This is a genomic window from Sulfobacillus sp. hq2, assembly GCF_002903155.1.
Taxonomy (GTDB): Bacteria; Bacillota; Sulfobacillia; order Sulfobacillales; family Sulfobacillaceae; genus Sulfobacillus; species Sulfobacillus thermotolerans.
On sequence record NZ_NWUL01000025.1, the window covers coordinates 1 to 57,671 of the forward strand.

Below are 57,671 nucleotides of genomic sequence, written 5' to 3' on the forward strand. Positions count from 1 at the left end.
TCCTCCACACGAGGATCCTCCGGAAAGGGGCTGCCGTGAATAGCGGTTGTCCATATTTGTCCCAAGAATTGGGCAGCTGCTGATACCACCTTTTCGAAGGGGTGATGATGCAAGTGAGCCTTCTCGACACGGCCGATTATCGGCATCTGGGAGGGGACGACATTATTGTATCTAATCCCGAAGACATTTTTGGCGATTACCGGGTACGGTGGCGCCATGCCGAATATCTGCTGCACGTCAAGCCAGCGTAACCCCTTACACGCCTCCCGTCACGATAACCCCGGCAGCCTAGAACGGCCATTGCCCTCTTGACTGCTACGCTTGCCGGGGCTCAAGCCCGCGTATCCCCTTTACGACGCTCTTGTCGTCGCTAGTCAACCCCTGCGCACCATGGTATGATGGAAGCGTGTTACAGCATGAGGGGTGCCGATTTGTGCTGAGAGGCTTACCGCCAACCCTAGAACTTGGCCAGGTAATTCTGGCAAAGGACGATGTGCTCATCCATCCTTGCTTACGACGGACGCGGTATCTTTTCGTCATAGATGCTTCTCCCCTCTAGTCGAGTGCACGGCCGTGAAACTAACAGGCCTATTCCAAGCAGACAAGAGGAGGATATTCGTGATTTCCCCAGATATTGACACTCATCAGGTATGGCACGTGGAGCGTAACGGGATTAACCCTATCAATGCATCCGGACGCCATGGTACAGTCCGACAAGTCTTTTGGTTATGGTTTGCCGGCAACTTATCTTTTACCTATCTTGTCATTGGCGCTGTCGTTTGGAGCTACGGATTGTCGTTAGGCCAAAGCGTCTTGGCCATTGCTACGGGATTATTGTCCTTTGCCGCCATTGGGTATCTTGGGATCCCGGGCAAAGTCACGGGCCTACCGACCATGGCCTATTCGGAAAAGTACTTTGGACCGAAAGCCAATCGCTTCATTGCCCTAATTGCCTGGTTGAATATGGTAGGATGGGAAACCATTGTTCTCATCATTGGCAGCTATGCTTTGCAAACTGTGTTTCATCTGGTCTTCGGCGTCCCACTCACGGCGGTATGGTTGGTTGCGTCATTGGGATTGACGGCTTCCGCAGAATTATTTTTAGCTTTTCTAGGCCACGCGACCATTGAATATTTGCAGCAACGGATCTCGTATATTTTTGGCTTTTTAACGTTGCTAGTAGTTCTAGCCCTCTTGCCGCATACGGCATGGCATGCCGTTTGGACGCATTCAAGTGGCTCTTGGCTGAAGGGAGTTATTCCGGCTATTACGATCGTAGTCGCCGTCAGTGCGTTATCATGGATTACGACGGCGTCCGATTATACCCGCTACTTACCCCACCATCTTCCTAATCGGCGGATTGCCTACGCAGCCACCCTGGGCTCCATTATCCCCACGTTGGGATTGATGCTTACCGGGTTACTCTTGGCCCAGAGCGCGCCCGCATTGGCCACCGCCGCGAATCCCGTCGAATTCTTGCTGCATTGGCTTCCGCTATGGGCACAAATTCCTTATCTTATTATTACGCTCACAGGCATGTTAGCCGGCGGCATCTTGTGTGCCTACTCCTCCGGTCTTAGCCTTTTAGCCGCTGGAGTTAAGGTGCCGCGATCTCGTACGGTCGGTATTGATGCCGTTCTTTCCATTACCGCCAGTCTTTACGTGTTACTCGTTTCACAAGGTTTCTTAAATAGTTTTGAGGGGTTTCTTGAGCTCATCGCCACATTCTTGGCACCATGGGCGGCCATCGCCCTCCTTAATGTGCGCCAAATCCAACCAACCGCACCCTCACGTGCCATCATCGCATGGCTAATTGGAGCCGCCGTGGCTCTGTCCACGACAGCCACCCCCGTATTTACGGGCCCCCTCGCCGTGGGCATTTTTAACGGGTCCTCTTTGGGATATTTTGTGGGTTTTGCCGTGACGGCCCTGGTGTACATCAGTGGCAAGCGCCAATCCCCAGGCGGTCCGTTCTAAAGCATAAACCGCGAGCGCAAGGAACATCCCTCGCCTCGCGGTTTTCATTGCTCTTGCCTCAGCTTATTGCGCTGATTCACTCGGCGGTATCATTCCCAACTGATGGCCCCGTTCCTTGGGAATGCGCTTGGATATCCCATAGACATAGAAAACGACGGGAATCAACACCACAATCCAAATCAGCGCCGAAAGACTAAGAGGATAGGCGATGGGCCAAACCGATTCGTATAGAACGATCCAAAACAATCCGATGGCTAATATAGGCAGCACTACATGTTGTAAAAAGTGACTTTGTTTGTGTTCGGACCGGAATAAGCGCATCAAGGAGACATTCATCAAGGTGTGAGACGTCACCAGCCCAAACAACACCGCTGTCGTCATCACATTAAAAGCGGCCGACGGACCTAAAAGCGACCCGGCCACGACAGCCATGACCACCGCCATCCCTGCTAACAACGTCACGCTGCGGCCCGGCGCGCGACGGCCATTGACTTGCGCAAACCCCGTATTTACCAGGTTATCTCGCCCAATCGCAAATAAGACCCGCGATGAACTCGTTAAGAGCGCGATGCTATCCGCCAACGCACTGTTTAAGGCTAAAATGACCAAAGATGCCGCGCCCACAGGCCCCAAATAGTGAAGAAATACCGTCACTCCGGGGGCATTAGCGGTAGAAAAGCTACTCATGCGAAACATGCCCCACCCCACTGTTAACGCATAGGCCGAGAGGGTTAAGGCCACTCCGGTTAACGTGAGTGAGACTAACGCCGCTTTCCCAATCAGCCGGCCTTGTTGGGTCCGCACTCCTTTGGCTTCCTCTCCTAACGAGCTATGACTTCCGATGCCGATAAAGCTCGTGATCGCAAAGACCATGCCCATCGCCACACCTTTAATGCCCACCGACCCGAACTGAAAGGGCACCAGAGGATGAGATGGATGAACTTTGGCCATAATAATGATGGATGCCACGATTAAAAAGCTGATTTCCACCAAACTGGTTGTCGCTAATACCTTAATCGATGGTCGAATGCCCAACACCGCCAAGAGCCAAGGTACCCCGATGAAGAACAATACGGCAACGATCCAGAAATAAGCGGGCAATGCCACGTGCAAGCGGTCCGCGAGTCCTGGCAAAAATACTCCGCCAATATAGACAGGAATCCCCGCCACACTCAGAATTTGGTAAAACACAACCATAAATCCTGTCACGAGGGCAGCGCGCGGGCCCAATCCCGCCGAAACATAGCTATAGTATCCCCCCGCTGATGCTCTATCTTTGGAGAGGTGATACAGCGTATTCACTTCAATAAACATTAACAGGAAAGCCAATAAAAAGGACAAAGGCATGGCGACCAAAGCAAAAGCGGCACCAGCCGTCATAAAAGCCACCACATCACAACTCGGTGCCATGCCCGCCAAACTCTGACTGACTAATCCCCAAAAGCCGACAACATCCGGTTGCAATGTCCCTTGCTTATCCGTCATTGTTGGTCCCCCGATCTTTTGCAATAAATTTGCATCTGCTGTGATATTACATAGCATAACAGTTATTGTCAAGTCTCCACTCGACTTGCTTCCATGCTGCGAAGCGGACCGACAACGCCACTTCGGCGGTGCCTAGCACAATCCATCACGCAGCGTATTGGGGAAGACGCCAAGACGTTGGTTGTTTCGCGTCTTATGCCCATGGGAGATTCTTGATGAATCTTTGGTCCACGACGTTGTTGTGTGGCTTCTGAAAACCGTTATTCCCTTCTTACCAACAAACATGCTCCGTAACCGTACCCGGCCCTATGGTGACCAATGGGTCACAGTTTTTTTCAAGTGGCTCTTGACATTTTGGTAGAAACTACTTAATCTGAAATTAGATAGCGTAGTAATCATAACAACTACTAAAAAGAGGCGACATACCATGGTAAATGAGGGGCGTTCAGACCGTATTATTCGCGTGATCATTGGGATTGTATTCGGACTCTTGGCCATTACCAAAACCGGTGGCGTTACCGGTGAGTGGGTTTTCGGGATTCTTGCCGTCGTGGCCATTGTGACAGGTATTACGGGATTTTGTGGTCTATATCGACTCTTTGGCATCCGAACCTGTCCCGTCCGCAAATCATAGAAAGCTTGATGGATTTTCAAAAAAGAGGCCCTGCATCGTATCGTGCAGGGCCTCTTTCTTAACAGGGTACCTATTAACAATTATTAAACTGGTAGCCATCCGATACACGCCGAATATGTTCCGGCCCCAATGATTGCCGGATGTGATGCACATGAACCTTTAACACGTTATCTGTCCATGGATTCCATCCATTTTCAAGGGCAGCGAGATTGAACGCGCGCACATTCCACGTTCGAGAGGGGTCCGAGACTAAAAGGGCTAGGGTTTGGGTAACGCGCCACGGTAGAACGATTGGCATCCCTTTGTGAAAACATTGACGGCGATTTAAGTCCACTCGAGTACATGACCCTTGGCTTTGCATGCGGTCCAACACCGTGCCGTCTGGCATTACGCGGACTACCCAAGGCCACTCTTGCAGGAGGAATAGCACAGGAATTCGTGCGCTTTGGGCTTGATCGAGCATTGCGCCGATCCATGCCGTGTTATCAAAGGACGCAAGTTCTACGCCAAGCACGTCAACCTTGGCGTCGCCCAGAACCTCAAACACCTGGTTTTCAGAGCTCAATCTAACGACAGAACCTCCAAACGAAAGCATCCCTCGCCAATACTCAGCATTACGGGCAAAGATACCCATCGTCCCTATCTGTCTCATGGATTTCCCACTTCCGAAATGTCAACTGACCATGGCATTCTTGGTTCCCAGAACTTCTCTCCACCACAGGGCCGAAAAAAATATCCGATTTGCCTTACCGATACAAAATGGTTCGGAAAAACCTTCCGCACGTGGTGAATCGCGACGCGCAATGTTTCTTGGGTCCACTGCGGCCATTGTTCCTGCACAGCCCACTGATTGCACTGCGCAAGGCTTAAAGCCCGCAGGGGCGAGGTGACAAAAACGTGCATCAGACGCAAAAGGTGATAGGGAATTGTCACCTCCGTGCCACGATGCCAACACCGCCGATTAGCCATGTCCACGCTAACGCATCCATCGAGCGCAGGAAGCCCAGCGTGAATTGGCACAATGGTCCAGTTGCGAGGCGTCAAATATTCACTACGGAGATGCACGACGTCATGTTCACGACACAATGCGGCAAGAGTCCGGTCTAATGCCTCTCCATTGGGCAGGGCATGAAGCGGAATCATCGCCTCCGCAATCCTCGCCTGCCGTGACGTCTCTTGCCCTACCAGTGGATGATTCACCGTCTCACCCCTCTCCCATTCCACCCTGTGATATGTGTCTGCATGCAGCATACCAAGAGGGTATGAACCTTTTATGAACACCGCGCGAACCTTTTGTGAAAATCGCGTTATATCATTTTGAAGCTCTTCCCATCATCTGAGATATAGTTCGTCTCAATACCGCACATACCGGCTTAATCGTGATATTATTAAGATTATGTTAAGAAAGGATTACGATTACGTTAAGGGAGGCGACGCCGATGGTGTTGGACGGAGCTATCTTCACCCTCATCGTGGCCTTTACAATCATATCGGGCATTAACGACGGCGGAAACCTGATGGCCACGTTCTTGGCCAGCCGCACCTTACGCCCCTTTACCGTCGTCCCACTTATTTTAATAAGTATTGGATTAGGTCCCATGGTCTTTGGCACGGCAGTATCCCATACCATTGCCGTCGAAATCATTAACTTTCAGGTGGCCGGGTACGGGGTGCTAACAGGAGCTCTGCTCGCCGCGTTGTTTACCCTGCTGGTTACCTGGAAAATGAAAATGCCCACCAGTACAACCGTGGCTCTAGGCGGCGGCATGATTGGCGCAGCCCTAGTGAGTGGCCACGCGCGAGATATCCATCTTCTTGGCATCGTCAAACTGCTTATTGGCCTATTAGGTTCCGTGGGTCTGGGGTTTTTAGCGGCATGGCTTTTAACACGTGCGATTTGGTGGATTTTAAGCCGATTAAGCGCCGACCGCATTCATCAATTGGAAAAAGGACAGTATCTTACCGCATTCTGGCAGGGATTGGCCTACGGCGCCAACGATCAAGAAAAAGCTATTGGCCTGATGGCGTTATTTTTTATGATCCTCCATCATCAAACACGCTACCACGTACCTATTGCCGCAATATTCTTACCCTTGGTATTTTGGGCCCTAGGGATGATATTTGGCGGCATTCGCATTGCGCGCACGGTTGGTAATCATGTGATTCGCGTCAATCCCATGAACGCCGTGAGCACCCAATGCGCTGCCGCGATTACGGTAAGCCTCGCAGCCATCGCCGGTTTTCCTGTCAGCACAACCCAAACCACGGACGGCTCCCTCTTCGGAACCGGCACGGCTTTGCGACCCGGCAGCGTCCGGTGGATTGTCGTCCGCAAGATCCTGGGAGTCTGGGCCTTGACCTTACCTGCTGCCATCGTACTGGGCGGTGGCATTATGGCTCTGTTTCTTTGGATTAAGTAACTATCCCACTAGGAGGTTATCATGAGCTGGAAAGATATCTTTCAAATGTCCCGTCAGGTTCAAAACTTTGACCGTTTGTTGGCTGACCAATCGCAATACGCCGTAACCATGGTTGGCTTGTTAAAAGCCTATGTGGAAAATGGCTCAGACGAAACCAAGCAGAGACAAATCGCTGAACAAGCCTCTGATTTAGAACACGCAGGAGACCGAGCGCGTATTACCATTGTCGAACAACTCTACCATACCTTTGTGACCCCATTCGACCGAGAAGACATAAACGATCTCTCGCAAGCTTTAGACGATATCGTCGATTACGCCGAAAACTCCATTAAGGAACTAGCCCTCTATCAAACCACGATAACATCTGAACTCTTACAAATGATCGACGTCATGGGCGAAGGGACCGCTGCACTTGCGGAGGCCGTACAATTGTTACCAACATCCTTGCGCAATGCAGGAGACCATGCTGTGCGAGCCAAGACGTGCGAAAACAAGATGGAAGGGCTTTATCGGCGCGCGATTGCTGACCTCGGCAGCGTGGATGACATCCATGCCTTGATTAAAATGCGCGAAATATACCGCCACTTAAGTAATGCCGCAGACCGCATGGACCAAGCGGCTAATGTTTTAATCCGAGTGGCCATTAAGCAAGGGCACTGATAACAGAATCCTAATCGCCACAGATTTCCGGCATTTCACCCTAAGCAGCCTCGTATTTTCCAAATCCCTGGTGTATTCTGAATCCACTAGAACTTTGAAATGAAAAGAGGGTGACCGATGGACTTAATCAATCCCCGCATTCACCAAGAACTACACAAAGCTCGCGATTGGCAATCGTATTGGGCGCAGGCTGCTAAGCGCGTACACTGGACTAAGCCATGGCAATCAGTCTTTGAATCTGACCCCCCGACATTTCGCTGGTTTAGCGGTGCTACTACAAATCTTGGCGCCAACGCCGTGGACCTATGGGCCCAAAGGTCCCCAGGTCACGCCGCACTTATCGCCCTGACCGAGAATGGCGATGTGCGCACATACACGTACGCGCAAATGGCCGCCGAAGTTCACCGTCTCGCAGCCGGATTTCTGGCCTTAGGCATACAACCAGGAGATCGTGTCGCGATATACATGCCCACGGGACCTGAAGCCATTTTTTCAATGCTTGCCCTCTCCCGCATTGGCGCTATTCACATGGTCGTTTTTGCCGGGTTCGGTTCTGCGGCCTTAGCCCAGCGGATTGAGTTAGCCCAAGCCACGGTCTTAATAGCCAGTGACGTCTCCCATCGCCGGGGCAAAGTGATTCCCCTCTCCTCCATTGTCGCAGAGGCCTTGCACGATCCGCATTCTCCCGTCCGAACTGTTATCTGGCAGCAAAGGACGGATCACGCGTTACCGCCAGTACCAGTACGCACGGTTCTGTGGAATGACTTGCGACAAGAAGCCCCTTCCCACACATCTGAAGCGATTCAGCTCGAATCGAACACGCCAGCTTTTATTCTGGCCACCTCCGGAACCACAGCGCGCCCTAAATTAGTCGTTCACATGCACGGCCCTTATCAAGTCGGTATTTTGCACGCCTCCCAGATTTTGTATGGCTTATCGCACCAAGATGTTTGGTGGTCAACCTCGGATATTGGATGGATTGTCGGACATAGTTTTATCGTTTACGCGCCACTTCTGGTGGGCGCTACCACCATCAGCTACGAAGGCGCACTGGATTTTCCCTCCCCCGAACACTTTTACCGCATCATTGCTGACCACAAAGTTAGTGCGATTCTGACAGCCCCAACAGCCGTCCGCTTGTTAATGCAATACGGCACAGATGTCGCCCGCAAACATGACTTGTCAAGCGTGACGCGCGTCTTCTCGGCCGGTGAACCTCTTAACGCCCCGGCTTGGGAATGGTTTCAACATGACGTTTTTAACAACCAGATTCCCGTTATTGACCACTGGTGGCAAACGGAAACGGGCGGACCTGTCATAGGCAATCCCTATCCGCTGGGGCTGCTGCCGATTAAACCTGGCTCGGCGGGAATTCCGCTGCCCGGCTACGGTGTTGAAATAAGGCAGCCGGATGGCACACGAGCTGCCCCCAAAGAGACTGGGAGTGTTGTCATTACCCATCCATTTCCAGGGCTCACCCAAGAATTATGGAACGATGCCGAACGCTACCGCACCTCATATTGGGAGCAATTGCCTGGTGTTTACCTGACAGGAGATGCAGCCAACATCGACGAGGATGGCTACGTGTGGTTTAGTGGCCGCGCAGACGAAATCTTAAAGATTGCTGGGCACCGGATTGGCACAAGCGAAGTCGAAACAGCCATCTTGCGACACCCTGCGGTGGCAGAGGTAGGTGTGACAGGAGCTCCCGACCCCTTGCGCGGGGACGTCATTGCTGCGTTCGTGGTCTTGCGTCCCGGGCTTGAATCCTCACCACAACTCGCCGACGAAATTCGGCAAACGGTGCGGCGCGAACTGGGGGCGGTCGCCGTTATCGGAGCCATCGAGTTTGTAAAGATCCTGCCCAAGACGCGTAGCGGAAAAATTATGCGCCGGGTATTGCGTTCAGTAGTTCGCGACGAGAATCCGGGAGATGTCTCGACCATCGAAGATCCCACAGCGGTTGCGGCATTAACAGAAGTCTGGCATCAAGGTCATTCTCAATAGGCCTTAGAAAAAGGGGGCCGAATGGCCGCTTCGAACCCTGCAGCATTAAAAGCATGTCAATGAAGCCTAGGCAAGCCGCCACAGACGTGCCTTGCCTAGGCCATGCTATTTAGAAACAGGATAACGTCTGCCAATGTCTAGTGCGTGAAAGATTGGAGGAAAAATGCATGACGGGGATGTTCATCCTTTCGCCTCTTCTTCGCTATGTTCACCCCATGATCCATGCGATGAAGGCTTGATAATGCAACAAAAATCCCCTGGTAATGGATGGAGATTAGAGCAGGACAGCTATCCGCAGCGAACGGAAGTATCCCGCCGTTTTCCTAGGACGCACAAACTGACTGTTTAGTAACACTCTGCTGCGAATCGGGAGGAGCCCTCGATCTGGGAATGCCTCTCTTAGGGTCTCTTCGCATTCCGGATGTTCTCCAATACCCCGTCTATCGCTTTACTTAGACAAAATGGGAAGAGCCCCCTTAGGACAGTCAAGCCTTCTTATTGCTGGGCTTTCCACGCCGCCTGCCATGCTTGCGCCGCCATTTGCACCGGATCAAAAGGACTAGAAACCGGTGGTGTATAGCTTAAGTCCCAATCGTTGACATCATCGACTAAGGCACCTTGCATGAGGCCTATCGCGAACAAATCGATTCGTTTGGCGACTTCCGCCCCATATTGTCCCATTATCTGAGCGCCTAACAAACGTCTTGTGTGCTGATCTCCCGTGAGGCGGATCCACAGCGGAGAAGCTCCGGGATAATAGACCTTATGGTCGGTCAGTTCTGATTCCACTGTTAAAGGTGTAAACCCAACTTTTCGGGCCTCTTCTTCTTTGAGCCCCGTTCGTCCCACAACCCAATCAAAAATCTTCACAACCTGAGTGCCGACCACCCCGCGAAACACAGCCTGTCCACCTGCCGCATTGATTCCTGCAATCCGCCCTTGCTTATGCGCCGTAGTTCCCAAGGGGAGATAAGTCGTGCCTAGTAATTGATGCTGTGTGATGACCCCATCCCCCGCGGCCCAAATATGCGCGCGATTGGTGGCCATCCGCTCGTCTACCACGACCGCTCCTTGATGCACATGGAGACCCGCACTCTGAGCCAAGGACGCATGAGGACGCACCCCCACAACAATCATAACCATGTCTGCGTCAAGGCGTTCTCCGGTATGACAAGTTAACACCAGCCCTTGCCCAGCCCTTTCAATGCGTTCAATCGTCGTGTCGGTCATCACGTGGACTCCGTGGGCGCCCAAATGGCCCGCCAATCGATGAGCGAATTCCCGGTCGACAGTCGGAAGCACTTGGGGCAGCCGTTCAACCACCGTTACCGTCATGTGACGATGCGTCAACGCATCCGCCATTTCCAAGCCAATGTAGCCAGCCCCCACAATCACAGCGCGCTGGGGCTGATATTGAGCAATAAAGCGGTCAATACGGACGGTATCCTCCATGTCATGCAAGCTAAACACCCCAGGCAAGTCCCGCCCCGGAAGAGGAGGTACAGCAGCCTGAGCCCCCTGGGCTATCACCAACCGATCAAATGGGACAGAACGCTCCACTCCTTGATGTACCACGTGCAGCACTTGCGAATCCCCATCGACCGCGACTGCTTCTGTATTGAGATGCACATGAATTCCTAACGCCTCAATATCAGACAATGAGCGGTGCGCCAGTTTTTCCACGGAGGGCACTTCGCCACCCAAAAACATGGGAGCGCCACAGACGCTATAATTCACCCATTGGTCCTTCACTATCATTTCCACATGCAAGCTCGAATCGGTGGCCTTGGCCCACAAGGCTGCCATTACCCCCGCATCGGATCCTCCCACAACCACCACACGCGTCTGTGCCATCCCGTATCTCCTCCATCCATCCATGGGTTCATTATCTAGGTCAACGCTAAAAAGCCCAGGCTGACCACGCCCATAGCCCAAGCAAGGACGCGGCCAATACTGGAATGGTCAATGTAATCCCCACACGCATGTAATAACCCCATGTGATGCGAATACCACGCCTATCAAGAACATGAAGCCACAACAAAGTCGCCAACGACCCAATCGGGGTGAATTTCGGGCCCAAGTCACAGCCAATGACGTTAGCATAAGCCATTAACGTCCGAATCCCGTGGGAGAGGGCAGCCCCATGAATGGCTAACGCATCGATTAGAACGGTTGGCATATTATTCATCACCGATGAGAGGGCCGCGGCCAATACGCCAGCGCCCATGACGCTAGCGAGTCCCCCATGTTGTCCCAATGCCGATAGCAGGTGGGCTAAAATATGTGTCAAGCCCGCATTGCGCAAGCCAAACACCACAACATACATGCCAATGGAAAAGACGACAACCTTCCATGGCGCCTCGCGAACCACAGTCGGTACGCTAACAGCGGGACTGCGGTGCGCGATTGCCAGAAAGATTAAGGCGGCCCCTCCCGCAAAAATCGCCACCGGCCAATGCAAAAGTTGACTAGCAAAGTACCCGATCACTAAAAGCGCCAGCACAATCCATGCGGCATGAAAAATTCGTGTATCCTTAATGGCATCTTGTGGACGAGCCAACGTCCCGACATTAACCACTTTGGGTAGTGTTCGGTGATAAAATGCGAAGAGCGCCAACAAACTTATGGCCAGCGACACAATATCCACCGGCACCATACGGGCGGCATAAGAGGCGAAACCGAGGTGAAAATATCCTGCCGATACAATGTTGACCAAATTCGAGACCACCAGTGGCAAGGATGTCGTGTCGGCAACAAACCCACTGACCATAATGAGGGCCAACGTCGCTTTGGCATCAAGGTGCAATGCTTTGGCTTGTTCATAGACAATGGGGGTAAGAATTAACGCGGCGCCATCATTGGCGAAAAACATGGCTACCAACGCTCCTAAAATACCTAACCCAATAAATAAATGCCGTCCATTGCCCTTGGAGGCATGCGCCATATGCAGCGCTGCCCACTCAAAAAACCCCACGGCATCGAGAATTAAGGAAATGAGGATGACCGCCACAAAGGTCAACGTCGCATCCCAAACAATACCGACCACTTGCCCTACATTACTCCACGATACAACGCCCGTAAGCAGTGCTAGCGCTGCTCCTGCGGACGCACTCCAACCAATCGATAATCCTTTGGGCTGCCAAATCACCAGGCCCAAGGTGACCACAAAGATTGCTAACGCCAGATAACCCATAGCACCCTCATCACTTGTGTCTTGAATAGATTCCAAAAAGACGGTGGCAATGCGGAGACTTCAAAAAGGCTCGCTGTGCCGGTTTGATAATCTAACTCTTGCTTTATCATCGCAAGAGTTTGACAATCTGTCGAATCGCCTCTGCGCCTGTTATTTCCTCTTCTTGCCATGGTATGCCCACTATTTCACGCACGCGATAACGTCTTTGCAATTCCGTTAAATAGTCCCGTTGTTTGGTAACCGGCAACTCCAGCAACCTTAACGTATGGCCTGTCGGAGCCGTGTCAAAAACTACCCAGTCGTAGGCGGGGTTACGCAAGCAGGCAATAAATGGGTCAAATGTCGCCATCTCTTCCGTACAGGGACCGCTCATCTTCTCATCTGCAGCGTGAACAATCGTTTCCGGAAATAACACCCGCAAGGGGGCTAACGCACGCTCTTTATACGCCGCAAGAGAGGCTTTAGAATCGATAGCCTGTACAAAGAGGCCATTGACCGCTTCTACCGGTTGAGGCTCAAGACCCACAGGCTGCCCAAAAACGTCTCCCAGATTGGACGCCGGATCTGTTGTCACCAACAGCGTGTTCAAGCCTTTTTGCGCTAGTGCGACCGCCGCTGCCGAGGACAGGGACGTCTTACCCACCCCTCCCTTGCCTGAAAACAGCAGATAATGCGTCATGTCAGCCCTCCTGGCGGCCACAAATATCTTCATAAGAGGGATACTGCCCCATTGTAAGGACAGCCCCTTCCACCGTAACAATCGGAAGCGCCTGATACACAACGGTATCGGAGACGAAGGCGTCCGGATTGTGACTCAACATATAGCGGGCTACCTGGTGCCCCTCATGTTTCAATCGTTCAATCAGGGTCGCTACTCGGACCAGTTGCTGAGTGCGAGGCCAATAAGTTCTCGGTTAATACCCGTAACCGTGATTTCCTCTTTTGTTAGATTCATGTATAATTATATCATTATCTATAAATAGCAACATGTGTGCTGGGAACATTCTTTACCTTATGATTTGATGGAGCGTCCTAGAGGAAAACTTCCCAAAATACGACAGCCTGGCACGCCCTGTTGGACATTAACCCACTCAACTTCGGAGATGTCCCAAAATAACGCAGACCGGTGTTGCTCAACCAGATGGGTGAGGCGTGCTTCAACGGCTCCCGCAGTCGCAGGATTGACGCGCGCCATGGTGATATGGGGAATAATCTCTTGATGCTTACCTTCATACGGTGGATATGTTCGAAATTTTTGCCAAATCGTTTCAAATAGCGTCATCAACTCTGGCGTTACTGTGACTTTTAAGTACAAAATCATTTCGTTGGGCATTTCAAAGCGCCCCATGTTGTCAAAATAAATCCGAAAGGGCGCCATTTTACCCAGCAAACGCTTCAACTGGGGAGCCACGATCCGAGATTTTGGCTCATCGGCAAAAGGAAAATGCACCGTGACATGTGCAGGGAGTTGCCGAGCAGAAGGGTCGCTTTGCAACCTGAACGCCTCTAGCGCGTCAGGCAAGGCTACCGGAATAATTAAAGCATTACCGTCAATCAGCAATGTGTTCCCTCCACGCTCAGTATGCCTTGTCTGCAATGAACTGATTCTCGGTCAACTCCTCTGGCAAATCTTAGGGTGAAAAAACACAGAATTTATTACCTGCCGAAAAAAATTTGTCACAATAAAACCGCATTATACCGTTTATTCTAGTGACATTTTCGTGTTTCGCCAAGTTTTTTTCCATTTCCACATCTTTGCAGCCAAAACAAATGCTGGAGTTCGTCTCCCTTCGTGCTCATTGTCGTGCATACCCGCGCCAAAATGCCTAGACGCCACGTTGTGCCCGGACAAGGCATCTCGACAGATTTCCCCGTTTCTTGTGATCCCCGTTACACTATGGGGCGTTACACCGCGCCTAATTCCTTGGGAACCGGGGGATTATTCTTTGGGTGAATCCTTTTTAGGCAGGGACGCTCGTGCCCGAACCCGTAAACTAACTCCGGCGGCGCCAAACGAGAGGAGGCATTCATTGATGGGATTGTGGAAACCTTTTGCATTAGCCATATCCGCTATGAGCAGTATGTTAATGGTATCGAGTCCTACATGGGCGCAAAGCGTCACGCTACCGGAACTCGAAGCCCAACATCCCGCGATGCAGCACACCCTATCTTATTCCGACCAAGGGCATTGGGTGATGACCTTGCAGGCTGACTTACAAGATCTCGGTTTTTCGGCTGTTGGACCTGTTGATGGTATCTTTGGCCCCAAAACCGAACAAGGGGTCAAAGACTTCCAACAGGCTGAAGGTCTGCCCGTGACGGGGACCGTAGACCCTGCAACTTGGCAAGATATTCTCGCCGGATTTCATCTCACCCCGGCCTATTCGTCTTCTGAAGGCTCCGCGGTCCAAGCATCCAATGCATCCCCTCAGACGATAGACGGCAAACCGGTGGTGGCGGTCTATCATATGACGGCAACAGCCTATGGACCGAGTGCACAAGACAACTATCCCTATGGTCCTGTTGATGCATTCGGACAACCTCTGCAACCCGGCATGATCGCTGTTGACCCCAGTGTCATCCCTTTGAAATCTACCGTCTACGTCCAAGGCTATCACGATTCTGTACTGCCCCAAAGCGGCTTTCTTGGTCAAGCCATGGATACCGGCGGCGCGATTGTCGGCGACCGCATTGATATCTTTATGGACAATGGCTCCCAGACCGTAGCCAACTTTGGCATTCAGCCCGTCACTGTTTACGTGCTGGGCCAATAACTAGGCATTCTCGCGCCAAAGGATCCGTAGTCTGGGCGCGAGAATGCTATCCATCTTTAATATCCCACATAAGCCGCGCGGCCCGGCCTCCAATTTTTAAAGGCCCGAACCACGCCGACACATATTCCGTTCCGTAGCGAGAAAGTGTTGCGGTGCTTATAATAGCTATAGGGATTGTGGTTGCACGACCGATGACGAATAATTTAAGAATGTGCAACATAATACGGCTGTGGTCTGACCATAACGACCGTGTTCAGAGCGTACATCCTCAGATTCGACATGTCTCGCTCGTTCCATTCTTGCGTATGAAAGTGTTAAGTGATGTAACCTCCTTGCATCGTCAAACGTTATGGTATTGAGACAAGAGAAAAGGGAGTTGCCTGTTACGGACGCACAGGAAGAACGACGGTTTACCCAATTTATGGAGGAATATGGAGATAGAGCTTTGCGGTATGCTTTCGTCACACTGCACGTCAAAGATGACGCGGAGGACACGGCCCAAGAAGCCTTCGTCCGTTTGTGGCGCCATACCGAACGGCACGGCGCGGACACTCTGAGCCCTGCTTTGCTTTTTCATACGATTACCAATCTTTGTCGCGACCGTATGCGTTATTACAAGCGCCATCCCGAAGATCCCACCGACATTCTCGAGGTAACTCAATCTGCCGTCGATGAGGTACCCTTACTTTTGGAGGACGTCAATGTTTTGGACGCTGTCATGAAACTCGGTGTGGTTGAACGCCAATGCATCTTATTATTTTATTATATGGACCGCTCACTAAAGGAGACCGCCGCGGCGCTCGGCGTCAGCGAACAGGTTGTGAAAACCCGTCTCTACCGGGCCCGCCAACACTTGCGTCCTTTGCTTGAACCCCTGTGGAAGGAGGGACTGTTATGAGCGAAGAACGCCACCATGACACAATCGGAGAGCTGATGGATCGGGCCATGGCTGACGGGATGGGTCTGTACTTCAAACCCGACTGGCATCCGAAAAAAGCGTTAAAACGGCGTGCGCGCGTCCGGCAGATATTTTTGAGCGCTGCCGCGGCGTCGATTGCAGGATTGTTAATTCTTCCGCAAATTCGCCCCGCCGGACAAAGCCATACATCGACAGGCCAGCGCACCTTATCAGCACCGGCCCTGTCGGCTTCTGTGAAACATGTGATATCCCAATTAAGCAATCAACCCGTGCAAGTCATGGGGATGTCGCCGGTCTATGCCACCTATCCAATGGCTGTTCCCACGGGACACGCACTCACCTTGTCAGGCAAGTTTAGCGTGGGCAATATCACCGGGACGTCTTTGGTGTTAAAACTGGACAATCGACGCCGTGTATTAGGCGGCACACTATTTAATCAAGGCGTCCCTGTCTATGATTTTGTGGGAAATATCACGACGGGCGGTGACGTTATTAACCCCCATCCGTCGGCTACCCCACTTGCTGGCACGTGGGTTTCCGGCCTCCCGACTCCCATTTCCTCATTTGCGGCGGCCGGCTCATATATTTATCTGACACATAACAATACCTGGGCGGTGCTTCATGGTCCCCGCAACGCGTACTGGGCAGCCTCGCCTGGCCACGCCTCTCCCAACATTATCGACACCATTTCAGCGCTGCCATCCAATCCACAATCCGTTCTCTTGGCGGAAGAAGCGCCATCAGGACTCAGTTCCGGGTATGTCAGTAATAATGGGGGACGGACTTGGCAACCGTGGACTTTAGGGCAAACCACGTTTTCGAATGTCGTCGCGATGGGACACCAGTATTGGGCTATCATCAATGGGACTTTGCAAACAAGCTTCAACGGCATGACGTGGCGTTCCATGATGGCCCTTAATACCAATCGCTGGCAAGTCGAGGATTTTGCCATTAATCCTTCCAACGCGCAGCAAATTGCCGTGGCCCTAGTGCCGATATCCGGCACAGGGATCGGACCCGTTTTAGAAAGTCTTAACGGCGGCAAGACATGGCAGGAATTACCCCATTTTCCTGCCTTAGGAGCCGCCCCCTCCAGTATGGTCATGTCTCCAGCCGGAGGAATTTCGGCGCTCGTCAATCTTACAGATCCTGTGTTGGTGTGTTATTCCCCTCACCACCAAAAGTGGACCGCTATTGCCGTCCCCGCGTCGCCAGACCAAGTGGGCATTGGCCAACTTGCCGCGTCTCCCAACGGTGATCTGTTATACGGCTCGCCTACTGGATCCATTTACCGATGGGTAAAAGCCACAGGCCAATGGCAGTCCATTAGTGCTCCGACCACAACGACATCCGCCCCATATCCGCTTGAAGCGATTGGAAACCATCAAATTCTCGCCGGCTATGGGAACGGCTGGTCGATTTTCGTGGTGTCGAATCCTCTCCCGTCTAAGAAACCTTCTTAAGCGCCTGTTAGCCAAGATGATGGATGAAGGCCCTTCTCACCGGAGAAGGGCCTTCATCCATCGATCCTAATATTGCTGTTTAGACCCGTTCAATAATGGTCGCCACGGCCATTCCCCATCCAATGCACATCGTGATGAGTCCATAGCGTCCTTGAATCGCCTCGAGCTGATTGAGCGCCGTCAAGACGAGACGACCGCCTGAGGCTCCTAGGGGATGTCCCAACGCAATGGCTCCCCCATTGGGGTTGACTTTGTTCCAATCGGGATGATATTCGCGGCCCCATGCTAAGACAACCGATGCAAAGGCTTCGTTTACCTCAAACACATCGATATCATCAAAACGTAAGCCCGCTTTGTCTAACACCTTGCGCGTCGCAGGAATCGGTCCGGTGAGCATGATGACAGGATCCACTCCCACCACGGCCATTGCAACAATACGAGCCCGCGGGGTTAAATGATGCTGACGCAGGGCCTGTTCCGACGCAACCAACAAGGCGCTGGCGCCATCGCTAATCTGACTGGAATTCCCCGCGGTGACGACACCGTCGGCCTTAAAGGGCAAACGCAGTGTAGCCATTTTCTCCACAGTAGTGTCTGCCCGTGGGCCTTCGTCCTGCGTCACCGTCAAGGGCTCTTGACCTTCGGCACTTTGGACCCTGACCGGTATAATTTCCTTGTCAAAAAAATGCTGATTTTGGGCCCGAACGGCCCGCATGTGGCTTTCGTAGGAATACTGGTCTAACTCTTGACGCGATAACTTCCACTGGGCCGCTATCAATTCTGCGGAAATACCCTGAGGAACAATATTGTATTGGGCCAAGAGCTGGTCGCTGAAGGTCGAGCCATCGCTGCCCATGGGCACCCGCGTCATAGATTCCACGCCAGCCGCTACGACCACATCGTGCATGCCTGACATAATGGCTTGTGCCGCTTGGTTGATGGTCTCAAGACTTGACGCACACATGCGGTTGACGGTGGTCCCGGGCACCTCAACAGGAAATCCGGCGATGAGGGGAGCCAACCGGCCGATGTTGTATCCCTGTTCACCAATCTGGGTCACACACCCTAGTCTGACGTCTTCGACCGCGTGGGGGTCAACCTGAGTGCGCTCCATCAATTGCTGCAAAGTCAGCGCCGCCAAGTCATCCGGGCGCACATCTTTCAACACGCCATTGCGCTTTCCAAATGGCGTACGCACGCCATCAACAATATACGCGTCGGCCATGAATTCCGCCCCTTTCTTGAGTACTTGCCTTAGCTAATCAAGGTTTGTAGTTTTAACGCCATACTCATATCTCCGCCAACGGACAGCTTCCCACCCATAAACGCCGTCATTGGGTTGAGTTTGCCAGACGCCAAGTCCTTGAAATCACTAGCACTCATCGTAATCGTGACGCCCGCATTGTCAGCTTTGCCAGATTCCACCTTGGCGCCATCCGCGCCAACGACGACAAAATACTCGGCCCCATCATCCCCTGTAAGAACAAATTGATACGTTCCCTGGGATCCTGCTAATTGCGCTGCCGGCTTTTGGGCCAAGCGACCTTTTAATTCCTCGAACACTTCTTGGGTTGTCATCATCCTGCCTCCTCTATCGAAATCAAGTGCGTGACGCACTCACATGAGACGCGTCATCACCCTTTTTTGGATTTGCGTAGTTCCTTCGTAAATGGACATAATTTTGGCGTCACGCAGCCACTTTTCTACGGGGTAGTCACGGATGTAACCATAGCCTCCCAGTAGCTGCACAGCATTAGTCGCGACCTCCATGGCCATATCCCCACAGTAGGCTTTCGCCATGGATCCCTCTAAGTTGCAAGAGCGCCCTTGATCCGCCAGCCACGCCGCCCGATAGGCTAAAAGACGACCCGCTTCGATCTTGGTTAACATGTCCGACAACGTAAAGGAGACCGCTTGATTATGATAAATGGGCTTGCCAAATTGCACACGCTCTTTGGTGTAAGCCAAAGCATATTCATAAGCCGCGCGTGCAACCCCCACTGCCGCAATGGCCACCGTCGGTCGCGAATGCTCCAGCATTTTCATAGCGCCTAAAAATGCCATATTTTCTTGCCCGAGTAAATTCTCTTCCGGAACATGCACATTGTCAAAGTGCACTTCTGCGGTGTGACTAGCCCTTAGTCCCAACTTCTTAAACTTTTTACCGGACGAAATTCCCGGTGTCTTTCCATCAACAATAAACGCCGAAACCCCCGCGTAGCCCCCTTCAGGGTTGGTTTTGGCAAACACGACATAAACGTCCGCTATGCCGCCATTGGTAATAAACGTTTTGGTCCCATTGAGAATGTACTCGTGGCCTTGTTTCACGGCCTTCGTGCTCATATTCACCACGTCAGACCCGGCTTCCGGCTCCGTCAGACACATTGCCCCCATGCGGACTTGGTCCGGATCACAAAAAAGCGGCAGCCATTTCCGTTTTTGTTCTTCCGACCCCATTTCTAATATGGGAATGGACGCCAATCCTATGCCACCAATCGCGGTTGCAATACCCGCGCAGCCCCAAAATAACTCTTCTCCCACAACCAAACTAGACACAAGGTCGGGCACCCCGTTGCCCCCGTATGCCTCAGGAATGGTATACGCCAAGAGTCCAACTTTCGCAGCTTTTTTTAAGACATCCCACGGCATTTCTTCTTTTTCATCGTATAGCGCCGCTACAGGGCGAATTTCCTTTTCCGCAAAGGTATGGGCCCACTCCTGCAGTTCGCGTTGATCAGGCGTTAATTCAAAGTCCATCGTGCCATCCCCCCTCGCACTAATTGCAACCAGAATTATTTTACCACATCAAATTTATGCAGTTAACAAGTATTTACACGATGACGATGAAACATTTCAACGCACGGCGAATAGCGCTGAGAACACGGCGAGTCCATTAAGCAAGGCATGGGCTATGGTCGTCGTGACCAAGGACCGAGTCTTCACGTAAGCGACATTCAACATCATTCCGGCGACCATCAAGGGAATAAACAATGTCGGATCCATGTGTGCCGCACCAAATACGGCCGCTGCCGTCAGATTAGCCCACCAAAATCCCCATGCCGTCCGCAAGGAGCCAAAGAGGATCCCACGAAAAAGTGCTTCTTCCGCCAACGGGGCCATCACGATGACGGCGAGCGCCATCGCCACAACGATCACAGGATGGGAGTTGATGGTCGAAGCGTACACAAAGGGGTTATTTGATTGGATGGTCACATGACCTATTTGACTCTCTATGCTCACCAACACCCCAACCAAGAGAGTCATCACGCCGCCCGTCGCCAATCCCCACACTATCTCGCGAGGCCACTGAGAGGGCCCAGCATAGTTCTCGGCAATAAAGGCCGACAGGCGGCGACGGTGACGAAGAATCATGAAGACAATAAACCATTCGGTGGGCGGTGTCAGAAGATATGCGGTCAGCAGCAAGGGCAGATTGGCCGATAGCGACGTATGATGAGTTGTTAATAAGCTTATAGAGAGGATGAAGGATGTCCATAAAAATAATCCAAATCCCAAAAATCCATCCCCGGCGGTAATGCGGCCGGGTTGAGCGCGATGTGCCCACATCGCAACGCCCCCGGCCATGATGCCCAACATGGCCGGCAATAGCAACCGTTGGATCCACGACACCGGGACGAACCACAATGGCAGACTTGAGCCAACCGTCAGCAAGACCACCATGGTCGGATAAGGAATCGCCCATGCCATCGCCATCGTCGCAATAACCAATGCCAAGCTGGCGATCATCGCCTCGTCCGCATGATGCACGCGAGCAACACACGCGTACAATCCAACAGCAATAAGTCCTCCCAGAAGGGCCTTTACGCGCTGATTCAGCCGTCCTCCCCCTTCCCCATTACATATTATGGTACAATATTTTAGGCTCTATAAGGAGGACGATCGCTTGTGATGGGAGAAAAGCAACAAAAGATTCTGACCTTTATTCAGGATTATTTAAACCACAATGGATACCCACCGTCGGTGCGAGAAATTGGCAAAGCTGTCGGCTTGAGTTCCACCGCTAGCGTAGCCCGCCATTTAAAGGCGCTGGAAGAAGCCGGGTATATTTCACACCCTCCGTCCAAACGACGTGCGTGGGCAATTGGATCGTCTTCGCACACTCCGACCCTGTCGGTGCCCCTTGTGGGCCATATTACTGCTGGCTTGCCCGTTTTAGCGACCGAATCCTTAGAGGAGCGCCTCACCTTACCCGTCACATTGTTTCGCACTGTCCCCGACTTTCTATTACATGTCGATGGGGATTCTATGATCAACGCCGGGATATTCGACGGCGACATGGTTGCAGTAAAACGCACCTCGTCCGCCGACGACGGCGATATTGTCATTGCCCTCATCGGCGACGAAGCGACCGTCAAATATTTTTACCGGGACCCTGAAGGGGTGCGTCTCATGCCCGCTAATGAGCGATATCGCCCCATTGTTTCCCCTGACATTCAAGTTATTGGCCGCGTTGTCGGTCTAGTCCGCAGCTTGTAACGCGTCGAGACCTTTATTCACGGCCATGACCATATGCCAGCGTGACAACCCGCCTTGCAAGTAGGCCGTATAAGGCGGCCGCATTGGCGCATCACACGATAATTCCAATGACGCCCCCGCCACAAACCCTCCCGCTGCCATAATGACGGGATCGGCATATCCGGGCATGTCCCACGCTTGGGGATCGACGTGTCCATCGACCGGCGATACCGATTGCACTGCCCGGCATAACACTTCAATGCGTTCCGCCCGTCCAAGTTCAATAGCGGTAACAATGTCGGTACGCAAGAGGGCATCAGGCGCCGGATCCACGCGATATCCCGCCGCGTGAAATGCATGGCTCGCATAAATCCCCCCCATGAGGGCCTCGCCTACAATCATCGGGGCCAGAAACCACCCTTGTGCTAACAAACGCACATAAGGGCCCGTCGGCCCGACTTCTTGACCAATGCCCGGCGCTAACAGCATGTCACCCACAGCCTGCACCAAATCCCGTCGTCCCGCAACATAAGCCCCTGTGGGCGCGATGCCCCCGCCTGGGTTTTTTAACAGACTGCCAATAATCAGATCGGCGCCCCAATCCGTGGGTTCTTCCGTGAGGGTAAATTCTCCATAGCAATTATCGACCACTAACCAAGCTCCGCGCGCATGAGCTTGCGATGCGGCCTCTTGAATCTGCGTACGGGTCAAGGACGGTCTGGCCTGATAACCCCGCGACCGTTGCAAGTAGACCACACGCGGCGATATCGTCTCACTCAGTGCAGGCCACTTTGGATCGCCATTCATATCAGTCGGCAGTGTCGTAATCTGCACACCATGCGCAGGCAGGCTTGTACGGCTGTTCCCGAATAGCAAAGGCTGTAACGTATCATAGACAGGACCATTGGCGAGCCATAGGGCATCTCCGGGCATCAACAAGGCGCGCAAAGCCGTGGCTAACGCGTGCGTACCCGATGTCCATTGCGGTCGCACCATGGCCGCTTCAGCATGCATCACGTCGGCGACGATGTGATCCAAGGTATCCCTTCCGCGGTCATCATAACCATATCCTGTGGTCCCACCGAGATCACTGGTTGCCATTCCACTCGTACTAAACGCGGATGCGACCCGCATCATATTGTCTGCCACAACAGCTTCAATGCGCTCCCATGCATTACGGCTCGTACGGAGCACATCAGGACGACGATCTCCTATCACTCTCATTCCACCTTCCTCAAGCGATCTTGGGTATGATACATCATCACCGGAGGAAATGAAATCAACCGATAGCTAGCCCCGTACAGCAAGGCTCAAAAAATAATACCCTCCCATGTTTAGGGTATCTTTGATGATTCGCCCGTTGTACCCGCCCCGCATGGATCGCGTCGTTTCCCATTGATAGGGGCCTTAGGCCGCGGCACAACGGGTCAAAAGTGCTAACCGCACAAAGGACAATGGCCACCACATGTTCCCGTGGCAAAGGAATTCCCCCGATCCTCCTGGATCCGCTGGGTCGCATGCGGTCAACGGGCTTCACCGTTATGTGAACTGATCCATTCGGCGATGGTGCACGCGTCATTAAAGATCCAAGAAGGGACATTTTGCCCCGAGGATCGGGGGAGATACGGCGTCCCCGCCAATTTGTACAGCAACACCTATTGCCACCGATGACCGGGCCCCTCATTTCACGGCTCATTAGCGTCGCATAAATCCTGACGGTCACCGAGGAAAATCCTCTCGAACCGTGCCTCTTCGCAGCAGCAGCGACTCACGTTAGCGGCACGGCACACCAATACCGGACTCTCCTTTATGAACGTGGTCAATCTCCACACAAGTCATGAAATACGTTAGCCTATTTGTGGAAACATAAGCGCTGAGCGACACATTGTTATCATCCCATATACCTAAAAATTAGCGCTTTGACTTCTCGAAAGCCACGCCGAGTTAGAGCCGAAATTGGAATTACCGGAATGCCCCGAAACTGTTCTCGCAATTGATGGACCCCGTCCGCCGCTCCGGGTTTATCCACCTTATTCGCTAAAATGGCATAGGGTCCGAGCAGTTTAGCATACCGGGCAATTTCCTCATCAACCGGCCCAGGCGCTTCAATACTTTTATGGCCTAGACGCGACACATCCACGAGATGCAAAACCATATCAGCAGAGCTGATGCGAGCCAAGGTTGACGCCATGGCTTGACGTACATCCGCCACGTGGTGAATCCCCTCGGAAATTCCCACCGTGTCGATGATGCTCAAATGCTTGGGATTTTTTCCATTGGGCAAGACAAGATCTACACGGCGCGGCAACAAGGTCTTATGCGCTGTATGAGAGACTAATTTTCTCTTGGCATCCTCTAAGGAAACCCGCCGAACCGATACGCGATCATCGCTGCTCATCACATCCAAACGGATCTCTCGCAGGCCCAAATAGGACGCGAAATTCAACACAAACAAAGACTTACCCACATTGGGCTTGCCGATGACCAATGCGTCCATCACAAGCCTCCTTCAATATCAGCCCATGTCAACGTCATTAAATCCTCGCGGGATGCCATGTCTAATCGACGCATCAAGCGCACGGCTTGCCGCCGAATTGCGCCTTCCATTAAATTTCTCACAAGGCGCGCATTGCCTGCATTCTTATGCCACCGTCCCTGGGTCTGTAGCAAATACTCGGCTAATTGACGGTCGGCTTCCGGAGTTAACTGGTATTGACGGGCGGACAACATCAGACGGGCAATGGCAACCAGCTCAATTGGCCCGTAGTCGGGAAAATGCAAATGAAGGGGAAAGCGTGAGAGTAAACCCGGATTCATCGAAAGAAACCACGCCATCTCTTCAGAGTATCCCGCAAGAATTAACACAAATTCACCCCGATGATCTTCCATAGCCTTGACGAGGGTATCGATCGCTTCTTTGCCAAAATCCTTTTCACCGCCTCGCGCCAAGGAATACGCTTCGTCGACAAACAAGACCCCTCCCAAGGCCCGCTTGACAACATCTCGTGTTTTCTGCGCGGTATGCCCAATATATTCCCCCACTAAGTCAGCACGCTCGACCTCTAACATATGGCCTTTGCTGAGCACTTCTAAGGCTTGAAACAATCGTCCTAGAATGCGGGCAACGGTCGTTTTTCCCGTGCCCGGAGCTCCTGAAAACACCATATGCAACGCCTGCGGCTCGCTCGCTAACCCGACCTCGACCCTACGCTGCTGCACTTCGACATAAGCACGAATTTCGTGGACCATCTTTTTTACATCGTGAAGTCCCACTAAATCATCTAATTCTCGCAAAACTACTTCGACGCGCCGACGTCGCGATTCTTGACTGGGCACACGAACCGTTGTCCGGGAATCTCCTGTCCGGCTGTCCAATTTCTGGAGATGCTTTAACGCCCCTTCCGATGAAATACGGCCCGCCTCAAACCACGCCAGAACCTCTCGCGACGTCATCGGATCAGGGGAATAACCATGCTCATAGACTGGTTCGGGCATCTGCTTTCCCTCCGCCTCATATCGTCACACCCTTAACTATACGCACGCCCTTCCAAAATGCTGCCTGTCCGGCAAACAATCCGTAGGTCCTTTGCCGTTCTCTTAAGGAGCGCTGTGAGATTTTCTAAGACCAAGGGTATTAACGTGCCGTTCGCGGTATAATCGAGACAATGGCAGGAATCATGGAGAGCGCAATGGAGCTAAACGCACAGAGGTATCACTTGGGTCAGTGGGGACCTTCGGTATCAAGAATCGGATTGGGCTTAATGGGCATGTCCGGGATGTATGGCACGGCCAATCGCTCTGAAAGTCTCGCGACCATCCACGCCGCCATAGACGCGGGCATTAATTTGTTGGACACGGGTGACTTTTATGGGATGGGTCATAACGAATTTTTGCTCCGTGAAGCGTTACAAAACCGACGACGCGAAGACCTGATTATCAGTGTGAAATTCGGCGCTTTACGTGCGCCGTCGGGAGAATTTCTAGGATATGACAGCAGACCAGCCGCCATCAAAAACTTCTTGGCCTATTCTCTTCAACGTCTCGGGGTGGACTACATTGATATCTATCGGCCAGCCCGGCTCGACCCCTCAGTGCCCATTGAGGATACGGTAGGCGCTATCGCCGATATGGTCAAAGCCGGTTATGTCCGCTACATCGGTCTCTCCGAAGTTGGCGCTCACACCTTGCGCCGGGCCCAAACGGTCCATCCCATTGCCGATCTTCAAATTGAGTACTCGTTGATGTCACGGGGGATCGAATCCGAAATATTACCGACATGCCGTGAACTGGGCATCGGCATCACGGCCTATGGGGTCTTGTCACGCGGACTCCTAAGTGGAACATGGTCACCACAGGCATCGCACTCTGGAGACATTCGCAGCAGGATGCCACGTTTTCAAGAGGGCAATCTTGAAAAGAATCTCATATTAGTCGAAACACTTCGCCAGATGGCAAATGAAAAGGGCCTTACGGTCGCGCAATTAAGCATTGCCTGGGTGCTTTCCCGTGGTCACGATATTATTCCTCTCATAGGGGCTAGACGCCGCGACCAACTTGCCGACGCCTTGGCGGCACTAACGGTGGAGTTGAATCCAGATGAAGGGGCGAGAATCGAAGCGGCCATCCCCATGGGTACGGTAGCGGGAACTCGCTATGCCCCAGCTCAAATGGCCCAGCTCGATAGCGAACGGACTTCGTCGTAAGCTCTCCTTAAGGCTAGAGCTTGGCGCACGGGGAAGGATTGCGAAGAAGCGTGGGCGAATGTCTTGTGCTACTTGACTAAGCGGGAGACATTCGCCCTTAGGCGCCCCGTTATGCTTTAGACTCCCGCTCCTTCTCGCCCATGGTCGGCGTCACACCTAACTGTCGGCATTGGAATGTCCAGATATCCGATTCTTCTTCAAGAGCTTGCTCGCGTGTCTTACCCACACCATGTCCTGCCTCCGGTTCGATGCGCAAATATATAGGATATCCTGAACCCGTCGCATCTTGGAGGCGCGCAGCCATCTTCCTGGCATGCAGCGGAGCCACCCGGTTATCGTGAGCCGATGTAAAAAGGAGGACAGCGGGGTATTTCGTATACGGCACCACATGATGATACGGCGAATACCGGTAAAGCCATTGCCATTGCTGATAAACCGCGGGATCCCCATACTCATCTTTCCATAGGGCTGCCACTAAAAACTGGTCGAAACGTACCATGTCCAATAAAGGAACGCCGATGATAGCCGAACGCATGAGCTCGGGATGCTGCGTCACTAGCGCCCCCGTCAGCAACCCACCATTGCTCCGCCCGGTAATGCCTAACATTGAGGCCGTGGTATAGCCGCGCTGAATCAAGTAACGCAAGACGGCGGTCATGTCGTCAAACACCGATTGCTTGCGCTCCCGCATTCCAGCTTGGTGCCACGCCTCTCCTCGCTCGCTGCCTCCCCGTAAGCCCGCCACCACATAAAGTCCGCCCGACTCCACCCATAACGCAATACCTGGCGAGTAAACCGGGGTATAGGCAATATTAAAGCCGCCATATCCGCCGACTATTGTTGGCACAGGGCCTGTCGACTGAGCCCGCTTTTTCGCCAAATAAATTGGAATGAACACACCATCTGGTCCTTCGACTTCCTCTGCCCAGACGTCCATCTCAAAGCGCCAAGGTCCGTCCACACCCCATGATTCGAGCGGCCCAAGCGGACTGCGCATGCGAAATAATTGGGGAGGATGATCAAACGATGTCCAACCCAGCCATGCCTCCTGGCGGTTGGTGTCAATGGCCATTCCCATCACCGTACCGATTCCTTGATGGGGCAAGTCAATATCGTGCCCTTCACCTTCGGCACTCGTCCACTGCAGCACTAAGCGCGCACAGCGCCAGCGCAGCGTTAAAAATCCGCCCGCATACGGATAGCATTGCTCAATCGCCTCGTTCGGTTCTGCTGACCACAGCGTCTCCCATGCGTTTGATGCCGCGCGCCATACCACCACTTCACTGGGTGAATTCGGAGACTGGTAAATACCCAAAAGCTCATTATGATCCCAAAACGGATCGATGTGTGCCTCTTGGCTGGCAAATATGGTCTTTATGGGATGAGTCGGTTGCGAGATATCGCACAGTGCCAGTTCATTCGCACTCCATCCTCTATGCGTGTCGATTAACAGCCACGGTGCTGTGGTCGCTAAAGAGAGCGTAAACGTTGCTTGCAGGTCGGCATCTTCATAGATGACGACATCTTCTAGGTAGGGGGTCCCCAACTGATGCCGATAGACTTTGGGTCCATAATGATCAGCCGTCCCATCCGCACGTAGAGGATAGCGCGTGTAATAAAAAGCATCAGCCCCTTCCCCCATTGCCACAGAGGTCCAGCGCGTGCCCGGAATCTCGTCGGATAAAAACGCGTGACGTTGCATGTCAAAAATTTTAAGGACGGTCCATTCATCCCCTTGGTGAGATACTCCATAAAACACATAGCGCCCATCGTTGGACAGCGTAAACCAGTCAATAGCTTCTGGCACGGCCGCGCAATTTGGTTCATAAACCACGAACACGTCTTGGGTTTTTAGGTCCATCACTTCAAGTCGGAATTGATTGGCGCCTGGGGGCCTGTGCAATACCGCCCATGTATCCCCGCGCACTTGGGGCATGCCGGGCGTGTCGACATCGCCCCACCTTTGGAGCTGGGCGTGAACGTGCGGCCAATAGGGGTCATTTCGCAAGGCGTGCCGTGTCCGTTCATGCTGAATCTTTTCAAACTCTTGAGTCATGGAGCCATCTTGTTCTAACGCGTAATACGGATCAAAAATGGGAAAGCCATGCATAAAAACATATGACATCAGTCCAGCGCTCCTTACGTCACATAATTAGACAACGACCTCGGCCTGCGGCACCGCCATGTAATCAATTCCCCCGAAGTCTGGCTTGGCGCATCTCTTGGTCTTGGCCGATGAATAAGACGCTTCGGGTTCTAGAGACACGCTACCACAATGGCACAATCCCCGCGAGGCATGAATAAGTAGACCGGTTTCTCCCTTATAAAAAACGCATACTTCCTGGTCGTCTCTTTCATGCTAGGTGCAGAGGTGACGTTGATGCCATTGAGGAACCCCCGGATTCAGCCCCTATGGTTTTTTGCGCAAACATTTGTTATTGGCTTGGACTTATATATTGTCTCGCCCTTACTCCCCCAAATTATGAGACACTACCACATTGGCGCATCTCATGCCAGTTTATTAGTCACGGTCTTTGCTTTAACGTATGCTATCGCTTCTCCCTTTTGGGGCTATTATGCCGACAGCCATCCCAGGCAATGGACAGCCCTATGGGCCTTAACCATCTTCATCGTGGGTGATGTCCTCACAGCGCTTGGTCCTCCCTATGTCCTTGTGTTGGCCAGCCGCGTTCTTGCTGCGGTAGGTGCCGCGGGCTTTACCCCCACCTTATATGCCTATATTGCCGACCATGTTCCTTACCGGTCACGGGCCAAAAGTATGGGCGTTGCCTCCGCTGGCTTTTCATCGGCCACGTTCCTAGGCATTCCCACGGGCCTCATCGTCGCGAACGCTTTAGGATGGACCGCTGCGTTTTGGCTAATCTTTGTACTGGCGTTATGCTCGCTCGTCATTACGCGTGAGCTGTGGATACGTTCACCAATCCCGCAACCCACTACTCCTCCGTCTTGGACCTTACCGCGCCCTCTGTGGGGAAACGTTCTGATGACAGGCTTGGCGTTCGGCAGCTTTGGAACCGTCTATACCTATCTTCCCTTATATTTAGTGCAGACATGGCATATCACCAGACTGTCCTTAACTATTTTTATGATGGTCTTCGGCCTCGCTGGTCTCATCGGCACCTTATCATCGGGCCGTCTTGGTGACCGCTTCGGCAATTTGTTGGTCATCCGTTGGGGCATGTCTGCAGAAATCGCGACTTTGGTGATGTTACTCTTCACGTCTAATGTGGCCACCTTGTGGACTGCCTTATTGGCCTATTCCTTCGTCAGCTCTTATACCCCCTCTCTGAAAGCGCTTATTAGCCATAAAGGGGCCAAAGGATTGGCATTAGCTTGGAATAACTCGGCCATGTATCTCGGATTGTCCGTGGGTTCTGCGTTAGGCGGCTGGCTCTGGCATTGGCACATGAGCGCCGTCTATGGGGGCGCCATCATTCTATTAGCCGGAGGTTGGCTCAGCGCGACTTCCAAAGTTTGGGCATGATTTCCAAGAGCACGACATAAGATGAAACCGTAGGACAAGACTATCCCCATAGGAGGAATGCGCATGATAACGTCGACCCCCGGGTGGGCGCCCCGTCAACGGTCGAGCGTCTGGCCTGCACGTGTCGCTGTGGCATGTGGCACCTTGCTGTTGGGCAGTGCCGCGCATCAAACACCTGCGCCCAAAGTCGCGCCAGTCGGTAGGAAAGCCCATTCACCTACGCTCATTGTCCCACGCCCCATTGCCTTACCGAAAAAACTTCGCAGGCCCTTGTCATCGCTGGCCCAGTCGCAAACGCGTGCCCACGTCTATCGGATCCGGTGGGGTGACTCTTTGTGGAGCATTGCCGAAAAGTTTCATGTTTCTGTTGCCACGCTGGAAGCTGCTAATCACTTACACAGTACAACCATTTACGCCGGGGATACATTGACGATTCCCACCCAGAGTCATACCGTAACCCCCGGAGACACTGTGGAATCCATTGCCCGTCGTTACCAAGTCCCTATTTTGAAAATTTGGCATGCAAATCACCTGACGTCTGACCAATTGACCAAGGGACAAGTCCTGAGTGTGCCGGCTGCGAAACCAGAAGCTCACCTCTATGATGCCGAGCCCGTGCAGCCTGCCGCCACCATCTCCCCGTCGACGGTGCCTTTTACGCACGAGGATATCCGGTTATTGGCCCATTTAGTCCACGCCGAAGCCGGCAACCAACCTTTTTTAGGTCAAGTCGCCGTGGCCGCAGTCGTTCTGAATCGGTTAAAAACCCCGGGGTTTCCCAAAACTATCCCCGAGGTGATTGAAGAACCCGGACAATTTGATTCGGTGAGTTCCGGAACTTTTTGGCAAAGTCCCGGAACCTTGGCCTATAAAGCCGTGATGGCAGCCCTGAACGGTGCCGATCCGACGGGCGGGGCGTTATTCTATTACAACCCCTCTTTGCCCTATGCCAGTTGGATGAATACGTTGCCGGTGACAGTAACTATTGGCAATCAAGTCTTTTGTCGTTGAACCGCCACGAGCTCTTGCGCGTGGGAAATAATCTGGGCCGCAACCCGTTCAAATCCGTAGAGAGACAGATCGAGCCAACGAGCAGCCTTTTCCGAACGAAACCATGTCAATTGACGTTTCGCATACTGCTTGGTATGCCGCGCAATAAATTCGTCCCGTTCCGCCGCGGTACTCCGGCCAAAAGCCCATTGCACCGTTTCTCGGTATCCGATAGCGGACAAGCTTTGCGCATGGGCCGGCACCCCCTGCGACAACAGACCTAAGACCTCTTCGGGCAAGCCCTGCGCAATCATCTGGTGCGTACGCTGTGTAATCCGTTGGTGCAAGTCAGCAATAGGGCGAGTCAACACCCAATAGTCGACACGGTAGGGACTTGGCTGTCCCTGCCGTTTTAATGGACGGCCAGTGGTCCACACGACCTCCAATGCCCTCGTAATTCGATTTTTGTCGTTGGCCGCGATTTTGTCATAGCTCACCGGATCTAATACCTTCAGTAAATCGCGAATTTTTTCCCATCCCTGCTCGTCTGCCAATTGCCGGATATGGCGCCGAATAGCTGCCGACAACGCCGGATCTTGGGGAGTAAAGATAAAGTCTTGAACCACGGCCCGAATCCACAGCCCCGTGCCGCCCACCATAATGGGCAAGTGGCCACGCGCCCAAATCTCATGAATGCGGGTTTTGGCGTACTGCTGATATTCGGCCACGGAAAACGTGGCCGACGCATCCACGAGGTCCAAGCCAAAATGCGGAATGCCGCGACGTTCCGCTAACGGAATTTTCGCGGTCCCGATATCCACCCCTTGAAAAATTTGCGCTGAATCACAGGAAATAATTTCGCCCTGCAGTGCCTCGGCGACGGCAAGGCTGACATCAGTTTTCCCCACCGATGTCGGTCCTGCCAAAATCACCAGCGGCGGCTTAACACGCCCGTTATCCCCGTCGTCCAAATCGGCGGTCAACCTCCTCCATACTTAAGTGCAGCGTCGTCGGCCGACCATGCGGACAGCCACGAGGGTCTTCCACCCGTGCCATGAGGTTCAATAGGGTTTGCATTTCTTCCAAGGTGAGGGGACGGTAGGCCTTAACCGCCGCCTTGCATGCGGCCATCGCATACTTCGCCTCTTGCGTCCAAAAGATCGGATGGCCCTGATGGGCATCTTGCTCGGTTAAGGATTCCAGGACGGTACGAATGATCCCCCCATTGTCACCATGCGGTGCTGTCAAGCCTTGCGGCAAAGCGCGAACTAATAAGGTTGTCCCTCCTACTTCCTCCACCTCAAATCCCATTTCTGCAAACAGCGCACGGTTCTCTTGCCATTTTGCCCATTCTGCTGGAAGACACGTATAGGTGTAGGGAATCAACAACGGCTGACTTACGAGAATGTCACGCCCTTTTTTGCGAAATTCCTCATAATACACCCGTTCGTGAGCGGCATGCTGGTCAATGAGATATAACCCCAAAGGACCCTGCGCAATGATGTATTTAGCCTGCCATTGAGCCAACGGGACCAGGGCTTGATATTCTTCATGCAAAATCGGGTCGGGCTCGGGAGCCTCATGACGGGGCCTATCCCATACCAACATTAACTGCTCGTTGGCATGGACCTCTTCGGAAGCCACAGGCACCTCCCAAGAACTGTTGACTCTCAAAGCCGACGACGAGGAATATCGGGTCAACACCTCCGTAACCGCACGGTAGAGGTATCCCGCAATCATCCGTTCGTGGTCAAGACGCACCTCGGCTTTGGTCGGATGGGCATTGGGATCAACCTCCGCGCCATCCACCGTCACCCACAGCCAAAAATAAGGATACCGTCGGTCGGGAACATTCGGACGAAATGCCTCTTCCACCGCATTGCGCAAAACCCAGTTAGTGACCCAGCGCCGATTGATAAAGAGACTTTGTCCCTGACGGGTGCCACGGTGCCGCCCCGCGGGACACACAAACCCCGTCACAGTCACTCCGTGCCCTGACCAAGATACTTCCAGCATGTCCGAGGCCACTTCACGGCCAAACAACTGCAAGACAATCTCATCGATTCGGCCTTGGCCAGAGGTCTGCCATAACACGGTCTGCTCACTCGTGAGTTTGAATGCCACCTCAGGATAGCCAATCGCGTAATGCTGCAGCGTATTTTGAACCGCCCCGAGTTCCGCCGTTGGCGATTTTAAGGCCTTAAGTCGCGCTGGAATATTAAAAAATAAATCCTCGACCACAATCTCTGTGCCCTGGTCCATGGCACACGGCTGCGGCTCTAACGGTATGCCTCCGGTAATCTGAACTTGGTAGCCGTAGGCACTGCCGCGGGGACAAGAGGCCATACGCATGCGGCTGACGGCAGAAATGGCGGCTAAAGCTTCGCCGCGAAAGCCTAGGGTCGTTCCCTGCGCCAAATCCTCTAACCGTTCAATCTTAGAGGTGGCATGACGTTTAACACAAAGGACGAGGTCCTCGCGGTCCATGCCGTGCCCATCATCGCGCACCGCTAAAAATTGCCGTCCTCCCTCAGCTAAGGTCACATCAATATGCTGTGCCTCCGCATCTAAGGCATTCTCCACCAGTTCCTTCGCTACAGAAGCGGGACGCTCCACCACTTCCCCAGCCGCAATTTGGTCAGCGACTAGCGCGTCCAGAATATGTATCCGCCCCACCTTCTACTCCTTTCTGCCGCGCCCTCCGAATACGTTCGAGCCAGTCCGTAATCCACGCCCACGCTTCCCGCGGAGAAAGGTCATCGGGGTCTATAGCGGCGAGGGCCGTCAGTAATTCTTCTCCCATCGGGTCGGGTTGAAACCAGGTGACCTGCTGCAATGGTTCGGTCAATTCCCGACTATGTTCTTCCCATTGCGCCAACAAATGCCGCGCACGGGTCAAAAGCGTCTTCGGCAGTCCCGCAAGCTCCGCTACTTCTACCCCATAAGACCGCGACGCAGCGCCTGTGATAACACGGTGTGTAAACACAAGTTGACCGCTTAATGCGTCATGCGCCACTTCCACAGACAAATTGCTGACCCGCTCACGTGTCTCGGCTAGGCGCGTTAATTCGTGATAATGCGTCGCGAATAGTGTCAACGGGCTGGGTTCTGCGGATAGTCGTTCCGCCACGGCTTGCGCAATAGCCATCCCATCAAACGTCGACGTACCGCGACCCAATTCGTCTAAAATCACCAGACTGTCACGCTGACTCTGCCGTAAAATCCAAGCCATTTCTTCCATTTCCACCATAAACGTACTTTGTCCCCGGTATATATCGTCGTCAGCCCCGATACGTGTATAGAGGCCCGTAAACAATGGCAGCTGCATCTCCTTGCACGCCACGGGTGCCCCTATGTGGGCCAGGAGCACATTGAGAGCAACCGCGCGCATAAATGTTGACTTCCCGCCCATATTAGGCCCGGTGATTAACGCCAGCCGCAAGCTGTCAGGAAATTCCACATGAGTCGGCACAAAATGCTGCGTAAAGGTCTCTAATACCGGATGGCGCAATCCGTTCAACTTCAGATGACGATCTTGCGCATCGTCATTCCATTGCGGTAAGTAGTAATGACGCTGCACAGATACTTCAGCCAGAGCCGTCAACGCATCCATCTCACCCAGCCACCGAGCTACGTCATTCAGTAAGGCGCTCGCCTCGCGGATCGTTGCCAGTACCTCGCTCGCTTTTTGGTATTCATAGGTCTTCAACTCCGTCTCCGCTTCCACAATCGTGCGCTCTAACTCCAACAAGCTATCGCTAGTAAATCGCTCAGCATTGGCCATGGTCTGGCGACGACGCCAATCATCTGGTACCTTATGGGCTTGCCCATGACTCACTTCCAAATAATACCCAAAGGTACGATGGTAGCCGACCTTGAGCGATTTAATCCCAGAGCGTTCTCGTTCCGACTGCTCTAGCTGGGCTAATGCCTCGCGTTGATGGCTTAACAAAGCCCGGTAGCGATCAATGCGGGCATCGGCACCCTCGCGAATGAGGCCGCCTTCGTCCCATTTCACAGGAGGGTCGTCATGCAAAATGGCCATGTGGGTGAGAATCTCGCTTACGCCCCGCTCACCGGGTCTAGCCACTTCCCCTTGGAAGTCGCTTGGTAGTGGCTGGATTATTTGATACACGGCTTGTACTTGTTGCAAGCCCGTCCGAATAGCAATCAAGTCCTTAGGCGACGCGAGCCCTAATGCAACGCGCGAAACGCGCTTGGCCAAATCCCCGATGGGCCGAATTTGTTGGCGTAGAGCATCGCGAATGAGCGGTTTGTCCATCCAACCCGCAATAGCGCGTTGACGTTTCTGAATACGGATTAAGGAGGCCAACGGACGTTCCAACCACGCCATCAGTTGACGTTTGCCCATGGGCGTACACGTTTTGTCAAGCACGGACAACAAGCTAGGCCCATTGTCGCTGAACACGTTGAGTTGGCGGAGCGTACGAGCACTCACGGCCATGGTATCACCAGGCTTAATCCACGCAATGTAGCTAAGATGAATAGGGTCTTGGCGCTCTAGCCGCGTAACATAGCGCCATAAAACGTAAACCGCGGCCTGAGCGGCTTCATGCTCAGCAAGCCCCCACCCACTTAGGGTCTGGGTCCCTAGCTTCGCAGCCAAGAAGGCTTCTTGTTCGCGGCGGTTAGGCACCAAAGCAAACCATGGAGCAGACTCGATTAAATGGCCGGATAAGGTGAGTGGTTCGGGCCAATTCGACAAATACTCCTGGGGTCTCCAATGCGCCCACTGTTCCGTGACCTGTTCCGCCGCCAAGCGCCCCATACGCTGTTCGCTTAGGTATATAGTACCTGTCGCGAGTTCCGCCACGGCCAAGGCCCATTCTTTCTTGGTGGCATAAATCACGGCAAGACGTGCAGGAGTTTGATCGTTTTCGCCAATGTACGTCCCCGGCGACACCACACGGATAATTTGGCGCTCAACCAATCCCTTTGCCTGCTTAGGATCTTCCGTCTGTTCCGCAATCGCCACGGTAAATCCGGCGTCAATGAGGCGCTTAAGGTATTGATCCACCGCATGATAGGGCACCCCACACATCGGCGTGACTTTGTCGCGCGTAGTGAGTTGCACATCCAAAATCGGCGCCGCCACGGTGGCATCGTCACCAAACAACTCGTAAAAATCCCCCAGTCTAAAAAAGAGCAAGGCCTCAGGATTTTCTTTTTTCAATCGTTGATATTGTTCTTGCATAGGCGTCGTTTTCACGCGGTTCACCAGGCAAACCCCTCACTCTCACCATGGGCGGCTAACCATAATCCTTCAAGAAAGCCCCGGGGATGAAACGTCACATAATCCCATCCATAGACTGAAAACAGTTGCCGCACCAATTGCAATCCTTGGGGAAAAATTTGACGACGCAGGGCATCTAGCGTCGAAAGACGTTCCGGATACGCGGCCAATTCGGCTAATAACGCCTCAACCTGCGAGACGTAAATGACGTTCGTTCGCACCATCTGGGATAAGACTTGCGCCGTTCCCCCTATCAGCACCGGGTGCTGAATACGCCCCACGGCTGGCCATGTTACCGACTCTTGCCGCACGGCACCAACGGGAACGCTAAACGCCTCCGATGACGAGGCGAATTCCGTGCTGCCTCCCCCAATATCCACAATCCACTCCATCTGGGGGACGGCATCTTTGACGGCCATCCATGTCAATCGAGCTTCTTGCCAACCGCTCACCTCATGATAATCCCAACCCGCCTTTCTCACTAAAACCGCAAGATCCGGATGGCGCCGCATTGCTTCTCCCCCGGCCGCGATCATCACTTGGCACTGTGTTTGGCGGGCGCTATCAGTAAAAGACGTGATCACTTCAGCTAATGCATCTTCTCGGTCGTCCGCAAACATATTAACCAACCGTTGTTGGCGCATGAGCACATGAGACAGATCTGTTGCAATTAACAAACTCGTACTCGTTGACCCGATCTTCATTGCGGCTACCCTTTGCATATTGTCACCCTTTAAAAAAATTGCTCAGACTACGCCAATGTGTCAGTATTATAACAAATTATCTTCGGAAGGCAGGTATAGGGTATGACTGGAAGTGAACGCCGGGCATGGCTTAAAGCACATTTAAACGGTACCACGCCCATTGCGGGACATGAGCTGTCTCAGACATTAGGGGTCAGCCGTCAAGTGGTCGTGCAAGACATTGCCTTATTACGCGCGGAAGGACATCCCATCATCTCCACCCCGCGGGGGTATATGATTTGGGAAAAGCCTTCGGGCAGTATTCGGCAAGTGCTAGCAGTCAAACACTCTGATGACCCCCATATTGTTCGACAGGAGCTCCTCACCCTGGTTTCGCATCATGTCACGGTGCTTAATGTCATTGTCGCCCATCCCCTATACGGTGAGCTCGTAGGCAACTTGAATTTAACCTCGTCCGACGACGTGGACAATTTCCTACAAACGATGCAGTCACAAGGTGCCGCCCTGCTGTCTCAGTTAACGGATGGAGTCCACCTGCATACGGTCGAGGGCACGCCGGACAACATCGCCCGCGCCAAACACGCATTACAAACTATCCATATTTTATTGCAACCCAGTTGATGGAGCACGTTATGCCACACGCGTATTTTCTCGACACAGCACTCTATGAGCCCTTAATCCCTTCTGACGCGTGGATAATGGGGCGTGGTTGCCCGGATATCTCGGCACCTTGGCCTCTTGAACAGCGGGGTCTATTTATAGAGGACGACCAGCAGATGTTTTGGATCAAAGACGACACATGGCGCCACGAGCCCATGACGAACTTGCCGCTCCTCGTGGAATGGCACCAACAGTCTGTCGCATTAATGGCTGAATCACACCTTCAATTTCCGGAAATCAGTCGGTATTTCGCTCATCATGGGGCCATGCTCTTCCTTGTCGTTGGGGAAGCTCCACGCGCTGATTACCGCAGCGGGTTGTGGCGAGAGGTCCAGCAAAATCAAGTCGTGGCGTTGACGTGGTGGCCGCACCCCGGTCTTCTTGTTCCCTGCGAAATGGACCCCACGACCACCGGATTTATTCCGGCCGTCTCTTCCCATGTCCAATGGGAATGGTCTCAGGTGTTCGAGGTTCGAGAACGCTATCCCCTGTGGCAACGGCGGCGCCCCGATCTCTACCGCACGCACTGGTGGATTGCCCCATGACAATCGGCCATCGGGTGAAAAACCTCTATCTCCGCGTACTCGCTGGCCACCTGCGCCGTACATTGCAGCGTTCCTGGACGCCTTTAACAGCACCACGGCATGACTTCCCTCGACGAAAGGAGAGGCCTGTAGTGCGAATAGCCGCGGCTCAGTTTTCTTTAGATGCCGTGCCTGAACCGTCTTTGTGGCATAAGCGGCTTCATGCCATCTTTCAATCCGCGGCTCAAGCCAGAGCGGATATCCTCGTATTCCCGGAAGATATGTCACTGCCTCTGCTTGGCATCATTGCACGGTGGCTGCCCCGCTCCCCAGGTCCACCTGACCCAAGTCAAACAGCCTTGGCTCTTGCTACTCTCGCACCCATTGCTTATGACCATTGGCAGCGTGTGATGCAAGATATGGCACGCCATTTTGCGATTATTACGGTTGCGGGTTCAGGACTCACGGTCCGGCACCAGCGGCTAGTCAATCAAGCCCTAATCATCTCGGATCAAGGCCATATCATGGCCGAACAACCCAAAATGCACTTATTTGCTTTTGAACAGGATTGGGGAGTAACCGCCGGATCCCTCGTCAACCAAACCGCCAACTCCTGGTCCTTATACACGGTCGTATGCAATGATGCCACTTATTTCGAGACGTTTCGTATGCTACGACATCGGGGTGCTGATCTCATCGCCGTTCCTATCGCCGATCCCGAACCCCAATATTCCGAACATAAAGCACGAAGAGGCACGTGGGCGCGCGTGCAAGAAACGCCTGTATGCGGGATTGTAGGCGCGGGCACAGGTTCCCTATTCGGCTTTACCTTAAGCGGTAAAGCTGGCATTTATCTACCAGCAGCTTTAACCCCTGACCACACTGGCATTGTTGCTGAATCTTCCTCGGCGTACGGAGAGGGCATTGTCATGGCCGATGTCGACTTAGACGCGTTGCACGAGTACCAGAAAAGTCAACCGAAACTTCCTAAGGGTCCCTGGCAGCATCCCTTTTAAGGTCTTTATACGCCGGGCAATGATGCCATGACATCATGTTGTGTCTGCTCGCCTGCATTCCGAGCGAAAAGCAGATAAAAGATCGCCCGGCACGTGGACACCGGAGTTGTCTTCCGGCGTGTGGTATTATCATAATGTCTTAAAGACTCTCTTAAGTGTGTAAGGGGTCTAATGGGGGCGAGACATGAGTCTAATCCCCTTCACCGGCGCCTATTATGACGTTTTGCCGTGGCATACGCGCGGCGTTGTGGGGAACGAACAATGCCTAATTGACAACCACCAAGCCGCCTTCGGGAGAATCCCGACTTGCGGTTGGTAGGAAGAAAGGAACAGATGCGGTGGTGGCCCTTTTACATAGTGTTACCCATGGGATTCTTGCCTTAGGCATTATGGGTGTGTTTATTGGCATGTTTCTGGAAAGCGCATACATCCCGGTGCCTTCTGAGATTATCTTGCCGTATGCCGGATATCTGGTCTATCTCCACCGCGCCACCTTAACGGAAGCTATGCTGGCAGGTTTACTCGGAGGGCTCTTTGGAGCAGTTTTTGCCTACTGGATCGCGCGGTACGGGGGCAGGCCTTTGATAGAGAAATATGGCCGCTATGTCCTCATTCACCAAAAACAAATAGAGCGTGCGGACCATTGGTTTCAGCGCCATGGTGATGGCGCCGTATTTTTTGGGCGGTTACTCCCCGGCATCCGCACGTATATCTCGTTGCCAGCCGGTGTTGCGGAAATGCCAATAGGGCGATTCATCCTTTTTTCTTTGCTAGGGGCACTGCCTTGGACCATTTTATTTACCTATATTGGCTATATTTTAGGCAACCGTTGGCAAAATATCGGCCACTTAGCCCAATATTTTGGTGCCGTCGTCGTGGTGTTGTTTATCGCTTGGATTGCCATGTTGTGGAGGAATCGCGCCAAAACCAATCACTAACTTCCCACCAAATGAGCCACGGCACCATCCACAAAACTTCGAGGTCCATGTGCACTCGCATCGGCGCTAACGCTTCCACAATATTTTCTAAACCAACGGCCCCTAAGGTAATGGTGCGCAAGACCGTCAGTGCGCTGTGCCAGGGGCTCATCCAATTTTGCAGCGCAAACGGCAAGGCGAATCCGGCAACAAATCCTGTCACAACGGCCAATACCTGTCCCGAACCGATGACTAAGGCCCACAGGGTGCCAACGGCTTCGAGCGGTTCAACCCATAAATGGGACAAGGTATGGGAAATTCTTTGATGCCGTTGAATATCGGCTAAGGCTTTAAAAACTAAAATGCAACCGGCCGCAAACCACCAGCCGCGCAATGAGGCGGGGGCACGATCTCCTGTCGTTTGCCATAGCACCACAACCACGACCATGCCCAATCCCCAGAGCCAAAGAGTGGACAAAGTGTGGGACAAACGCCCCCGCTCAAAGAAGCCCGCTCCCCCCTGAAAGCCAACGAGCATACCCGCTCCCAATACCCAGAGGTCCTGTGTCAGGCTTGTTACCCCCTTGGAATCTTCGTCCAAAATCCGGGTGACTCAAATCCTAACCGCCATAACGCCACACCTGCTAAATGCCGAGATTGCGCTAATCGCACACGAGCTTGAGCCGATCGATTCCCCATGTAGTAAACAATATGCTTGACCCCTGCTCGCGTAGTATAGGTCAACACATTTTGAGAGTCCCAAGGATTATACCGAGACGTCACCCCATATTCGTGCTCAAGGGACGGTACACTCTCATCTGGCACCGTGGTGGCAGGACCTGCAGACCCGTTATCCACCCAGTCATACCCATACATGCCAATGGCTAAAATCAAGTGGTCCGCCGGGACGAGTTTAAGTGCTGCATCCATATTTTGTTTAACCCACTCCCACGGCGCCACCGGTCCCGGAGGGCCCCCGCTATAGTGATGGTCGTAAGTCATGATGACCAAGTAATTGGCTGACGCGCCCAGTTGCCTGTAGTCATAGGCGCCATTAATCGAAGACGGTACTCCTACGAGCGGAAACACGGAGACGGCCACAATTTTATGAATCGCATGGAGTTGTTTGCTGAGTTGAGCGATAAAGAGGCTAAGATCTCCGCGACTCGATGCAGGAATCAGTTCGAAATCGATATTAACGCCATCTAAGTGATCCTGCTTAACCAACGCTACTATATTGTTGACGGCATTTGTACGCGCAGCAGCGCTGTATAAGACCTGCGCACTACCCTGCGCATTATTGAACAGCGGAACGACCTGCACGTGATGGGCATGAGCAAGACGCACCACACTTGGGGTATAGCCGATATCGGACACAGCGCCCGACGGGTCGACGAGAAACCAACGGGGACTTACCGTACTCAACTGCGTCACATGGTGTTCAAAAGACGATTCCGACCCTGGGTGTCCACTTGTTGGGTTATAATTTTGATAGAAACCAACGACCTGAAAGTTTTGCAACGCTGGGGCGGCCGATCGTGGCGCACGAATGCTGATCCATGCAATGAGGGCAATAACCACAGCGGCCACTCCCCCAACAATCCAGACTTTATATTCGCGCCACACCATAAGCCAGTCCCGGTTATTCATCGTACAGCCCTCTTTTAGGTTATTTGCCCATAGTATGGACAATCCCCATTACATCATGCGCCTGATCTACGGGCTCTTGACCAGGCGCCGATGGCTTTTTAACAACGTCCGTAACTGCCGATTTTCTAGCTCCAATGAGTGAATTCGCCATTGCTTTTCACGCGCTTGCAATGTTAAGAGGTTCATGAGGACACGGCGGCTCGAACGCAGCCCTAACAACTTAGCATGCAGGCTTTGGATTTCTTCTTCCAACCGCGCAATTTCTTTTTGCGCATCGTGGTACATCAATTCCACCTCCTGAGCCTAGTATACCGAGGATAGTGGCAAATTATTCCTCAAGTGGCAAAGCGTGAGGATCACAAAGCGCCTAGGACGGTCCGTCCTAGGCGCTTTGGCAACCCACCACGTTTATTAACCCAAAGTATGTGCCAATTGCACAAACGTCCGCACCATGACTCCTGTAGCTCCACTCACAGCAGTCAGGGGGCCTTCTTTGGTCCACGCGGTCCCCGCAATGTCCAAATGGGCAAATGGTACGTCTCCCGCGAATTCACTGATAATCATCCCACCCGTGATAGTACCCGCATCGCGTCCTGGCGAATTTTTCATATCCGCTACTGACGATTTATACAACGCCTTGTATTCCGGATAGATGGGCAATTGCCACACTCGTTCACCCGCCGCAGTTGCCGCTGTAATCACCTGGTTGGCTAAAGCCGTATCGGTCGCCACGAGCCCTGTCGCTTCATGGCCTAATACGACAATAACCGCCCCGGTTAAGGTGGACGTTTCGACGATCCAGTCGGGGTGGAGATGCGCGGCATAACTCACACCATCTGCCAACGCCACGCGCCCTTCCGCATCGGTGTTCGTAATTTCAATCGTTTTGCCATTAAATGCCCGCACCACATCACCCGGCTTATAGGCTGAGCCCGACGGCATATTTTGAGCGATTGCCATAATGCCAATCACATTAATCGCGGGTTTTGTATCCGCAATCGCACACATCGCGCCTAACACAGCACCTGCACCCAACATGTCATACTTCATTTCTTCCATGTTAGCCGATGGTTTGAGACTAATGCCCCCCGAATCAAACGTTATGCCCTTTCCGACAAGCGCCAATGTTTTTTCGCCGTGCCCATGATAGCGCATCACGACGAGTCGAGGAGGATGCACACTACCTTGTCCCACGCCCAACAACGCACCCATGCCAAGTTCAGCTAAGCGCGCTTCATCCATGACCTCGACCTCAAAGCCATGCGCGTTCCCCGCCTTGACCGCCTCTTGCGCCAAGAGCTCAGGATATAATTTGTTCGATGGCGTAAAACCTAGCTCACGGGTCAGGTTTTGGGCCTGTCCAAGGGATAAGCCGCGTTTAATGCCCAAAGCCGCCGCCTCGTCGTCCTGAATGCCCGCCAATACGAGGGCCGGAATTTGACGGTCGACAGGCTTTTGATGATATCCTTCAAAGCGCCAGCTTCCCAGTACCCATCCTTCGACAGCCGCCGTTACTGCGTCTAATGCGGCATAATCAGCCTCCGGTAGCTCGAATCCTACGGAGCGCACTTTTAAGCTTTCGCTGGTTTGCGCCGCTTGCCCCATAATCTTCCGTAACGCATGGACATCAAACTCCTTAGATGGGCCCATGCCGATAAAGAGAACGCGATCAAGGTCGGCATCCGTGCTCGTCACGATAAAGCGCTGTAGAAGCTTTCCTTCAAATTCTTGACGCGCCCATGCATCCGCTAACGCGCGGCGCAGACCTCCGGGGATATGTTCCGAAACTTGTCCAGCACTATCCTGAAATACGCCCACAACCGTCAACTCAACGGTCCCAGTCTGAAGGCGACCTGTTATTGTCTTAATATCCATGGTTATCCCTCTCCTCCTTACGTGACCACTCGCGGGTAAAAAACTCCACATAATTCATCCCAAAAATGCGACGAATTGTATCGTCTGCCAAACCTCGCGCACTCATACGGTCTGCTAAGTGGGTCAGACGTGTCACGTCCTCTAGTCCATCCACCGGATGTTCCACCCCGTCGAAATCTGATCCCAACCCTAAATGGTGATCATCGCCCACCAAGTCAAGATGCAGACAGGCATGGTCCACAACCCGTTCGACATCTTCTTGACCTCCCAAGAAATCGCGCACAAACGTCAATCCTTGAATGCCATTGGCTTTGGCCAATGCAATAATCTGCGCATCCGTCAAGTTGCGGCGATGGTCCGCCAATGTACGGCAGTTTGAATGCGAGGCGATGACCGGGCGCTCAGACGTCTCCATGGCATCCCAAAACGCTGCATGGCTGAGATGAGAGACATCAAGTACGATCCCCACCCGGTTCATTTCTTGTACAATCCTGCGTCCTGCAACACTCAGGCCGCCGCCTCCCGGGTCTTCCCCCGCTCCATCCGCTAACGCATTGCGCTCGTTCCACGTCAAACTCATCAAGCGAAAACCTAGGCGGTGCATAATGCGCACCATACGAGGGTCGGTGCCAACCGCTTCGGCTCCTTCCATGGACATGACCACTCCGATTTTACCCGGCGATAGCGCTGCCAACAACGACCTGTCATCCACAACGGGCACGACCATACCGCCTGCCCCCAACACTTCTTGGTCAAATTGGTCAACAAACGACAGAAGTCGAGGTAAGGCCCGTTCCGGTTTATATTCGGGCTCCACCCAACACGAAAGGAATTGCAAGCGGTGGCCGCCTTCGACCATGCGGGGAAAATCCAGCTGCCCCTCGTGTGAGCGCTCGTACAAGTGCCGCTTTCCCTTTAGAGCGTCCAGTAAACTATCTGCATGCGTATCGACCACGGGTGTTTCTTCGCCATGCCATAACACGTACACTCCTCCTACTCCCGGTAGAATATCCTATGAAGAGACAGTGCCTTGCCATTGGTCGGATCGACATCCACCACTAAGCCGCCAAATTGACCGGGACCCGTCGCCGTCTCGAAGCGTACTGGCATTTGAGTCCGCATTTTTTGGATGACCAACTCAGATTTTACTCCAATTACCGAGTCACAAGGACCGGTCATCCCCAGATCAGTGATATAAGCGGTGCCTTTAGGCAAAATACGCTCATCCGCCGTCTGTACGTGGGTATGAGTACCCACCAACGCGCTGACCCGCCCGTCTAAATACCATCCCAAGGCAATCTTTTCCGACGTGGTCTCGGCATGAAAATCGACGAGAATGACCTTAACTTCAGAGGGCAAACTACTCAGCACATGATCAAGCCCTTGTAAAGGGTCATCATATTGGAACGGCATAAATGCCCGTCCCGCTACATTAATGACGGCCACCGGAATATCGTTGGTGGCCGTGACAACGTACCCATGACCCGGAGTGCCCGGAGGAAGGTTGAGCGGTCGTAAAAGAGCTGGGACATCATCGAGAAAATCAAAGACCTCTTTTTTATCAAAGATATGATTTCCCGACGTCAAGACATCAACCCCGGACCCGAGAAGGTCATCCATGATTTCGTGGGTAATCCCGTTACCCCCAGCCGCATTCTCGCCATTGGCCACAACCATATCAATAGCGTACTCTTCACGTAGACGGGGAAGAGCCTCTTTAAGCATACGGCGACCGGTTTTTCCCACGATGTCTCCCACTAACAAAACCTTCATAGCCGCCCGCCTTTCCTCCTTCAACCCACTTAGGTATTAAACACCACAACCCGTCCCTCGTCTCGCAACGCCACTAAATGTCCATGTGCGTCTTTTGTGAGGGCTTCAAGATTGGCCTGAATCGTTTCCTCCTGAAGCATTAATTCTTCTTCCAAGAGATCATGGGAATCCATTACCACGTCTTGTTCGAACCAATCATGAAGAATCTCGATCATCATGCCCACTTCCTCGACGGATACGGTCTCAATATCCCGTCGCAATTCAATAATCGTGGCAGTGTCCCACTCAAGACGATCCAGACTAATCTGCGATAAAGGCCGGCCCGTAACCCACCGGTAGGTTTGCAGCACATCTTGGAGCTGAAGTTGGAAGCGTTGCCATACGTCTTCCCCCAACGTCTTACGGACGATGAATGTCATATTAAGCGTCCGGTCATCAGGATTAAATTGGACGCTGTTGATCTCCGGATACCGCATCATAACCGTAATTAATGCCCCAAGCCCCCGTGTGCTACTCCCCCAACCTGATGATGATAGGTTCATTCCGCACCCTCCTTTTCCGGCCATCCCACATCTTCTTGATATCATATGCGATGCCATAGAAAACTCGCTTTATGGTCGCTTAGAGGACGGGAGGCTTCCACTGGTCAGTATTTTCTAGTGCTTTACCGGGATACAGCCGTTGAAATTTTGTCTCTAATTCCTCCCGCGATTCGGAGTGTGCAACATCAGCGACGCAGGCCTCTACAGGACACACATCAGCGCACTGTTGGGTCCCGTAAAACCCAAAGCACTCGGTACAGTGGTCCGGATCAATAATATAAATATCGACCCCTTCGCGAATGGCTTCATTGGGGCACTCCGGCTCGCAAGCACCACACGAAATACACTCATCAATAATCTTTAATGCCATACCTACGGCTCCTTTCTCATCCCCCTTGGTCGCCATGCCCTATTATCTTCCAGACAATAGACGTGGGAAAGCCCCGGCGGACAAGGTACCGTCCGTAGCGAATACGCTCGCGGTCATCCTTGATATCGTAACGCTCTTGCAGACCTTCAGCAATCTTTAACCAATCAATATTCTGCTGCCGTTCTTCCCATAAAGGCTCCCATACCTCTCGCGGCAGCTTTTTATCCTGAAGTTTTTGGACTACGAGTCTTGGCCCCATCGTACCATTGCGTAGACATTGCTCGATAAGTTGGGCGGCAACCCGCTTGTCATCGAGCCATCCTTTGGCCTCCAGTTGGTCCATGACCGAGTCCACCAAAGGTTCAGGAAAACCCGCCCGGAGAAGCCGGGCGGAGAGATCCTGTCGACTATAATCACGATACCCCAACCACCTTAGGGCTTGTAGGTAAGGATCTTTATTGGATGTCTTGGTCATCTTGAGCGCCTATGGTCACCAGTGACGAGGCCGCTTGAAAATGTTGGCGAATTTTTGTGTCTAATTCTTGCGCCAGCTCAGGATTTTTCTTGAGATAGTCCCGAGTATTCTCACGCCCTTGCCCCAGGCGCAAATCTCCGTAGGCATACCATGCACCGCTCTTTTGCACTAAATTAATCTCAACTGCCAAATCCAGGATACTTCCCTCACGGGAAACCCCTTCCCCATAGAGAATATCAAATTCGGCTTGCTTGAACGGGGGAGCCACCTTATTTTTCACAACCTTGACGCGCGTTCGATTGCCCACCACATCGGTTCCTTGCTTTAAGCTGTCGATACGGCGCACTTCAAGACGCAAGGAAGAGTAGAACTTCAGAGCTCGCCCTCCAGGGGTTGTCTCCGGATTTCCAAACATCACACCAATTTTTTCTCGAAGTTGGTTAATAAAGACTGTGACCGTATTCGATTTCGAAATCGACGCCGTCAACTTACGCAAGGCTTGGGACATCAGGCGTGCTTGCAACCCAACATGGGAATCACCCATTTCGCCCTCGATTTCAGCGCGTGGCACAAGGGCTGCCACCGAGTCCACGACCACAATATCAACCGCCCCGGACCGAACCAACGCTTCCGCAATTTCTAACGCTTGTTCACCGGTATCCGGTTGGGAAATCAGCAAGTCATTGAGGTTAACCCCTAACTTACTGGTATACAAGGGATCCAACGCATGCTCTACATCAATAAACGCTGCCACACCGCCAGCTTTTTGCGCCTCGGCAATCGTATGCAGTGCGATGGTGGTCTTTCCTGAGGATTCTTGACCATAAATCTCCACGACACGTCCACGTGGTAAACCTCCAACGCCGATAGCAATGTCCAAGGGAAGACAGCCCGTTGAGATCACCCCTATAGCAGATTGACTGGAGGCTTCCCCAAGCCGCATAATCGAGCCCTTACCGAACTGCTTTTCTATTTGGGCGAGCGCCAAGTCCAGCGCTTTTTCTCTGTCCATCGCCATAGTTTCTTCTCCCTCCAACTTCTTCCATTGGACATTATTCGCTAAACGGCATTAAAACTCCTCTATGAATTCTAACGAGGTCGTGCAGGTTCCATATTGACCGATTTGCCACGAATCACAATGGACGACATCGCCTGCAAAACTTTAGCTGCGGCATCCTTCGGCATCTCCACAAACGTAAACCGGTCGTAAATATCAATCAACCCGATGACGCCACCGGAAATATGCGCACCTTCCGCTAAGCCCCGCACAATATCAGCCGGAGAGACGCGGTCCATCCGCCCGAGGTTTAAGAACAGCCGAACCATTCCGGGCTCTGCGCCCGTTTCCCCGAACTCTCCTTCTGGCGCTTGATCATGCCCCTTATCCAGCATTAAGCGCAAAGCAGCAGCGGCAATATCAACACTGTCATACGACTGTGCGAGTTCCATCACAATCTCTTGATAAGCCGGCAACACACCATGCTCGATTTCATCGGCCAAGCGGTTTTTCAATGCTTCCCGCTGTTTCTCTGCAACATCCTCCTGGGTAGGTAAGGGCCGCCGTTGTAAGCGAACATGCAACAACTTTTCCATTTGCCGCAGTTGGCGAAATTCCTTGGGCAACACGAGAGTAATTGCCGTGCCGCTCTTGCCGGCTCGTCCCGTCCGTCCAATACGGTGGACATAAGTCTCTGTGTCTTGAGACAAGTCATAGTTGATAACGTGCGTCACGTTGTCAATGTCCAATCCTCGCGCCGCGACATCGGTAGCGACCAGAATTTCACTAACTCCCTCTTTAAAGCGTTTCAACACCCGGTTCCGTTGCACTTGATTCAAGTCCCCGTGGATGGCTTCGGCAGAATAACCTCGCGCTTGCAAGCCCTCGGCCAATTCATCGACGCGTTTTTTCGTGCGGCAGAAGATAATGGTGCGCTCAGCGCCCTCCATGTCCAAAATCCTGGACAACCCATCTAATTTTTCATGTTCTCGCACTTCGTAATAGACTTGTTCAATCTTGGGCACCGTCAAACGCTCGGGGCTAATCGATACGTGTTCAGGATGGCGCAGATACTTCCGAGCCAACCGGGAAATGGCATCAGGAACGGTCGCTGAAAATAGCATCGTCTGGCGCTCGGTGGGTACATTCTGCAAAATGAACTCGACGTCTTCGATGAAGCCCATGTCAAGCATTTCGTCGGCTTCATCCAAAACCACGACCTTAACGTTATCAAGCTTTAATGTCCCTCGGCGAATATGGTCCATGACACGACCAGGTGTTCCAATCACAACCTGTGCGCCGTGTTCTAGCGCTCGAATCTGACGGTCATAGGACTGCCCTCCATAAATCGGAACCACTTTCACGCCCGCATGGCGGCCGATTTTGGTGATTTCTTCTGATACCTGAATGGCTAATTCCCGCGTGGGGGCCATCACCAAGGCCTGCACTTTTTTGCTGCGATGGTCCAACAACTCGACAATCGGAACACCAAATGCAGCTGTCTTCCCGGTTCCCGTTTGAGCCTGTCCAATAATATCGTGCCCTTGCAAAATCAAGGGAATGGTTTTAACCTGAATGGGTGATGGTTCTTCAAAGCCCATGTCTTCTAAAGCTTTAAGTACTGGGCTGGTCAACCCCATACTTTTAAACGATTCAAGTTTTACTGTTTCCTCTTCCATCGAAAGCTCCTTCATCATATGTTTTAATGTCCTCTCCATCCCACACCCGATACGTTAACCCGGTAATTCGAGTAGGTCCCACAATTGCGTCAACGCCATCTCTACCGCGGCCTCTCGTACTCCTTGTCGGTCAACGTGAATAATGCGTTTGCGAACCACCGTTTGGCCTTTATGGCTTACCGCCGTATAAAACGTCCCTACAGGATTTTCGGCGTCTCCACCCCCGGGACCTGCATACCCTGTCGTACTCAGACCCCAATCCGTGTGAAACCGTTGGCAAACAGCCTCTGCCATCGCCTGCGCGCATTCAGCACTAACCGCCCCAAACTCTTCCAGTACATGTCCCGGCACTCCAGACAGCTGCTTGACATGATCAGTATACGCAACAGTCCCTCCTGACACACAGAGCGATGCGCCCGGCACTTCAATAAGACGCGCGGCTAAAAGCCCACCGGTGAGGGATTCCATCATGCTACAGGTCTCATGCCGTTTTTGCAGGGTCTCGACAATGACTTGGGCACGATTCACCCCTTGAACATGATACAACGGTGCTTGAACCTGACCCTTTACCCACGCTAGAGCCCGTTGCGCTAAAACGGTCCCGTGCTCGGAAAATGCGGTAGTCTCGACCCGAATGTCCACTTGCCCAGGCTTCGCATAGATTCCCATTTTAGGATGTTGGCCGGCCAAAAGCGGTTCAATCCAGTGTGCGAGTGTCGCTTCGCCGATATCGAAGCATGAAAGACTTTGACGCATGACCGTTCGGCTACCTTGCATACGGCGCAACCACGGCAATAAATACTGCTCAACAATGGCTTCCATTTCTCGTGGTGGCCCGGGCAACAAAACCAGCGTTTGCCCCTCTAATTCAATCAGTTCACCCGGAGCCTGGCCCTTGGGATTTTGCCAGATGACCGCTCCCGACACGACTGACGCTTGTTTCTTAATTGATTCTTCCCAACCTGAGTTCCGTCCATGATGTTCCGAAATGTATTGGTGTGTCTCGGAATCCACAGTCACCGGCCGCTGATATAACTGAGCCACCGCTTCCTTAGTCACGTCATCTGCCGTAGGACCCAAACCACCCGTCACAACCACCAGGTCACAGTCCTGGCGCAAATAGCGAAGGGCTTGGATAATGGTGCGCACACTATCCCCTACCACAGTTTGGGCGTGAATATGTATCCCGACCGATAATAATTGTTGCGCAAGCCACACGGCATTGGAATTCATGACTTCGCCGGTCAACACTTCATCGCCTACCGCCACGAGGCCGGCAAGTTTGAACACTCCTGTCCCTCCGTACTATCAGGTATTTTGATCATGCCATATTTGGGACAGAATTACAACCACCTGCACACCCCCCAGCCCTGCAGGGTGTGCAGGCATGCCATAAATTTACGCGATATAAGCCCGTACGGCCTCGCCGGGAAGAGTTTCGTGCTCCAATAACGCATTGGCCAGCGTCCACAACTCCGCTTCATGGCTCGTAATCAATTCGTCGACGACGGTTTGTTGCTCCGCTATAATATCTCGGATCGTCTTGTACAACGTCTCTGGCGACAACGCTTCTTCTTGAACCACACCGAGCGGAGATAACCCCGACAACACCATTTGGCGTGCAATATCCCATGCCTTTTCAAAATCGTTGGCCGCTCCTGTACTTTGTTCCCCTAACAAGATGCGCTCGGCCGTTGAACCCCCTAATAGAACGCGAATATCCGCTTTGAGTTCCGAGATAGTTTGCAACAGCCGATCATCTTCGGGAGCATGCCGCACAAAACCTAGCGCCATTCCCCGCGCGGCAATCGTAATTGACGACACGGAGCCCGGGGATACTAATTCCCCCACAATGGCATGACCTCCTTCGTGAACCGCTACTCTTTTCAGGTCTTCACGGCGCAAGTTGCGGTCGATTTTTTCCCCTAACATCACTTTATCGACGGCTTGACGGAGGTGCCTTGTTGTTATGACATCGGTCTCTTCTCGCATCGCCAGGATGGCTGCTTCATTACAAACACTTTCTAAATGTGCCCCCGAAAATCCGAAGGTTTCCCGAGCAATGCTATCCAAATCCACGTCCGGTGCAAGCGGTTTATTACGCGTGTGCAATTGCAAAATGCTTAGCCGTCCTTCGCGATCCGGTAAATCTACCCGCACCATGCGATCAAAGCGGCCCGGGCGCATCAGAGCATTGTCGAGCAAATCCGCGCGGTTAGTGGCGGCCATCACTAAAATCCGCACATCGTCCTCATGAATCTGCATGCCATCCATTTCGACCAGCAGTTGGTTAAGGGTTTGGTCATACTCCAAATGAGATTGGTTGCTGCCGCGTTTCCCGGCCATCACTTCAATTTCATCAATAAAGATGATAGCACTAGACTTTTTTTCTTTACGGGCCAAAGTGCGTGCGTCTTGAAACAACTGACGTACCCGCTGCGCACCCACACCCGCATACATTTCGACAAACTCCGAACCTGACGCAGCCAAAAAGACGGATTCCGTATATTGAGCAGCGGCCTTGGCCAATAAGGTTTTCCCCGTGCCAGGGGGGCCGGTTAAGAGAATCCCTTTTAACGGCCGTATTCCGAGTTTACTAATCACTTCGGGCTTTAAAATAAATTCCAAGGCTTCCTTGAGTTCGCTTTTAGCCATATGCTGGCCGCCTATATCTTGAAACGTCGTATTGACTTGGCTTAGCACGATTTTTCGTGCGCTTTTATTACTTAAGCGACTCAAAATACCCGAAAAGTAGAGTGCGGAACCCAAAGCAATAAGTAAAACGAGCGGCCAAATATCAATGCCATCAAGACCTAAGAAAACAATTACGGCTAGACCAATCCCCACAGCCACTTCTCGTTTCATCATCCTTGGCCCCCTAATCGTAACGGCATGACAATGTCTTCCCAATATTGCGGGGCCCTCAAGGTGACAAAAATGTGACGACTACTGATTTGTACGGTCGCCGCGAAATGGTCATGTTTAGCCACCTGCTGGATGGATGCATTCATCGCGACATATTGTCCCGTGGCTTCACCTTGGGCAATTATGAGGCGAAGAGTATTGAGTGATTGAAGCATAGCAGGACTCGGATGCGATACAATCGTAATGGCCGTCGGTACATGGCCAGTCACCAGACGATTTTGCGCCTCAATCCCTTGATAGACATTCATCAAGTTAGCGCGCCGGGAAGCAAAAACGGTGACCGCTCCTTGGGGAGACACTTCTACCTTCTTGACACCCGTAACGCTTTGCATGGCGTGCAACAAGGGCGAGCGGATTGCTGACCGCATATAAATCCATTGAACGCCGCGCAACAATCCTAAAACCAATGCAAAGACAACAAATACCAAAAAAACTTGCCGAACCGTAAACTTCATCAATGGTTCTCGCCCTCCTTCAACCACCATGTCACGAATCATTTCGCAATCAATGGGGAGTATATCATAGCGAGAACAATTGAGCGCAGGCAATGCTTGTCTAGACGGGGAAAGCCCGCCACATCAGGAAAAGCCAAGAAAGTTTATCTTTCCAAAAAACTCACGCGCGTGGCCAATACCGATAAAAGTATTCAATACCACTCCAGATGGTGAGCGTTAACGCGACTACCCAAAACACAATTGGGACCATCCCTGTCAATACCGCCGAAGCACCTAAAGCAAAAAGCTGCCCTGTCGTCTTCCACTTCGCAACGGCACTGGCGCCCATCGTCGTTCCAGCGGGAAGAATCGACCGCAATCCCGTTATCGCAAATTCACGCAACAATAAAATCAACACGATCCAAACAGAAAGCCGATTTGACGCAATTAGCGCCAAACCGGAACCTAGCACAAGAATTTTATCCGCCAAAGGGTCCATATAAGCCCCAAAATGCGTTGTTTTTGATGCATGCCGTGCAAGACGTCCATCAACAAAATCTGTCATACCCGCAATAATAAACACCACCAAGCCGATCCAATGCCACTTAGGAGCGTGAGCTAACCATAGAGCCACCACAACCGGCGTGAGAATAATCCTCGACAATGTGACTTGGTCGGCTACATTCACATTAGCGCCTCCGCCAACAGGTCGTATTCGCGTGTTCCAGAGATCTTGACGGGAATAATCTGCCCGGGGCTAAAACGTCCTTTTACGTACGTCACCCCATCAATGCCGGGTGCATCAGTAGCCCCGCGCCCCACACTAACAGTATCACCTATATCTTCAATCAATACTGGCATCACATGGCCAATGTGGCGTCCCCGTACCGATCCCACTAATTTGCGTTGCACCAGCATCGCCTCGCGGCGCCGACGCTGCTTTACCGCTTCGGACACCGGATCTCCCAATTTTTCCGCCCTTGTACCCTCTTCATGCGAATACGTGAAAATGCCGACGTGGTCAAAGCGCATTTCCTCTATAAAGTTCAGCAAGGTTTGGAAATGGTCATCGGTTTCACCCGGAAACCCGACGATAAACGTTGTACGTAAGGTGATATCAGGTATAGCGTCCCGAATCATCCCTAGGACCCGATCTGTTTTATCCCGCCGAAATGGCCGACCCATTTTTTGCAGAAGTTCAGGATGGGCGTGTTGGAGAGGCATATCTAAATACGGGGCCACAACGGGTAAATCGCGCATCGCACGCACAAGATCGGGAGTAATCTGCGTGGGATAACTATACATAATACGAACAAAAACCAAATCCGGGATCTCTTGTAAGGCATACAACAGCCGTGGCAGCTCCGGATGTCCGTAGAGATCATGGCCCCAAATAGTGGAATCTTGGGCAATTAAAATCAATTCGCGTACCCCTTGCGCTACCAATCGTTTGGCTTCAGCCACAATATCTTGCAGAGGTCGGCTGCGGTATCCTCCCCGCATTTGGGGGATAGCGCAAAAGGCACAACTGTGGTCACAGCCTTCGGCAATTTTTAAGTAGGCCGTATAATTGGGTGTTGTTAATTTGCGTGGAGCTGCTAATCCACTTACCGGCATTTCTCCCCAAAAACTTGGGCGCGTACCGTTTAACGCCCCTTCCACGGCTTCCACAATGCGGTGAAACTCGCCTGTTCCTACCATGGCATCGACTTCAGGCAAATCATCCCATAAGGTTTGCTGATATCTTTGCGAGAGACATCCAGCCATGACTAATGCCTTGAGTTGGCCAGTTTCCCGGTAATGATTCATCTCAAGAATCGTATCAATCGATTCTTGCTTGGCTGAGTTGATAAAGCCGCACGTATTCACAATCAACACTTCGGCATCATCGGCTTCCGGTGTTAACTGGTACCCTGCTTGTTCAAGAAGACCGAGCATCACTTCCGAGTCTACTCGGTTTTTGGGGCAGCCTAGAGAGACCATCCCCACTTTCGTCGCCAAAACAATCACCTCGGACGTATCATAGCCCAGCGAGGCGGGAAAATAAAGAGGCAAACCATGTGCTTTGGATTCTACATGTCTGCAGTCAGTCACTGTCATTGCGAAACGGAGGCGAAGTTTTGCGTATCCATACATTAAAATACCGGGTTACGCGGGCCTTTATGGCCTTGCTCATTCTCATCGGGTTGGTTGCAGCCAGTTTTTGGACATCAAAACAGGCTACCATATTTGCGCAGACATCCCCGCTACCCGCGGCGGATCGTTATTCATTGCGTGATGTCGAGACCACCCAGAAGGTTGCTGCTTTGACGTTTGATATTTCTTGGGGCACAGTGATGCCTCCAAAAGTTTTGTCCATAATCTCCCGAGACCATGTACCTGTGACTATCTTTGTGTCAGGCCCATGGGCCTCGCAACACCCGGACATCGTGAAAGCCTATGCGGCCGCTGGCGCTGAAGTCGAGTCACACGGATGGGCTCATGTTAACTACTCAGACCTATCCAATGCCGGTATTGCCGAAAATTTAATGAAAGCCAATGCTGCGATCGAAAAAATCACCGGCAAACGCGCCACGTTTGTAAGGCCCCCGAATGGTGATTTCAATAGCCGTACCATTATGGCTTCGCGCGCGGTGGGTTATACCACGGTCACATGGGGAACAGACTCCCTCGACTGGATGAATCCGGGCGTTCCCACCATTATTCGCCGGGTTACGACCCGCATTCATCCGGGAGACATCATTCTCATGCACGCTTCGGACACATGTAAGCAAACCGACATTGCCTTGCCGACCATCTTGCAGGATTTGAAAGCCAAAGGCTACAAATTGGTGACTTTGAAACAATTGTTGACCTACGGCAAGCCTATTTACCGCGGATAATCCACCACCGATGGTGGTGAACAGCCGCCGCATCACTTTGCATCGTCTGCACTGAAGTAACCACCGCTGGCTGGCCAGGGGTGGTTACTGTTATAAAGCCGCTGGCTTGATGCCGTGCAACTGGCGCTTTAAGAAATTTTAAGGTCGCGTTGATGTGATAGGTCTCTTGATTCGGTAGACTCAACCACACGGAATGCATAGCTTCCACTGGCACCATCGGTTGTTGTCCGCCTTGAACCGGCACCTGTGCCAACACCTCGCCAGGATGCACGACTTCCACAGTGGACCAATGCTCAAACCCCCACGCCAACAAATTGCGGGCATCGCTATAACGATCTTGGCTATGTAGAACCACGGCAATCAATTCATCGCCATTACGCTGCGCAGACGCCACTAAGCACTTGCCGGCAGCGTCTGTGGTCCCAGTCTTAATGCCCGTTGCTCCCGGGAACGTGTAAAGCAATTGATTGGTGTTATGAATTTCTCTACGCTGATGATGACGCAGTTCTGTAACAACGGCTTCTTTATTGGCCACAATTTGGCGAAATAATGGCACCGTCATAGCATAACGCGCAATCAATGCCAAATCATAGGCACTAGAAAAGTGACCCGGCTTGGTCAGCCCATTCGGGTTTTCAAACTGGGTGTTAAACGCTCCGAGTTCTTGGGCCTTTACGTTCATCTTTGCAACAAAACGGCTGACGCTGCCGGCATCCGCTTCCGCAAGGGCGACGGAGGCATCATTTCCTGAACGCATCAATAAACCATGCAGCAAATCGTACACGGTGTACTGTTGCCCGGTAGCAATGTGCATACGTGACCCCACCGTGGATGCTGCATGCGAAGAAATTGTCACTACGCGTGAGAGGTGGCCGTGTTGGATGACCAACAGCGCCGTCATCATTTTGGTCACGCTTGCCGGATCCATCTGCTTGAAAGCATTTTTTTCATAGAGAATGGCGCCGGTCTTAGCGTCCATCAAAATTGCAGCACGAGACGTCAGGTGTGGTCCTTGCTGTGAAGCCACGACTTTTCTGCTCACGAATCCTTTAGTGTGTGAAGCGGCTGGCACCGTGATAAGGCCAGCCGCAAGCAAACACGATAGCGTTTTTCCCATTGTTCTCCCTCACTGTCACGTTTTTCTTAGTGTGACCAGCGCCGGGAAAACTATGACCCTTGGAAAGACAGATTCAAGACATCATTGGCCGTAGGAAGTGCAAATGCCTGTCCGTTTATCATCATCGTCAGCGCATGGCTGCCCAACGTCAGCGAGATATCGTGAGACCCTGAAAATTGAGCGGATTGCCCAGCATAATAGAGTTTACTCATGGCAGGACCTCCATCGACCGACGCCGATACCCAGCACGTCCCAGTAAAAGACAAAGCAATCGTTACTGGCGACGTGCTGACAGCATATTGGGCATAATATGAATGGCCGCTTTGGCTCGCACTTTGTTGCGTAATCTTAACGCCCGTGGGAGAGGCGAGCTGGGGATGAGATCGTGCCTTATGGCTTTTAGCTGGGCCCTTAACAGAAGTCTGTAATTTGGGCGGACTTTTCTCCGCCAAAGGACTCGTCACCGATCCCGAATAATGTTGCAGCAACCATAACCCGCCAATGAATAGCACCACTAAAACACCGACCACCCAAATCATCAACCGGGGGTTGGAATACTCGGGCATGTCTTTTTCGCCGTCTTGACGGCGAATGCGCGAGGGGGAAGACCTATGCGTCGCCCGCGGTGAGGCATGGGCATAAAGACCCGTACGTCCAATAGGTTCCATTGG

56 protein-coding genes and 1 riboswitch (1 of these 57 running past the window's edge) are annotated in these 57,671 nt (G+C 52.5%); of the genes, 18 read left to right on the top strand and 38 right to left on the bottom strand.

The window, feature by feature from the left end; translation table 11 throughout:
• The first annotated feature begins 104 nt into the window (after positions 1-104).
• Together CO251_RS17350 and CO251_RS03935 are read left to right on the top strand one after the other, a co-directional pair.
• Positions 105-251, top strand: a complete 147-nt coding sequence (locus CO251_RS17350; RefSeq protein ID WP_158246161.1) for a hypothetical protein — start codon at positions 105-107, stop codon at positions 249-251.
• Positions 252-618: 367 nt separating this feature from the next.
• A complete protein-coding gene (locus CO251_RS03935) occupies positions 619-1,977 on the top strand; it encodes a cytosine permease (RefSeq protein ID WP_158246162.1) in 1,359 nt (452 codons plus the stop codon).
• Between the two features lie 63 nt (positions 1,978-2,040).
• Here the strand turns inward: CO251_RS03935 and CO251_RS03940 are convergent, their stop codons facing one another.
• Positions 2,041-3,462, bottom strand: coding sequence for an APC family permease (locus CO251_RS03940; protein WP_158246163.1), 1,422 nt, complete (start codon positions 3,460-3,462; stop codon positions 2,041-2,043).
• A gap of 427 nt (positions 3,463-3,889) precedes the next feature.
• Between CO251_RS03940 and CO251_RS03945 the strand changes: the two genes are divergently transcribed.
• Positions 3,890-4,096, top strand: a complete 207-nt coding sequence (locus CO251_RS03945) for a DUF2892 domain-containing protein (protein ID WP_103374511.1) — start codon at positions 3,890-3,892, stop codon at positions 4,094-4,096.
• Between the two features lie 73 nt (positions 4,097-4,169).
• Here CO251_RS03945 and CO251_RS03950 read toward each other — a convergent pair whose 3' ends face one another.
• Together CO251_RS03950 and CO251_RS03955 are read right to left on the bottom strand one after the other, a co-directional pair.
• Complete coding sequence (locus tag CO251_RS03950) at positions 4,170-4,661, bottom strand: hypothetical protein (RefSeq protein WP_146038977.1); 492 nt, start codon at positions 4,659-4,661, stop codon at positions 4,170-4,172.
• 83 nt (positions 4,662-4,744) lie between these two features.
• Positions 4,745-5,296, bottom strand: coding sequence for a hypothetical protein (locus CO251_RS03955; RefSeq protein WP_103374513.1), 552 nt, complete (start codon positions 5,294-5,296; stop codon positions 4,745-4,747).
• Between the two features lie 239 nt (positions 5,297-5,535).
• Between CO251_RS03955 and CO251_RS03960 the strand changes: the two genes are divergently transcribed.
• From CO251_RS03960 to CO251_RS03970, 3 genes are all read left to right on the top strand, one after another.
• Positions 5,536-6,516 (top strand): inorganic phosphate transporter, encoded by a 981-nt coding sequence (locus CO251_RS03960; RefSeq protein WP_103374514.1) that lies wholly within the window; start codon positions 5,536-5,538, stop codon positions 6,514-6,516.
• A 21-nt stretch (positions 6,517-6,537) separates the two neighbouring features.
• Positions 6,538-7,176 carry a DUF47 domain-containing protein gene (locus tag CO251_RS03965; RefSeq protein WP_103374515.1) on the top strand — a complete coding sequence of 213 codons (639 nt, stop codon included), beginning with the start codon at positions 6,538-6,540 and terminating at the stop codon, positions 7,174-7,176.
• Positions 7,177-7,293: 117 nt separating this feature from the next.
• Positions 7,294-9,183: an acetate--CoA ligase gene (locus tag CO251_RS03970; protein ID WP_103374516.1), complete on the top strand. Its 1,890-nt coding sequence runs from the start codon at positions 7,294-7,296 to the stop codon at positions 9,181-9,183.
• A 495-nt stretch (positions 9,184-9,678) separates the two neighbouring features.
• Here CO251_RS03970 and CO251_RS03975 read toward each other — a convergent pair whose 3' ends face one another.
• From CO251_RS03975 to CO251_RS03995, 5 genes are all read right to left on the bottom strand, one after another.
• Positions 9,679-11,037 carry an FAD-dependent oxidoreductase gene (locus CO251_RS03975; RefSeq protein ID WP_103374517.1) on the bottom strand — a complete coding sequence of 453 codons (1,359 nt, stop codon included), beginning with the start codon at positions 11,035-11,037 and terminating at the stop codon, positions 9,679-9,681.
• A gap of 46 nt (positions 11,038-11,083) precedes the next feature.
• A complete protein-coding gene (locus CO251_RS03980) occupies positions 11,084-12,376 on the bottom strand; it encodes an arsenic transporter (RefSeq protein ID WP_103374518.1) in 1,293 nt (430 codons plus the stop codon).
• A 106-nt stretch (positions 12,377-12,482) separates the two neighbouring features.
• A complete protein-coding gene (locus tag CO251_RS03985; RefSeq protein WP_103374519.1) occupies positions 12,483-13,055 on the bottom strand; it encodes an ArsA family ATPase in 573 nt (190 codons plus the stop codon).
• A 1-nt stretch (position 13,056) separates the two neighbouring features.
• On the bottom strand, positions 13,057-13,260 hold the full coding sequence (locus CO251_RS18000) for an arsenic metallochaperone ArsD family protein (protein WP_103374520.1): 204 nt from the start codon (positions 13,258-13,260) through the stop codon (positions 13,057-13,059).
• A 128-nt stretch (positions 13,261-13,388) separates the two neighbouring features.
• On the bottom strand, positions 13,389-13,937 hold the full coding sequence (locus CO251_RS03995; protein WP_158246165.1) for a 2'-5' RNA ligase family protein: 549 nt from the start codon (positions 13,935-13,937) through the stop codon (positions 13,389-13,391).
• 342 nt (positions 13,938-14,279) lie between these two features.
• Positions 14,280-14,401, top strand: a riboswitch (cyclic di-AMP (ydaO/yuaA leader).
• Positions 14,402-14,409: 8 nt separating this feature from the next.
• Here CO251_RS03995 and CO251_RS04000 point away from each other — a divergent pair.
• The 3 genes from CO251_RS04000 to CO251_RS04010 all read left to right on the top strand — a co-directional run bounded on the left by CO251_RS04000 (position 14,410) and on the right by CO251_RS04010 (position 17,532).
• The gene (locus CO251_RS04000; protein ID WP_103374522.1) at positions 14,410-15,150 is read left to right on the top strand and encodes a peptidoglycan-binding protein; all 741 of its coding nucleotides are present in this window, start codon (positions 14,410-14,412) and stop codon (positions 15,148-15,150) included.
• Positions 15,151-15,526: 376 nt separating this feature from the next.
• Positions 15,527-16,048 carry an RNA polymerase sigma factor gene (locus tag CO251_RS04005; protein ID WP_103374523.1) on the top strand — a complete coding sequence of 174 codons (522 nt, stop codon included), beginning with the start codon at positions 15,527-15,529 and terminating at the stop codon, positions 16,046-16,048.
• Positions 16,045-17,532: a hypothetical protein gene (locus CO251_RS04010; RefSeq protein WP_103374524.1), complete on the top strand. Its 1,488-nt coding sequence runs from the start codon at positions 16,045-16,047 to the stop codon at positions 17,530-17,532. Before CO251_RS04005 ends, CO251_RS04010 begins: the two co-directional genes overlap by 4 nt.
• A gap of 79 nt (positions 17,533-17,611) precedes the next feature.
• Here CO251_RS04010 and CO251_RS04015 read toward each other — a convergent pair whose 3' ends face one another.
• The 4 genes from CO251_RS04015 to CO251_RS04030 all read right to left on the bottom strand — a co-directional run bounded on the left by CO251_RS04015 (position 17,612) and on the right by CO251_RS04030 (position 21,279).
• Positions 17,612-18,757, bottom strand: a complete 1,146-nt coding sequence (locus CO251_RS04015; protein ID WP_103374525.1) for a thiolase family protein — start codon at positions 18,755-18,757, stop codon at positions 17,612-17,614.
• Between the two features lie 29 nt (positions 18,758-18,786).
• Complete coding sequence (locus CO251_RS04020; protein WP_242968294.1) at positions 18,787-19,113, bottom strand: SCP2 sterol-binding domain-containing protein; 327 nt, start codon at positions 19,111-19,113, stop codon at positions 18,787-18,789.
• Positions 19,114-19,149: 36 nt separating this feature from the next.
• Complete coding sequence (locus tag CO251_RS04025) at positions 19,150-20,289, bottom strand: acyl-CoA dehydrogenase family protein (protein ID WP_103374527.1); 1,140 nt, start codon at positions 20,287-20,289, stop codon at positions 19,150-19,152.
• Between the two features lie 96 nt (positions 20,290-20,385).
• On the bottom strand, positions 20,386-21,279 hold the full coding sequence (locus tag CO251_RS04030; RefSeq protein WP_146038978.1) for a CPBP family intramembrane glutamic endopeptidase: 894 nt from the start codon (positions 21,277-21,279) through the stop codon (positions 20,386-20,388).
• A gap of 162 nt (positions 21,280-21,441) precedes the next feature.
• Here CO251_RS04030 and lexA point away from each other — a divergent pair, with 162 nt between their 5' ends.
• Positions 21,442-22,029 (top strand): transcriptional repressor LexA, encoded by a 588-nt coding sequence (gene lexA, locus CO251_RS04035; protein WP_173677064.1) that lies wholly within the window; start codon positions 21,442-21,444, stop codon positions 22,027-22,029.
• Here the strand turns inward: lexA and CO251_RS04040 are convergent.
• From CO251_RS04040 to CO251_RS04050, 3 genes are all read right to left on the bottom strand, one after another.
• Positions 22,012-23,232 (bottom strand): methionine gamma-lyase family protein, encoded by a 1,221-nt coding sequence (locus CO251_RS04040; protein ID WP_103374530.1) that lies wholly within the window; start codon positions 23,230-23,232, stop codon positions 22,012-22,014. The genes lexA and CO251_RS04040 overlap by 18 nt on opposite strands.
• A gap of 667 nt (positions 23,233-23,899) precedes the next feature.
• Positions 23,900-24,505, bottom strand: a complete 606-nt coding sequence (locus tag CO251_RS04045) for a GTPase (RefSeq protein WP_103374531.1) — start codon at positions 24,503-24,505, stop codon at positions 23,900-23,902.
• A complete protein-coding gene (locus tag CO251_RS04050; protein ID WP_103374532.1) occupies positions 24,505-25,503 on the bottom strand; it encodes an AAA family ATPase in 999 nt (332 codons plus the stop codon). Before CO251_RS04050 ends, CO251_RS04045 begins: the two co-directional genes overlap by 1 nt.
• 194 nt (positions 25,504-25,697) lie before the next feature.
• Between CO251_RS04050 and CO251_RS04055 the strand changes: the two genes are divergently transcribed.
• Positions 25,698-26,711 carry an aldo/keto reductase gene (locus tag CO251_RS04055; RefSeq protein WP_103374533.1) on the top strand — a complete coding sequence of 338 codons (1,014 nt, stop codon included), beginning with the start codon at positions 25,698-25,700 and terminating at the stop codon, positions 26,709-26,711.
• A 109-nt stretch (positions 26,712-26,820) separates the two neighbouring features.
• Here CO251_RS04055 and CO251_RS04060 read toward each other — a convergent pair whose 3' ends face one another.
• Positions 26,821-28,836: a prolyl oligopeptidase family serine peptidase gene (locus CO251_RS04060; RefSeq protein ID WP_103374534.1), complete on the bottom strand. Its 2,016-nt coding sequence runs from the start codon at positions 28,834-28,836 to the stop codon at positions 26,821-26,823.
• Positions 28,837-29,091: 255 nt separating this feature from the next.
• Between CO251_RS04060 and CO251_RS04065 the strand changes: the two genes are divergently transcribed.
• Together CO251_RS04065 and CO251_RS04070 are read left to right on the top strand one after the other, a co-directional pair.
• Positions 29,092-30,216, top strand: coding sequence for an MFS transporter (locus CO251_RS04065; RefSeq protein WP_158246166.1), 1,125 nt, complete (start codon positions 29,092-29,094; stop codon positions 30,214-30,216).
• A gap of 63 nt (positions 30,217-30,279) precedes the next feature.
• Positions 30,280-31,227 (top strand): LysM peptidoglycan-binding domain-containing protein, encoded by a 948-nt coding sequence (locus CO251_RS04070; protein ID WP_158246167.1) that lies wholly within the window; start codon positions 30,280-30,282, stop codon positions 31,225-31,227.
• Here CO251_RS04070 and miaA read toward each other — a convergent pair.
• From miaA to CO251_RS04090, 4 genes are read right to left on the bottom strand one after another with little or no spacing between them, the layout of a single operon-like run.
• A complete protein-coding gene (gene miaA / locus CO251_RS04075) occupies positions 31,209-32,177 on the bottom strand; it encodes a tRNA (adenosine(37)-N6)-dimethylallyltransferase MiaA (protein ID WP_103374537.1) in 969 nt (322 codons plus the stop codon). The two genes, CO251_RS04070 and miaA, sit on opposite strands and share 19 nt — an antisense overlap.
• The gene (gene mutL, locus CO251_RS04080) at positions 32,161-33,882 is read right to left on the bottom strand and encodes a DNA mismatch repair endonuclease MutL (RefSeq protein ID WP_103374538.1); all 1,722 of its coding nucleotides are present in this window, start codon (positions 33,880-33,882) and stop codon (positions 32,161-32,163) included. Before mutL ends, miaA begins: the two co-directional genes overlap by 17 nt.
• On the bottom strand, positions 33,845-36,445 hold the full coding sequence (gene mutS / locus CO251_RS04085) for a DNA mismatch repair protein MutS (RefSeq protein ID WP_103374539.1): 2,601 nt from the start codon (positions 36,443-36,445) through the stop codon (positions 33,845-33,847). Before mutS ends, mutL begins: the two co-directional genes overlap by 38 nt.
• Positions 36,442-37,164: a hypothetical protein gene (locus tag CO251_RS04090; protein ID WP_158246168.1), complete on the bottom strand. Its 723-nt coding sequence runs from the start codon at positions 37,162-37,164 to the stop codon at positions 36,442-36,444. Before CO251_RS04090 ends, mutS begins: the two co-directional genes overlap by 4 nt.
• A gap of 102 nt (positions 37,165-37,266) precedes the next feature.
• On the opposite strand from CO251_RS04090, the gene CO251_RS04095 reads away from it, so the two are divergent.
• The 4 genes from CO251_RS04095 to CO251_RS04110 all read left to right on the top strand — a co-directional run bounded on the left by CO251_RS04095 (position 37,267) and on the right by CO251_RS04110 (position 40,302).
• Complete coding sequence (locus CO251_RS04095; protein WP_103374541.1) at positions 37,267-37,785, top strand: transcription repressor NadR; 519 nt, start codon at positions 37,267-37,269, stop codon at positions 37,783-37,785.
• Positions 37,786-37,796: 11 nt separating this feature from the next.
• The gene (locus tag CO251_RS04100) at positions 37,797-38,369 is read left to right on the top strand and encodes a hypothetical protein (protein WP_146038979.1); all 573 of its coding nucleotides are present in this window, start codon (positions 37,797-37,799) and stop codon (positions 38,367-38,369) included.
• Between the two features lie 131 nt (positions 38,370-38,500).
• Complete coding sequence (locus tag CO251_RS04105; protein WP_158246169.1) at positions 38,501-39,364, top strand: nitrilase-related carbon-nitrogen hydrolase; 864 nt, start codon at positions 38,501-38,503, stop codon at positions 39,362-39,364.
• A 269-nt stretch (positions 39,365-39,633) separates the two neighbouring features.
• The gene (locus tag CO251_RS04110) at positions 39,634-40,302 is read left to right on the top strand and encodes a DedA family protein (RefSeq protein ID WP_242968297.1); all 669 of its coding nucleotides are present in this window, start codon (positions 39,634-39,636) and stop codon (positions 40,300-40,302) included.
• Here CO251_RS04110 and CO251_RS04115 read toward each other — a convergent pair.
• The 16 genes from CO251_RS04115 to rimO form a co-directional block, all read right to left on the bottom strand.
• Positions 40,250-40,819 carry a hypothetical protein gene (locus CO251_RS04115; RefSeq protein WP_103374544.1) on the bottom strand — a complete coding sequence of 190 codons (570 nt, stop codon included), beginning with the start codon at positions 40,817-40,819 and terminating at the stop codon, positions 40,250-40,252. The genes CO251_RS04110 and CO251_RS04115 overlap by 53 nt on opposite strands.
• A 38-nt stretch (positions 40,820-40,857) precedes the next feature.
• Positions 40,858-41,931 carry a glycosyl hydrolase family 18 protein gene (locus CO251_RS04120; RefSeq protein WP_103374545.1) on the bottom strand — a complete coding sequence of 358 codons (1,074 nt, stop codon included), beginning with the start codon at positions 41,929-41,931 and terminating at the stop codon, positions 40,858-40,860.
• A gap of 66 nt (positions 41,932-41,997) precedes the next feature.
• Entirely contained in the window at positions 41,998-42,216 is a 219-nt protein-coding gene (locus CO251_RS04125) for a hypothetical protein (protein WP_103374546.1), read from the bottom strand.
• Positions 42,217-42,342: 126 nt separating this feature from the next.
• A complete protein-coding gene (locus tag CO251_RS04130; protein ID WP_103374547.1) occupies positions 42,343-43,806 on the bottom strand; it encodes a leucyl aminopeptidase in 1,464 nt (487 codons plus the stop codon).
• On the bottom strand, positions 43,796-44,788 hold the full coding sequence (locus CO251_RS04135) for a dipeptidase (protein WP_103374548.1): 993 nt from the start codon (positions 44,786-44,788) through the stop codon (positions 43,796-43,798). The genes CO251_RS04130 and CO251_RS04135 overlap by 11 nt, the downstream gene beginning before the upstream one ends.
• 11 nt (positions 44,789-44,799) lie before the next feature.
• Positions 44,800-45,579: a TIGR00282 family metallophosphoesterase gene (locus CO251_RS04140; protein WP_103374549.1), complete on the bottom strand. Its 780-nt coding sequence runs from the start codon at positions 45,577-45,579 to the stop codon at positions 44,800-44,802.
• A gap of 29 nt (positions 45,580-45,608) precedes the next feature.
• Positions 45,609-46,121: a hypothetical protein gene (locus CO251_RS04145; protein WP_103374550.1), complete on the bottom strand. Its 513-nt coding sequence runs from the start codon at positions 46,119-46,121 to the stop codon at positions 45,609-45,611.
• A gap of 79 nt (positions 46,122-46,200) precedes the next feature.
• Complete coding sequence (locus tag CO251_RS04150; protein ID WP_103374580.1) at positions 46,201-46,491, bottom strand: YfhL family 4Fe-4S dicluster ferredoxin; 291 nt, start codon at positions 46,489-46,491, stop codon at positions 46,201-46,203.
• A 16-nt stretch (positions 46,492-46,507) separates the two neighbouring features.
• Positions 46,508-46,966, bottom strand: coding sequence for a regulatory protein RecX (locus tag CO251_RS04155; RefSeq protein WP_103374551.1), 459 nt, complete (start codon positions 46,964-46,966; stop codon positions 46,508-46,510).
• Positions 46,947-47,984 carry a recombinase RecA gene (recA, locus tag CO251_RS04160; protein ID WP_103374552.1) on the bottom strand — a complete coding sequence of 346 codons (1,038 nt, stop codon included), beginning with the start codon at positions 47,982-47,984 and terminating at the stop codon, positions 46,947-46,949. Before recA ends, CO251_RS04155 begins: the two co-directional genes overlap by 20 nt.
• 71 nt (positions 47,985-48,055) lie before the next feature.
• On the bottom strand, positions 48,056-49,642 hold the full coding sequence (locus tag CO251_RS04165; RefSeq protein WP_103374553.1) for a DEAD/DEAH box helicase: 1,587 nt from the start codon (positions 49,640-49,642) through the stop codon (positions 48,056-48,058).
• A 54-nt stretch (positions 49,643-49,696) separates the two neighbouring features.
• Complete coding sequence (locus CO251_RS04170) at positions 49,697-50,932, bottom strand: CinA family nicotinamide mononucleotide deamidase-related protein (protein ID WP_103374554.1); 1,236 nt, start codon at positions 50,930-50,932, stop codon at positions 49,697-49,699.
• Positions 50,933-51,040: 108 nt separating this feature from the next.
• Positions 51,041-52,507, bottom strand: a complete 1,467-nt coding sequence (locus CO251_RS04175) for an AAA family ATPase (RefSeq protein ID WP_103374581.1) — start codon at positions 52,505-52,507, stop codon at positions 51,041-51,043.
• Positions 52,507-53,022 carry a hypothetical protein gene (locus CO251_RS04180; RefSeq protein ID WP_242968307.1) on the bottom strand — a complete coding sequence of 172 codons (516 nt, stop codon included), beginning with the start codon at positions 53,020-53,022 and terminating at the stop codon, positions 52,507-52,509. The genes CO251_RS04175 and CO251_RS04180 overlap by 1 nt, the downstream gene beginning before the upstream one ends.
• Before the next feature lie 160 nt (positions 53,023-53,182).
• Positions 53,183-53,689 (bottom strand): CDP-diacylglycerol--glycerol-3-phosphate 3-phosphatidyltransferase, encoded by a 507-nt coding sequence (gene pgsA / locus CO251_RS04185; RefSeq protein WP_158246170.1) that lies wholly within the window; start codon positions 53,687-53,689, stop codon positions 53,183-53,185.
• A complete protein-coding gene (gene rimO, locus CO251_RS04190; RefSeq protein WP_242968299.1) occupies positions 53,686-55,011 on the bottom strand; it encodes a 30S ribosomal protein S12 methylthiotransferase RimO in 1,326 nt (441 codons plus the stop codon). The genes pgsA and rimO overlap by 4 nt, the downstream gene beginning before the upstream one ends.
• 50 nt (positions 55,012-55,061) lie before the next feature.
• On the opposite strand from rimO, the gene CO251_RS04195 reads away from it, so the two are divergent.
• Positions 55,062-55,883 carry a polysaccharide deacetylase family protein gene (locus CO251_RS04195; RefSeq protein WP_242968301.1) on the top strand — a complete coding sequence of 274 codons (822 nt, stop codon included), beginning with the start codon at positions 55,062-55,064 and terminating at the stop codon, positions 55,881-55,883.
• On the opposite strand, the gene CO251_RS04200 is transcribed toward CO251_RS04195, so the two are convergent.
• Positions 55,867-57,000, bottom strand: coding sequence for a D-alanyl-D-alanine carboxypeptidase family protein (locus tag CO251_RS04200; protein ID WP_103374557.1), 1,134 nt, complete (start codon positions 56,998-57,000; stop codon positions 55,867-55,869). The two genes, CO251_RS04195 and CO251_RS04200, sit on opposite strands and share 17 nt — an antisense overlap.
• A 50-nt stretch (positions 57,001-57,050) precedes the next feature.
• Positions 57,051-57,671, bottom strand: the 3' portion of a protein-coding gene (locus CO251_RS04205) for a RodZ domain-containing protein (RefSeq protein WP_103374558.1). Its footprint extends 282 nt past the window's final position; only the last 621 of its 903 coding nucleotides appear in the window; its start codon lies beyond the right edge, outside the window; its stop codon occupies positions 57,051-57,053.

Bases quoted from the DNA above. Each gene is read 5' to 3' on its own strand.
- CO251_RS17350 (WP_158246161.1), top strand. From the start codon at position 105: ATGATGCAAGTGAGCCTTCTCGACACGGCCGATTATCGGCATCTGGGA.
- CO251_RS03940 (WP_158246163.1), bottom strand. From the start codon at position 3,462: ATGACGGATAAGCAAGGGACATTGCAACCGGATGTTGTCGGCTTTTGG.
- CO251_RS03945 (WP_103374511.1), top strand. From the start codon at position 3,890: ATGGTAAATGAGGGGCGTTCAGACCGTATTATTCGCGTGATCATTGGG.
- CO251_RS03960 (WP_103374514.1), top strand. From the start codon at position 5,536: ATGGTGTTGGACGGAGCTATCTTCACCCTCATCGTGGCCTTTACAATC.
- CO251_RS03965 (WP_103374515.1), top strand. From the start codon at position 6,538: ATGAGCTGGAAAGATATCTTTCAAATGTCCCGTCAGGTTCAAAACTTT.
- CO251_RS03970 (WP_103374516.1), top strand. From the start codon at position 7,294: ATGGACTTAATCAATCCCCGCATTCACCAAGAACTACACAAAGCTCGC.
- CO251_RS03975 (WP_103374517.1), bottom strand. From the start codon at position 11,037: ATGGCACAGACGCGTGTGGTGGTTGTGGGAGGATCCGATGCGGGGGTA.
- CO251_RS03980 (WP_103374518.1), bottom strand. From the start codon at position 12,376: ATGGGTTATCTGGCGTTAGCAATCTTTGTGGTCACCTTGGGCCTGGTG.
- CO251_RS03985 (WP_103374519.1), bottom strand. From the start codon at position 13,055: ATGACGCATTATCTGCTGTTTTCAGGCAAGGGAGGGGTGGGTAAGACG.
- CO251_RS04000 (WP_103374522.1), top strand. From the start codon at position 14,410: ATGGGATTGTGGAAACCTTTTGCATTAGCCATATCCGCTATGAGCAGT.
- CO251_RS04010 (WP_103374524.1), top strand. From the start codon at position 16,045: ATGAGCGAAGAACGCCACCATGACACAATCGGAGAGCTGATGGATCGG.
- CO251_RS04015 (WP_103374525.1), bottom strand. From the start codon at position 18,757: ATGGCCGACGCGTATATTGTTGATGGCGTGCGTACGCCATTTGGAAAG.
- CO251_RS04020 (WP_242968294.1), bottom strand. From the start codon at position 19,113: ATGATGACAACCCAAGAAGTGTTCGAGGAATTAAAAGGTCGCTTGGCC.
- CO251_RS04025 (WP_103374527.1), bottom strand. From the start codon at position 20,289: ATGGACTTTGAATTAACGCCTGATCAACGCGAACTGCAGGAGTGGGCC.
- CO251_RS04030 (WP_146038978.1), bottom strand. From the start codon at position 21,279: ATGATCGCCAGCTTGGCATTGGTTATTGCGACGATGGCGATGGCATGG.
- lexA (WP_173677064.1), top strand. From the start codon at position 21,442: ATGGGAGAAAAGCAACAAAAGATTCTGACCTTTATTCAGGATTATTTA.
- CO251_RS04040 (WP_103374530.1), bottom strand. From the start codon at position 23,232: ATGAGAGTGATAGGAGATCGTCGTCCTGATGTGCTCCGTACGAGCCGT.
- CO251_RS04045 (WP_103374531.1), bottom strand. From the start codon at position 24,505: ATGGACGCATTGGTCATCGGCAAGCCCAATGTGGGTAAGTCTTTGTTT.
- CO251_RS04050 (WP_103374532.1), bottom strand. From the start codon at position 25,503: ATGCCCGAACCAGTCTATGAGCATGGTTATTCCCCTGATCCGATGACG.
- CO251_RS04055 (WP_103374533.1), top strand. From the start codon at position 25,698: ATGGAGCTAAACGCACAGAGGTATCACTTGGGTCAGTGGGGACCTTCG.
- CO251_RS04060 (WP_103374534.1), bottom strand. From the start codon at position 28,836: ATGTCATATGTTTTTATGCATGGCTTTCCCATTTTTGATCCGTATTAC.
- CO251_RS04065 (WP_158246166.1), top strand. From the start codon at position 29,092: ATGCCATTGAGGAACCCCCGGATTCAGCCCCTATGGTTTTTTGCGCAA.
- CO251_RS04070 (WP_158246167.1), top strand. From the start codon at position 30,280: ATGATAACGTCGACCCCCGGGTGGGCGCCCCGTCAACGGTCGAGCGTC.
- CO251_RS04090 (WP_158246168.1), bottom strand. From the start codon at position 37,164: ATGAAGATCGGGTCAACGAGTACGAGTTTGTTAATTGCAACAGATCTG.
- CO251_RS04095 (WP_103374541.1), top strand. From the start codon at position 37,267: ATGACTGGAAGTGAACGCCGGGCATGGCTTAAAGCACATTTAAACGGT.
- CO251_RS04100 (WP_146038979.1), top strand. From the start codon at position 37,797: ATGCCACACGCGTATTTTCTCGACACAGCACTCTATGAGCCCTTAATC.
- CO251_RS04115 (WP_103374544.1), bottom strand. From the start codon at position 40,819: ATGCTCGTTGGCTTTCAGGGGGGAGCGGGCTTCTTTGAGCGGGGGCGT.
- CO251_RS04120 (WP_103374545.1), bottom strand. From the start codon at position 41,931: ATGAATAACCGGGACTGGCTTATGGTGTGGCGCGAATATAAAGTCTGG.
- CO251_RS04125 (WP_103374546.1), bottom strand. From the start codon at position 42,216: ATGTACCACGATGCGCAAAAAGAAATTGCGCGGTTGGAAGAAGAAATC.
- CO251_RS04130 (WP_103374547.1), bottom strand. From the start codon at position 43,806: ATGGATATTAAGACAATAACAGGTCGCCTTCAGACTGGGACCGTTGAG.
- CO251_RS04140 (WP_103374549.1), bottom strand. From the start codon at position 45,579: ATGAAGGTTTTGTTAGTGGGAGACATCGTGGGAAAAACCGGTCGCCGT.
- CO251_RS04145 (WP_103374550.1), bottom strand. From the start codon at position 46,121: ATGAACCTATCATCATCAGGTTGGGGGAGTAGCACACGGGGGCTTGGG.
- CO251_RS04150 (WP_103374580.1), bottom strand. From the start codon at position 46,491: ATGGCATTAAAGATTATTGATGAGTGTATTTCGTGTGGTGCTTGCGAG.
- CO251_RS04155 (WP_103374551.1), bottom strand. From the start codon at position 46,966: ATGACCAAGACATCCAATAAAGATCCTTACCTACAAGCCCTAAGGTGG.
- recA (WP_103374552.1), bottom strand. From the start codon at position 47,984: ATGGCGATGGACAGAGAAAAAGCGCTGGACTTGGCGCTCGCCCAAATA.
- CO251_RS04165 (WP_103374553.1), bottom strand. From the start codon at position 49,642: ATGGAAGAGGAAACAGTAAAACTTGAATCGTTTAAAAGTATGGGGTTG.
- CO251_RS04175 (WP_103374581.1), bottom strand. From the start codon at position 52,507: ATGAAACGAGAAGTGGCTGTGGGGATTGGTCTAGCCGTAATTGTTTTC.
- CO251_RS04180 (WP_242968307.1), bottom strand. From the start codon at position 53,022: ATGAAGTTTACGGTTCGGCAAGTTTTTTTGGTATTTGTTGTCTTTGCA.
- CO251_RS04200 (WP_103374557.1), bottom strand. From the start codon at position 57,000: ATGGGAAAAACGCTATCGTGTTTGCTTGCGGCTGGCCTTATCACGGTG.